Origin of the sequence: Alishewanella sp. HH-ZS, assembly GCF_001704375.1 — a bacterium.
GTDB classification, from domain to species: Bacteria; Pseudomonadota; Gammaproteobacteria; order Enterobacterales; family Alteromonadaceae; genus Alishewanella; species Alishewanella aestuarii.
Genome location: NZ_LZEJ01000016.1, coordinates 1 through 57671 on the forward strand (window position 1 = coordinate 1; position 57671 = coordinate 57671).

General features: G+C 50.8%; 45 protein-coding genes and 1 other RNA gene (1 of these 46 running past the window's edge). 15 read left to right on the forward strand and 31 right to left on the reverse strand.

All coding sequences use genetic code 11. The annotated features are described in order from the left end of the window. Positions 1 to 60 precede the first annotated feature (60 nt). From A9165_RS08000 to fabB, 3 genes are all read right to left on the reverse strand, one after another. Positions 61 to 1080, reverse strand: coding sequence for an aspartate-semialdehyde dehydrogenase (locus A9165_RS08000; RefSeq protein ID WP_008984214.1), 1020 nt, complete (start codon positions 1078 to 1080; stop codon positions 61 to 63). A gap of 16 nt (positions 1081 to 1096) precedes the next feature. Next, on the reverse strand, positions 1097 to 2209 hold the full coding sequence (locus A9165_RS08005; RefSeq protein WP_065955517.1) for a 4-phosphoerythronate dehydrogenase: 1113 nt from the start codon (positions 2207 to 2209) through the stop codon (positions 1097 to 1099). Positions 2210 to 2365: 156 nt separating this feature from the next. After that, entirely contained in the window at positions 2366 to 3580 is a 1215-nt protein-coding gene (fabB, locus tag A9165_RS08010) for a beta-ketoacyl-ACP synthase I (protein ID WP_008607458.1), read from the reverse strand. 209 nt (positions 3581 to 3789) lie between these two features. Between fabB and mnmC the strand changes: the two genes are divergently transcribed. Next, the gene (mnmC, locus tag A9165_RS08015; RefSeq protein ID WP_065955518.1) at positions 3790 to 5697 is read left to right on the forward strand and encodes a bifunctional tRNA (5-methylaminomethyl-2-thiouridine)(34)-methyltransferase MnmD/FAD-dependent 5-carboxymethylaminomethyl-2-thiouridine(34) oxidoreductase MnmC; all 1908 of its coding nucleotides are present in this window, start codon (positions 3790 to 3792) and stop codon (positions 5695 to 5697) included. Between the two features lie 52 nt (positions 5698 to 5749). Continuing rightward, positions 5750 to 6094, forward strand: coding sequence for a hypothetical protein (locus tag A9165_RS08020; protein WP_065955519.1), 345 nt, complete (start codon positions 5750 to 5752; stop codon positions 6092 to 6094). 69 nt (positions 6095 to 6163) lie between these two features. Here the strand turns inward: A9165_RS08020 and A9165_RS08025 are convergent, their stop codons facing one another. Further along, on the reverse strand, positions 6164 to 7045 hold the full coding sequence (locus tag A9165_RS08025; protein WP_065955520.1) for an OmpA family protein: 882 nt from the start codon (positions 7043 to 7045) through the stop codon (positions 6164 to 6166). Between the two features lie 126 nt (positions 7046 to 7171). Between A9165_RS08025 and rnt the strand changes: the two genes are divergently transcribed. After that, on the forward strand, positions 7172 to 7894 hold the full coding sequence (rnt, locus tag A9165_RS08030) for a ribonuclease T (RefSeq protein WP_065955521.1): 723 nt from the start codon (positions 7172 to 7174) through the stop codon (positions 7892 to 7894). Between the two features lie 26 nt (positions 7895 to 7920). Here rnt and A9165_RS08035 read toward each other — a convergent pair whose 3' ends face one another. Continuing rightward, a complete protein-coding gene (locus A9165_RS08035) occupies positions 7921 to 8265 on the reverse strand; it encodes a Grx4 family monothiol glutaredoxin (RefSeq protein ID WP_008951431.1) in 345 nt (114 codons plus the stop codon). A gap of 227 nt (positions 8266 to 8492) precedes the next feature. Between A9165_RS08035 and A9165_RS08040 the strand changes: the two genes are divergently transcribed. The 4 genes from A9165_RS08040 to A9165_RS08055 all read left to right on the forward strand — a co-directional run bounded on the left by A9165_RS08040 (position 8493) and on the right by A9165_RS08055 (position 14111). Then, a complete protein-coding gene (locus tag A9165_RS08040) occupies positions 8493 to 9077 on the forward strand; it encodes a Fe-Mn family superoxide dismutase (RefSeq protein ID WP_008607450.1) in 585 nt (194 codons plus the stop codon). A 300-nt stretch (positions 9078 to 9377) separates the two neighbouring features. Beyond that, on the forward strand, positions 9378 to 11300 hold the full coding sequence (locus A9165_RS08045; protein WP_008951430.1) for a PrkA family serine protein kinase: 1923 nt from the start codon (positions 9378 to 9380) through the stop codon (positions 11298 to 11300). A gap of 13 nt (positions 11301 to 11313) precedes the next feature. Beyond that, entirely contained in the window at positions 11314 to 12579 is a 1266-nt protein-coding gene (locus A9165_RS08050; protein WP_065955522.1) for a YeaH/YhbH family protein, read from the forward strand. 14 nt (positions 12580 to 12593) lie between these two features. Then, complete coding sequence (locus A9165_RS08055; protein ID WP_065955523.1) at positions 12594 to 14111, forward strand: SpoVR family protein; 1518 nt, start codon at positions 12594 to 12596, stop codon at positions 14109 to 14111. A gap of 19 nt (positions 14112 to 14130) precedes the next feature. Here the strand turns inward: A9165_RS08055 and A9165_RS08060 are convergent, their stop codons facing one another. Both A9165_RS08060 and A9165_RS08065 read right to left on the reverse strand, forming a co-directional pair. Continuing rightward, positions 14131 to 15099 (reverse strand): diguanylate cyclase, encoded by a 969-nt coding sequence (locus A9165_RS08060; RefSeq protein ID WP_008951428.1) that lies wholly within the window; start codon positions 15097 to 15099, stop codon positions 14131 to 14133. Next, positions 15096 to 16112 (reverse strand): response regulator, encoded by a 1017-nt coding sequence (locus tag A9165_RS08065; RefSeq protein ID WP_065955524.1) that lies wholly within the window; start codon positions 16110 to 16112, stop codon positions 15096 to 15098. Before A9165_RS08065 ends, A9165_RS08060 begins: the two co-directional genes overlap by 4 nt. A gap of 63 nt (positions 16113 to 16175) precedes the next feature. Between A9165_RS08065 and tpx the strand changes: the two genes are divergently transcribed. Next, positions 16176 to 16793 (forward strand): thiol peroxidase, encoded by a 618-nt coding sequence (gene tpx / locus A9165_RS08070; protein WP_065955525.1) that lies wholly within the window; start codon positions 16176 to 16178, stop codon positions 16791 to 16793. A gap of 48 nt (positions 16794 to 16841) precedes the next feature. Here tpx and adk read toward each other — a convergent pair whose 3' ends face one another. The 11 genes from adk to A9165_RS08125 all read right to left on the reverse strand — a co-directional run bounded on the left by adk (position 16842) and on the right by A9165_RS08125 (position 34940). After that, positions 16842 to 17486 carry an adenylate kinase gene (gene adk, locus A9165_RS08075; protein WP_008607441.1) on the reverse strand — a complete coding sequence of 215 codons (645 nt, stop codon included), beginning with the start codon at positions 17484 to 17486 and terminating at the stop codon, positions 16842 to 16844. Between the two features lie 224 nt (positions 17487 to 17710). Further along, a complete protein-coding gene (locus A9165_RS08080; RefSeq protein WP_008951424.1) occupies positions 17711 to 19639 on the reverse strand; it encodes a methyl-accepting chemotaxis protein in 1929 nt (642 codons plus the stop codon). A gap of 142 nt (positions 19640 to 19781) precedes the next feature. Next, a complete protein-coding gene (gene htpG, locus A9165_RS08085) occupies positions 19782 to 21713 on the reverse strand; it encodes a molecular chaperone HtpG (protein WP_065955526.1) in 1932 nt (643 codons plus the stop codon). Positions 21714 to 21824: 111 nt separating this feature from the next. After that, entirely contained in the window at positions 21825 to 22427 is a 603-nt protein-coding gene (gene recR, locus A9165_RS08090) for a recombination mediator RecR (RefSeq protein WP_008951422.1), read from the reverse strand. A 5-nt stretch (positions 22428 to 22432) separates the two neighbouring features. Then, positions 22433 to 22759, reverse strand: coding sequence for a YbaB/EbfC family nucleoid-associated protein (locus A9165_RS08095; protein WP_008951421.1), 327 nt, complete (start codon positions 22757 to 22759; stop codon positions 22433 to 22435). A gap of 83 nt (positions 22760 to 22842) precedes the next feature. Next, on the reverse strand, positions 22843 to 25047 hold the full coding sequence (gene dnaX, locus A9165_RS08100) for a DNA polymerase III subunit gamma/tau (protein ID WP_065955527.1): 2205 nt from the start codon (positions 25045 to 25047) through the stop codon (positions 22843 to 22845). Between the two features lie 41 nt (positions 25048 to 25088). Beyond that, positions 25089 to 25637 (reverse strand): adenine phosphoribosyltransferase, encoded by a 549-nt coding sequence (gene apt, locus A9165_RS08105; protein WP_065955528.1) that lies wholly within the window; start codon positions 25635 to 25637, stop codon positions 25089 to 25091. 347 nt (positions 25638 to 25984) lie between these two features. Next, a complete protein-coding gene (locus tag A9165_RS08110) occupies positions 25985 to 28981 on the reverse strand; it encodes a TonB-dependent siderophore receptor (RefSeq protein WP_065955529.1) in 2997 nt (998 codons plus the stop codon). A 271-nt stretch (positions 28982 to 29252) separates the two neighbouring features. After that, entirely contained in the window at positions 29253 to 31208 is a 1956-nt protein-coding gene (locus tag A9165_RS08115; protein WP_255365673.1) for a S9 family peptidase, read from the reverse strand. Between the two features lie 80 nt (positions 31209 to 31288). Further along, positions 31289 to 32245: a class I SAM-dependent methyltransferase gene (locus A9165_RS08120; RefSeq protein WP_065955530.1), complete on the reverse strand. Its 957-nt coding sequence runs from the start codon at positions 32243 to 32245 to the stop codon at positions 31289 to 31291. Positions 32246 to 32315: 70 nt separating this feature from the next. Further along, positions 32316 to 34940, reverse strand: a complete 2625-nt coding sequence (locus tag A9165_RS08125) for a TonB-dependent siderophore receptor (protein ID WP_065955531.1) — start codon at positions 34938 to 34940, stop codon at positions 32316 to 32318. A gap of 484 nt (positions 34941 to 35424) precedes the next feature. On the opposite strand from A9165_RS08125, the gene dinG reads away from it, so the two are divergent. Genes dinG through A9165_RS08145 form a run of 4 tightly spaced genes read left to right on the forward strand, consistent with a single transcriptional unit; the run spans position 35425 to position 39808 of the window. Continuing rightward, positions 35425 to 37485 (forward strand): ATP-dependent DNA helicase DinG, encoded by a 2061-nt coding sequence (dinG, locus tag A9165_RS08130; protein WP_065955532.1) that lies wholly within the window; start codon positions 35425 to 35427, stop codon positions 37483 to 37485. 33 nt (positions 37486 to 37518) lie between these two features. Then, entirely contained in the window at positions 37519 to 38307 is a 789-nt protein-coding gene (locus A9165_RS08135) for a TSUP family transporter (protein ID WP_039925101.1), read from the forward strand. Further along, the gene (gene priC, locus A9165_RS08140; RefSeq protein WP_065955533.1) at positions 38304 to 38870 is read left to right on the forward strand and encodes a primosomal replication protein PriC; all 567 of its coding nucleotides are present in this window, start codon (positions 38304 to 38306) and stop codon (positions 38868 to 38870) included. The genes A9165_RS08135 and priC overlap by 4 nt, the downstream gene beginning before the upstream one ends. After that, positions 38870 to 39808, forward strand: a complete 939-nt coding sequence (locus A9165_RS08145; protein ID WP_065955534.1) for a histone deacetylase — start codon at positions 38870 to 38872, stop codon at positions 39806 to 39808. Before priC ends, A9165_RS08145 begins: the two co-directional genes overlap by 1 nt. On the opposite strand, the gene A9165_RS08150 is transcribed toward A9165_RS08145, so the two are convergent. Further along, complete coding sequence (locus A9165_RS08150) at positions 39779 to 40876, reverse strand: tryptophan 2,3-dioxygenase family protein (RefSeq protein WP_065955535.1); 1098 nt, start codon at positions 40874 to 40876, stop codon at positions 39779 to 39781. The genes A9165_RS08145 and A9165_RS08150 overlap by 30 nt on opposite strands. Before the next feature lie 123 nt (positions 40877 to 40999). On the opposite strand from A9165_RS08150, the gene A9165_RS08155 reads away from it, so the two are divergent. Next, positions 41000 to 41260, forward strand: coding sequence for a late competence development ComFB family protein (locus tag A9165_RS08155; RefSeq protein WP_065955536.1), 261 nt, complete (start codon positions 41000 to 41002; stop codon positions 41258 to 41260). A 40-nt stretch (positions 41261 to 41300) separates the two neighbouring features. Here A9165_RS08155 and ffs read toward each other — a convergent pair. Then, an RNA gene (gene ffs / locus A9165_RS08160) (signal recognition particle sRNA small type) lies at positions 41301 to 41397 on the reverse strand. A 140-nt stretch (positions 41398 to 41537) separates the two neighbouring features. Then, a complete protein-coding gene (locus A9165_RS08165; RefSeq protein ID WP_065955537.1) occupies positions 41538 to 42389 on the reverse strand; it encodes a DUF3014 domain-containing protein in 852 nt (283 codons plus the stop codon). A gap of 147 nt (positions 42390 to 42536) precedes the next feature. Between A9165_RS08165 and A9165_RS08170 the strand changes: the two genes are divergently transcribed. Both A9165_RS08170 and A9165_RS08175 read left to right on the forward strand, forming a co-directional pair. Continuing rightward, a complete protein-coding gene (locus A9165_RS08170; protein ID WP_065955538.1) occupies positions 42537 to 43697 on the forward strand; it encodes a patatin-like phospholipase family protein in 1161 nt (386 codons plus the stop codon). A gap of 111 nt (positions 43698 to 43808) precedes the next feature. Continuing rightward, the gene (locus A9165_RS08175; protein WP_065955561.1) at positions 43809 to 44765 is read left to right on the forward strand and encodes a GGDEF domain-containing protein; all 957 of its coding nucleotides are present in this window, start codon (positions 43809 to 43811) and stop codon (positions 44763 to 44765) included. Here the strand turns inward: A9165_RS08175 and tilS are convergent. The 10 genes from tilS to bamA form a co-directional block, all read right to left on the reverse strand. Further along, entirely contained in the window at positions 44692 to 46095 is a 1404-nt protein-coding gene (gene tilS / locus A9165_RS08180) for a tRNA lysidine(34) synthetase TilS (RefSeq protein ID WP_255365674.1), read from the reverse strand. The two genes, A9165_RS08175 and tilS, sit on opposite strands and share 74 nt — an antisense overlap. A 10-nt stretch (positions 46096 to 46105) precedes the next feature. Continuing rightward, positions 46106 to 47062 carry an acetyl-CoA carboxylase carboxyl transferase subunit alpha gene (gene accA, locus A9165_RS08185; protein ID WP_065955539.1) on the reverse strand — a complete coding sequence of 319 codons (957 nt, stop codon included), beginning with the start codon at positions 47060 to 47062 and terminating at the stop codon, positions 46106 to 46108. A gap of 18 nt (positions 47063 to 47080) precedes the next feature. Further along, positions 47081 to 50581, reverse strand: coding sequence for a DNA polymerase III subunit alpha (gene dnaE, locus A9165_RS08190; protein ID WP_065955540.1), 3501 nt, complete (start codon positions 50579 to 50581; stop codon positions 47081 to 47083). Beyond that, a complete protein-coding gene (rnhB, locus tag A9165_RS08195; protein ID WP_065955541.1) occupies positions 50581 to 51183 on the reverse strand; it encodes a ribonuclease HII in 603 nt (200 codons plus the stop codon). Before rnhB ends, dnaE begins: the two co-directional genes overlap by 1 nt. Further along, positions 51180 to 52331 carry a lipid-A-disaccharide synthase gene (gene lpxB, locus A9165_RS08200; RefSeq protein WP_008607410.1) on the reverse strand — a complete coding sequence of 384 codons (1152 nt, stop codon included), beginning with the start codon at positions 52329 to 52331 and terminating at the stop codon, positions 51180 to 51182. The genes rnhB and lpxB overlap by 4 nt, the downstream gene beginning before the upstream one ends. A 144-nt stretch (positions 52332 to 52475) precedes the next feature. Next, the gene (lpxA, locus tag A9165_RS08205; RefSeq protein WP_065955542.1) at positions 52476 to 53246 is read right to left on the reverse strand and encodes an acyl-ACP--UDP-N-acetylglucosamine O-acyltransferase; all 771 of its coding nucleotides are present in this window, start codon (positions 53244 to 53246) and stop codon (positions 52476 to 52478) included. 1 nt (position 53247) lies between these two features. Continuing rightward, positions 53248 to 53700: a 3-hydroxyacyl-ACP dehydratase FabZ gene (gene fabZ / locus A9165_RS08210; RefSeq protein ID WP_008607408.1), complete on the reverse strand. Its 453-nt coding sequence runs from the start codon at positions 53698 to 53700 to the stop codon at positions 53248 to 53250. Positions 53701 to 53702: 2 nt separating this feature from the next. Next, positions 53703 to 54758: a UDP-3-O-(3-hydroxymyristoyl)glucosamine N-acyltransferase gene (gene lpxD / locus A9165_RS08215; RefSeq protein WP_065955543.1), complete on the reverse strand. Its 1056-nt coding sequence runs from the start codon at positions 54756 to 54758 to the stop codon at positions 53703 to 53705. A 3-nt stretch (positions 54759 to 54761) separates the two neighbouring features. Beyond that, positions 54762 to 55280, reverse strand: coding sequence for an OmpH family outer membrane protein (locus A9165_RS08220; protein WP_008607406.1), 519 nt, complete (start codon positions 55278 to 55280; stop codon positions 54762 to 54764). 18 nt (positions 55281 to 55298) lie between these two features. Then, positions 55299 to 57671 carry the 3' portion of an outer membrane protein assembly factor BamA gene (gene bamA, locus A9165_RS08225; RefSeq protein ID WP_065955544.1) on the reverse strand. It continues 120 nt past the right edge of the window, so 2373 of the gene's 2493 nt are visible here — the last part of the coding sequence; the start codon falls outside the window, past its right edge — the gene reads right to left on this strand; it ends in the stop codon at positions 55299 to 55301.

Sequence of the window (57671 nt, forward strand, 5' to 3'; positions counted from 1 at the left end):
CCCATGCTGGGCGCACACAAAAACAGGCCGCAAAAGCGGCCTGTTACAGTGAAACGCGACTCAGAGATAATCGCGGATCAGCACTTCTGCGATCTGAATACTGTTAGTCGCAGCGCCTTTACGAATGTTATCGGCCACAACCCACATATTTATACCATTTTCATGTGATAAATCCTGACGGATGCGGCCAACAAAGACCTCATCCTTGCCGGTAGCACTGCAAACCTGGGTTGGGAAGTCGGCATTATTTTCCAGTAATACCACACCCGGCGCATTGGCCAGCAGAGCTTTTACCTGCTCTGGCGAAATCGGCATCCGCGTTTCGATATGCACTGCTTCGGCGTGACCATAGAACACCGGTACCCGCACTGCAGTGGCATTTACCGCTATGCTACTGTCGCCCAGAATTTTCTGGGTTTCCCAGTGCATTTTCATTTCTTCTTTGGTGTAACCATTTTCCAGAAACACATCAATCTGCGGAATCACGTTAAAAGCGATTTGCCGGGCAAACTGTCCCTGCTCATCCAGTGGCCGGCCGTTCATCAGCTGTGCAGTTTCGCTGGCCAGGGCTTCTACTGCCGATTGTCCGGCACCACTGACCGACTGATAAGTCGCGACATTGACCCGGCTAATGCCAACGGCATCATGAATTGGCTTTAACGCCACCAACATCTGAATCGTTGAACAGTTGGGGTTGGCAATAATATTGCGGTTACGGTAATCGGCAATGGCCTCTGGGTTAACTTCCGGCACCACTAATGGAATATCCGCTTCGTAACGGAAATGCGAGGTGTTATCAATCACCACACAGCCTGCTTCAGCGGCTTTAGGGGCATAAATCGCCGAGACACTGCCGCCGGCTGAGAAGAGACCAATCTGTGCCTGGCTCCAGTCAAAGGTTTCAGCATCCAGCACCGTCAGCTTTTTGCCCTTAAAGGTCACAGTACCACCGGCCGAGCGGCTGCTGGCCAGCGGGAACAGTTGCGCAACCGGAAAATCACGCTGCTCCAGAATTTCGATTAAATGTTGGCCGACCAGACCGGTCGCGCCCAAAACTGCGACATTGTATTGCGACGCCATGCGGTGCATCCTCTTATTACTGACGACTAAAGCCTAAGGAGTCAAGCCAGGCCGGTAAGGCCGGGCCACTCAGTTGTAGCGCACTGTACTCGCGCCGGGCAGGATAAGACTTTCTGAGCCAGTCAAACCCGTGACCTGTTATATGATACCGGAACAAGGCATCATCCCGCCGCACATCATATAACATCCTGGCGAGATTTTGGACATCTGGAAGCCCAAAATTAGCGGAAAGTTGTAGTTTTTCCATCGCTGGTACCGGTAAGAGCGCGGCCAGACTCATCCGGGGCTGCTGTTGCAGCAGTTCACAGCAGCGCTGATACAGCATTTCGGTGCCCCGCGCCTTGCCTTCGACACTATGACCGGCAATATGCGCCGTGGCCAAATCGCAATAAGGCAGCAGCGGTAACAAAATATCCGGCTCCTGTTCCCACACATCCAGCACCAGCGGCCGACGCTTGCGCTGTTGCGCCGTTAGCAGCGCCTGGTTATCGATCACGGCGCCACGCGAGGCGTTGATAATAGCGCAGTCAGGTTTTAGCTGCGCCAGGTGTACTGCATCCAATAGGTGATAACTGGGATAAGGCCCGGTTTTCTGAAGCGGGGTATGAAAACTGATAATATCGGCCTGCTGACACAAGGTCGTAAAATCAGTATGCGGAAAATCCGGCTCTTGCGCAGCACGCAGCGGATCGCAGAGCAGCAGCGGGATCCCCAGCGCCCTTGCCGCGGTAGCTAAACGTTGGCCGATACTGCCGACCCCGACAATACCCAGCACTTTATGCTGTAATGACCACTGATAGCGCTCAGCCAGAAACCATAAACTACTAAGTACATATTCCAGCACCGACTGGGCATTGCAGCCAGGTGCCGAGCTAAAGCTAATCTGCCGTGAAGCTAAATAGTCCCTATCAACATGTTCAGTACCGATAGTGGCCGTGCCGACAAAACGTAAGCGGTTATTCTGTGACAGCAAGCTGGCATTGACTGGCGTCACCGAACGCACCAGCAGGACATCGGCCTCGCGTAATGCCTCAGCCTGGACGTTCCGGCCATCAAAAGTGGTCACCTCGCCAAGGTCGGCGAAAAATTCGCGCACCAGCGGCATATTTTCATCAGCGTAAATGTTCATTATCGGCCCCGTTGTTCGGATGGGTGCATTCTAGCAAGAAAAGTCGTGTCGCAAGAACTGAACTTGAGCAAGAAAAAAGGCGCTGATGTCAGCGCCTTAAGTTATACCAGCTGCAGTTAGCCGTTATGGCCTTGCATTATGCTTTGTCGCGTTGCATTACCCTTTGTAGCGTTGCATTACTAAGGTGGCATTGGTGCCACCAAAGCCAAAGCTGTTCGACATCACGGTATTTAAGACTGCGTCGCGGGTTTGGGTCACGATATCCAGACCTTTAGCCGCCTCATCCAGTTCACCGATATTGATCGACGGCGCAATAAAGTTATGCTTTAGCATCAGCAGCGAGTAAATGGCCTCATGCACACCGGCCGCGCCCAGCGCATGACCGGTCATCGCCTTAGTCGCACTGATGGCCGGGGTTTTTCCGGCAAAGACTTCCTGGATCGCGCCCAGCTCCTTGACATCACCCACCGGGGTACTGGTGCCGTGAGTATTCAGATAATCAATAGGTGCGTCAACGCCTTGCATCGCCATTTGCATACAACGTACGGCGCCTTCGCCGCTTGGTGCCACCATGTCATAACCATCTGAGGTCGCGCCATAGCCGACAATTTCAGCATAGATGGTCGCACCGCGCGCCAGCGCGTGCTCTAACTCTTCGACCACGACGATACCGCCACCGCCGCTGATCACAAAACCATCGCGATTGGCGTCATAGGTACGCGAGGCCAGCTCAGGGGTGTCGTTGTAACGGCTGGATAAGGCACCCATTGCGTCAAACTCCATCGCCAGTGTCCAGTGCACTTCTTCACCACCACCGGCAAACACGATATCCTGCTTACCCAGTTGGATCAGTTCCATCGCATGGCCGATACAGTGTGCGCTGGTGGCACAGGCTGAACTGATGGAATAGTTTACGCCTTTAATTTTAAATGGCGTGGCCAGACAGGCCGAGCAGGTGCTGGACATGGTCTTTGGCACTGCATAGGGGCCAACCCGTTTTACGCCTTTTTCACGCAGAATATCGGCCGCCTCAACCTGAGTTTTGGACGAAGCGCCGCCCGAGCCAACCACCAAGCCAACCCGCGGATGCGAAATCTGCTCATCGCTTAAACCGGCATCCTGCATCGCTTCCTGCATCGCCAGATAAGCATAGGCAGCAGCATCGCCCATAAAACGCATCGCTTTACGATCAATCAGTTCGCTGGGGTCCAGTTTAATATTGCCCCATACCTGCGATCTTAAACCCAGCTCGGCAAATTCCTCGGCACGGCTGATGCCGGACTTACCCGCTTTTAACGAGGCCAAGACCTCAGCCTGATTATTACCGATACTAGATACAATGCCTAAACCGGTGATCACGGCTCTTTTCATGCTTACTCCCCATGCCTGTCGTTACAGGTACTGAATGTTAAATGTAATCTTTGTGATGCTGCCGCACAGTAACGCCGCAGAATTAATACCGCAATTCTACGGACTTTCACCGCGAAACTGGTCTGCTTTCAGCGCACAGCTGTACTCTGTTTTCAATTTTGCTTCAGGCTGCGGTAAACTACAAGATGAAATTTTGCCAAAGGTTTGTTATGTCTGCCCTATCGCACGCCCGGATCCACTTTAATGCCCAAGGCACCCCGGTTGCCACTGACTTTGACGATATCTATTTTTCCAACGATGGCGGCCTGGCCGAAACGGATTACGTGTTTTTGCAGCAAAACGGTTTACCAGAGCGCTGGCAAAGTCATGCTAGTCCCTGGTTTCATGTGCTGGAAACCGGCTTTGGTACCGGTGCCAATTTTTTACTTTGCTGGCAACGCTTTCGGGAATATCGCCGCCAGTATCCGGATGCCCGCTGTCAGCGGCTGTATTTTAGTAGCTTTGAAAAATACCCGTTAAGCCGCGCCGATCTGACACAGGCACTGAGTGTGCATACGGAGTTAGCCCCACTTTGCCAACAGCTATTGGCCGCCTATCCGCCGGCCACCGCGGGCTGTCAGCGACTATTGTTGGATGGGGGCCTGGTGATGCTGGATCTGTGGCTGGGTGATGTTAATGAGCTCTTACCCACGGTACCGGAGCAGAATCGGGTCGATGCAATCTTCCTTGATGGTTTTGCGCCAGCGAAAAACCCCGATATGTGGCAGCCGGGATTATTTCAGCAGCTATTTCGCTTAAGTTATCCCGGCACCCGCCTTGCCACCTTTACCTGTGCCGGGGTGGTAAAACGCGGCCTAAGCGCAGCGGGCTTTCAGCTTGCCAAGGTAAAAGGCTTTGGTAAAAAGCGCGAAATGCTGATTGCCTGGCATCCTCAGCCGGCTGAGTCGTTATCCACCGACAGGCAGCACAGCGATCCTGTTAGTGCTCCTGTCACCATTGTCGGTGGTGGTCTGGCAGCCTTAACCACTGCCTACGCCCTGCTGCGTCGGGGTATTGCTGTAACGCTACTCTGCGCCGATGCCGAAGTAGCCCAGGGTGCTTCGCATAATCGCCAGGGTGCGCTTTATCCGAATCTGCCAGTTAAGCTCACGCCACAGGGGTTATTTCACTGTCAGGCCTTTTGGCAGGCGCGGCAGTTTTATCAGCACTGTCAGCAACTGGGCTTAGACTTTCCACTGGATTACTGTGGCGTGCTGCATCTGGCCAGCACAGAACAACTGGCTGAGCGGCAACAGAAAATGGCACAGGCAGCGGTCTGGCCAGCTGAGCTACTAAAGTTTGTCGATGCGGCAGCAGCCACTGAGCTCGCTGGTGTGAGTTTGCAGCAGGGCGGCATCTTTTTGCCGCTGGCCGGTTGGCTGGCACCACAAGCCTTTTGCCAGGCATTGTGGCGCTACCTTAGCACCCAGCCAGGCTTTCGTAGCCAGTTTAACTGTCGGGTAGAACAGCTTGCAGCGCATTCTGATGGCTGGCGACTGCATACCGCGACAACGACACTCACCGCACAGCAGCTGCTGGTCGCTAATGGTGCCGATCTAACCCGCTTAGCCCCCTTTGCCGCTCTGCCGGTAAATCGGGTACGCGGTCAGGTTAGCCATGTCGAGGCGCCGGATCTGGCGCCATTGCGCACTGTAATTTGTCATAAAGGTTATTTGACACCTGCCTGGCAAGGACTGCACTGTATTGGCGCCACCTTTGACCGCACAGCAGAAACGGCACAGTTACTGGATGCAGACGATACCCAGAATATTGCCGAGCTGCGGCAACAGTTACAGGCACCTGACTGGAGTCAGCGTTTAATGGTTAACTCGGCGAAAGCCGCTTTTCGGGCGACAGTACCGGATCATCTGCCACTCTGTGGGCGCTACCACCCGGAAAACACTGGCGAGCCGGCACCACTTTGGCTAAATGTCGGTCTGGGTGCCCGCGGCTTGTTATTTGCACCGCTATTGGCTGAGTACTTAGCCGCTGTAATCAGTGGTGAACCGCGGCCACTTAGCCAGAGCACAGCGAACTTACTGAGCCCGGCACGCTTTAATAAAAAAGCGGCGACTTGACCCTAATTATTTGCTAGAGTTTTTATTACAGGAAACTAATCAAGGAATTGCTATGTCTGGTCGTAAGTTAGGTTTCGCCGTGCTGGTATTGGCAAGCTGCCTGCTCAGTATCGGGATGGCGCAAGCTACCGAGTTTCAGCGCATCCCACTGCCGGCCGATGCCCGTGAACAGCTGAGACTGGAACAAAAGCTGCCGGCCGTGCTGCACTTTTACAGCCGCGCCAGTCAGCAAGAATTACTCAGCTTTTACCAGCAGCATCTCGGGCAACCAAGCCAGCAAAAAGTCGTGGCGGGTCAGCTACAGCTAAATTTTCCGCGTAATGGTGAGCAAATCCGCGTGATTATCGCCGAGCGCAACGGCTGGCGCGATGTATCCTTGATGGTAGAGCGACGTTAAACAGACGGCAAGGTCGAAGTCTGCATCAGGGCCTATTAACGCTTGCATTGCTGTCAAGGTTAACACGCCCTAGGGCTTTGCCATTTGCAATACTAAACGGCGGTTAACTGCCCGCCCCAGAGCACTGTCGTTTGGCGCCACATGCCGGCGCTCACCAAAACCCTCAATTTGCACCTTGTCTGGCGCCACGCCGGCGGCAACTAAGAAGTCTTTAATTTTCTGTGCCCGCTGCACTGATAACTGTTCATTCATCCATCGACCGCCCAGGCTGTCGGTATAGCCTTGCAGATCAATCGATTCAATTTCCTGATCGTATTTCAGATACTCCGCGATCTGGCTTAAACGGCGACGTGATTCGCGGGTCAGTTGATCACCACCGCTCTCATAACTTAATACCGTAAAAGCGATATCCTCAAAGCTATAGGGTAACAACCCGGCGATACAGTGGCTAAAGGCCTGATATTGGGTTGGAAATTGCACCGGATTCAGTGCCGCCACCACCTTATCGTACGGGCTGTACCAATCACTGTAATAGAAGGTCGGGCTAAAACCCTGCTCCAGTTCGGTCAGCAAGGTCCAGGCGGTTTTCTTCGGTAAATCACCATTAAACTGCTTTAACAGTCGCATACTGGCCAGGGTTTTGGTTTTTTCGCCGGCACGCCACTGTGGCGGGACTGACAGCACCTCCGCCAGACCATAACTATCAGGCCGGCGCAGCATCTGTAATTCAAAGTCCATATTCAGACTTTTACCGGCAGCACTGCGAAACACCGCCTTGCCAAAATTCGGGATCTCATGCTCCAGCTGGCATTGCAGAGGCGTATTACTGCTTAGCTGCCAACGCGATTGCTCAATAGTGGCGGAATATTGACGCCACTGGCTGGGAGTTGCTGCCAGCTGGCCTGCCGTCAAAACCGCACTGATACTAAAGATTAGCGTTATCGCCCGCATGTACTGCCCCATTGTTTGCAAAAGAACCTCCCGCTTCGTAACGACCATAGCAAGCATTATGCCCAAAACAAGACCTATCGCATTTTTTTTGGCATAATGCCGGCCTCTGACTGCTACGGTGACTCTATGACCTCAACACCTTCTGCTGCGACAAAGGCCACGGCTTCAGGCGCAACTAAAAGCGCTTCTCTATTAGCCCAGCGTTTTCGCGGCTACTACCCTGTTGTTATCGACGTCGAAACGGCAGGCTTTAATCCAAAAACCGATGCCTTGCTCGAAATTGCGGTAAATCTGCTGGAAATGGATGCAGAGGGCCAGTTAAAGCCCGGCAAAACCCTGCATTTTCATGTTGATCCTTTTGCCGGCGCCAATTTGGACGCCAGCTCACTGGCATTTAACGGCATCGATCCCTTCAACCCGCTGCGCGGTGCCGTGCCTGAGCGCGAGGCCATTACTGAAATTTGTAAAGCCGTGCGCAAAGCGCAAAAAGACGCCGGCTGTCAGCGCTCTGTGCTGGTCGCACATAATTCGGCTTTTGACCAAGGCTTTTTTAATGCCGCGATCAGCCGCTTAAATTATAAACGCTCGCCGTTTCATGCTTTTGTTTCGTTTGATACCACCAGCCTGGCGGCGCTGGCGCTCGGACAAACGGTCCTGGCCAAGGCCTGCCAACAGGCGGGAATTGCCTTTAATGCCAAAGAAGCCCATAGCGCTCTGTATGACACCGAGCGTACCGCGGAGCTGTTCTGTTACATCGTTAATAAATGGCAGCAACTGGGAGGCTGGCCACTAAGCAATGCGCTACCGGCCGATGAGGAACAGGACGAAGAGACTGAAAACACGGCATAACGGATATGCCGTGTCTTACTGAAGGTTTATTCCGCCGCTGGCTGTTCGGCTTTAAACTTTTCTGCAGTGGCTTTAATCAGCGGTTGTAACTCGCCACGCTGAAACATTTCCAGCACGATATCACAACCACCAATCAGCTCGCCCTCGACCCACAGCTGCGGGAAAGTCGGCCAGTTAGCGTATTTTGGCAGCTCGGCCCGGATATCCGGATGCTGCAGAATGTCGACAAAGGCAAACTGCTCACCACAGGCAATCAGCGCTTGTGACGCCTGAGCCGAAAAGCCACAACTGGGGAATTTTGGCGAACCCTTCATATACAGCAGGATCGGGTTGTCGGCGATTTGTTGTTTGATTTTGTCTAACGTTTCCATTACTACCTCTCGGATTAAGATCAAAGTTGGCCTATTTTACTCCTTCTGCCCCTCGCCCGCACTTGAGATTTGCAGAAAGTGCCCAATATTGTCTGAACCAACAACAGCGCCTGCGGCTATAATGATTGCAGGCAAACGCAGGCCGGCAAGGATAAAACTTGAGTATTTTAGTCAGGTTTTGTAGTCTACGCCATGCAGACACTTTAAACAACGAACGGAGAGCTACAATGGCCTTTGAATTACCCGCCTTACCATACGCAAAAGATGCTTTAGTGCCGCATATTTCTGCTGAAACCCTGGAGTATCACCACGGTAAGCACCACAACACCTACGTCGTTAAGCTGAATGGTCTGATTGAAGGCACGCCTTTTGCCAGCCAGTCATTAGAAGAAATTATCCGTAACAGCGAAGGTGGCGTATTTAACAACGCAGCTCAGGTGTGGAACCATACGTTCTATTGGCACTGCTTATCACCAAATGGTGGCGGTCAACCAACTGGTGCCCTGGCCGATGCCATCAACGCCAAGTGGGGCTCTTTCGATGCCTTTAAAGCCGCCTTTAATGACAAAGCCGTCAATAACTTCGGTTCCAGCTGGACCTGGTTAGTGAAAAAAGCGGATGGCAGCCTGGATATTGTCAATACCAGCAACGCCGGCACACCAATTCAAGACGCCGCAGTAACGCCAATTATCACAGTTGACCTGTGGGAGCACGCTTACTACATCGACTACCGCAATGCCCGCCCAACTTACCTGGATGCATTCTGGGCCCTGGCGAACTGGGAATTTGCTGCAGCGAACTTCGCTAAGTAACGCTGCAATTCCTGCCTCTGATACCCGGCCACTGCCGGGTATTTTTTTATCTGCGCTCCTGCCCCGTTCGGGCTGAACCTTTTACCAACACTTTAGCTCAAAAAAGCAACTGAACCCTTTATCGAGACAAAGCGTACCATTACCCAGTAACGATTTTTTACTGAAACATTGGGCAAAACAGCGCTTTAGTGTCTACCCTTAAAGTGAGTAGTTTGGGCGTTAGCTGCCAATACGGGTAACTAATACGGCTGCCCAACTAGCGTAAAAGTTGTCATGCCGGACGATGGGCTGGAGGTATTTATGGGGATCTTTGAGCATTTCAGAACCAGGTACGAAACCACCAAAGAAGAGGAAATGAGCCTGCAGGAGTTTCTGCAGCTGTGTAAAAAAGACAAAAGCTGCTACAGCAGTGCCGCTGAACGTCTGCTGCAGGCGATTGGCGAACCCGAGCTGATTGATACTTCGCAGGACTCTAAGCTCAGCCGCCTGTTTTCAAACCGCCTGATCGCCCGCTACCCTGCCTTCCATGAATTTTACGGTATGGAAGAGGCCATCGAACAAATCGTTTCCTATCTCAAGCATGCGGCGCAAGGACTGGAAGAGCGCAAACAAATCCTCTATTTACTGGGGCCTGTGGGTGGCGGTAAATCGTCGCTGGCCGAAAAGCTGAAAGCCCTGATGCAGCAAGTCCCGATTTATTACCTGAAGGGCTCGCCGGTACAGGACCACCCGCTGTGTCTGTTCGATGCAGCGGAGGATGGCGCCCTGCTGGAGCAGGAATATGGCATCCCCAAACGCTATCTGCGAGCCATTATGTCACCCTGGGCCAGTAAAAGATTGCATGAATTCAATGGCGATATCAGTCAATTCCGGGTGGTGAAACGCAATCCCTCTATTCTGGATCAACTCGCCATCGCCAAAACCGAACCGGGAGATGAAAACAATCAGGATATTGCCGCCCTGGTCGGTAAAGTCGATATCCGTAAGCTGGAGCACTTTGCCCAAAACGATCCCGATGCCTACAGCTATTCCGGTGCGCTTTGCCGTGCCAATCAGGGCCTGATGGAATTTGTGGAGATGTTCAAAGCGCCAATTAAGGTGCTGCATCCACTGCTGACCGCGACCCAGGAAGGTAACTACAATGGCACCGAAGGGCTGGCGGCCCTGCCGTTTGATGGCATTATTCTGGCACACAGTAACGAGTCCGAATGGCAAACCTTCCGCAACAATAAGAACAACGAAGCCTTCCTGGACCGGGTTTATATTGTCAAAGTGCCTTATTGTTTGCGCGCCAGTGAAGAAATGAAAATTTACCAGAAACTACTGGAGCACAGCGAACTCAGTCAGGCGCCTTGTGCCCCCGGTACCCTCAGCTCGCTGGCGCAGTTTGCGGTATTATCCAGACTGAAAACGCCGGAAAACTCCAGTATCTACTCCAAAATGCGGGTGTATGACGGCGAAAGCTTGAAAGATACCGATCCCAAAGCCAAGTCCTATCAGGAGTATCGCGACTTTGCTGGTGTCGATGAGGGTATGACCGGTTTATCGACCCGCTTTGCTTTTAAGATCCTGTCACGGGTATTTAATTTTGACTCGACCGAAGTTGCCGCCAACCCGGTACACCTGTTTTATGTGTTGGAACAGCAAATTGAACGGGAGCAATTTCCGGCAGACACCGCAGAACGCTATCTGGAGCACCTGAAAGGCTACCTGATCCCGAAATATGTCGAGTTTATTGGTAAAGAAATTCAAACCGCTTATCTGGAATCCTATTCGGAGTATGGGCAAAACATCTTTGATCGCTATGTTATCTATGCCGATTTCTGGATCCAGGATCAGGAATACCGGGACCCGGAAACCGGTCAACTGTTTGATCGGGCGGCGCTGAATGCCGAGCTGGAGAAAATTGAAAAGCCAGCCGGCATCAGTAATCCAAAAGATTTCCGCAACGAAATAGTCAATTTTGTGCTGCGGGCCAAGGCCAAAAACAATGGCAAGAATCCGCTGTGGACCAGTTACGAAAAACTACGCACGGTGATTGAGAAAAAAATGTTTTCCAGCACCGAAGAACTGTTACCTGTCATTTCCTTTAATGCCAAAACCAGTACCGAGGATCAGAAAAAGCACGACGACTTTGTTAACCGGATGATGGAGAAAGGCTATACCCGTAAACAGGTCCGGCTGCTGTCGGAATGGTATTTACGGGTACGTAAATCACAGTAGCTCCGGAGGGTGTATGGCGCATTTTATCGATCGCCGTTTAAATGGTAAGAATAAAAGCGCGGTAAATCGCCAGCGCTTTATCCGGCGCTATAAACAGCAGATTAAACAGGCCGTATCGGACGCCATCAGTAAACGCAGCGTAACTGACCTGAGCAGTGGCGAGAGTATCAGTATTCCGGCACGTGACATTACTGAGCCGTTTTTTCATCAGGGACAGGGCGGCGTAAAGCAACGGGTGCATCCGGGTAACGACCAGTTTAGCCCCGGCGATCGTATTCCCAGACCACAAGGCGGTGCGGGCGGCAGTGGCAAAGGTGATGCCAGCGCCGATGGTGAAGGTAGCGATGACTTTGTGTTTGCCATTTCCAAGGACGAATATCTGGATCTGTTGTTTGAAGATCTGGCACTACCGGATTTAAAATATAATCAACTGGATAAACTGGTGCAGTATAAAACGGTCCGCGCTGGTTACCGGGCCGAGGGGGTACCCGCCAATATTGATATCGTGCGCTCGTTACGTGGTTCGCTGGCGCGCCGCATCGCCATGTCAGCGGATAAAAAGCAACAGTTAAGGCAAGCCGAGGCTGAATTGGCCGAGCTGGAACTGGCCGCAGTGCCAGATGAACTGGCACGACGCGCGCTATTGGAGCGGATCAGTGAACTAAAACAGCGACTTGCGGCAGTACCTTTTATTGATAGCTTTGACCTGCGCTTTCGTAACTATCAGAAAAAACCAGAGCCAACCAGTAAGGCGGTGATGTTTTGTCTGATGGATGTCTCTGGCTCAATGGACCAGGCTACCAAAGAGATGGCTAAACGCTTTTATATTCTGCTGTACCTGTTCTTAAGCCGCAGCTATAAAAATGTTGAAGTGGTCTATATCCGTCACCACACGCAAGCTAAGGAAGTGGATGAGCAGGAGTTTTTTTACTCCCAGGAAACCGGCGGTACCATTGTTTCCTCGGCCTTAAAATTGATGCAGGAAATCATTGCCAAGCGCTTTAATCCGCAAGAGTGGAATATTTACGCCGCCCAGGCTTCAGATGGCGATAACTGGGCAGAAGACAGTCCGCTTTGTGCCGAATTGCTAAGTAAACAGATCCTGCCAGCGGTACGTTATTACGCCTATATCGAAATTACACCACGGGCACATCAGTCACTGTGGGAGCAATATGAACGCCTGCGGGCAAGTCAGCCGAAGCTGGCGCTGCAGCATATCCGTGAGGTGAGCGATATCTACCCGGTATTCCGGGAGCTATTTAAAAAACAGGCAGCCTGATCGAGGGAGGCAAAATGCGTAGTGTCGCCTTAAGCAAAGGGCCTTGTCTGCCAGACGGGCCAGACTGGAGTTTCGAACTGTTAACCCAGTATCAGCAGGAGATCGCCCGGGTCGCGGCCTATTATCAGCTGGACACTTACCCCAATCAAATCGAGGTAATCAGCGCCGAGCAGATGCTGGATGCTTATTCCAGTATCGGCATGCCGATTGGTTATCATCACTGGTCTTTTGGTAAGAAATTTATCCAAAGTGAGCAACAGTACAAAAGAGGCTATATGGGGCTGGCCTATGAAATCGTTATTAACTCCGATCCCTGCATTGCCTATCTGATGGAAGAAAACACCTTGCCAATGCAGGCACTGGTGATGGCCCATGCCTGTTATGGTCATAATTCGTTTTTCAAAAACAACTATTTATTCCGCACCTGGACCGATGCCAGCTCCATTATCGATTATCTGGTATTTGCGAAAAACTATGTCAGCCAGTGTGAGGAAAAATATGGTATTGGCGAAGTAGAGGATTTTCTCGACTCCTGCCATGCGCTGATGAACTATGGTGTGGATCGCTATAAAAGACCACAGAAGATCTCGATGGCCGAAGAGCAGCGCCGGCAGCAGGAGCGGGAAGCCTTTTTGCAATCCCAGGTCAATGAACTCTGGCGCACACTACCGGCAAAGGCCAACAGCAATCCGGCCGAGGCGCGTTTTCCAGCCGAACCACAGGAAAATATCCTGTACTTTATCGAGAAAAATGCACCACTGTTAAAACCCTGGCAGCGTGAACTGGTGCGTATCGTACGCAAGATCTCGCAATACTTTTACCCGCAAAAACAAACCCAGGTAATGAACGAGGGCTGGGCGACGTTTTGGCACTATACCTTGCTGCAGCATTTGTATGATGAAGGCCGGGTCAGTGATCGCTTTATGCTGGAAGTGTTACACAGCCACACCAGCGTAGTATTGCAACCGCCTTACAACAGTAAATACTATTCCGGCATTAACCCCTATGCGCTGGGTTTTGCCATCTTTACCGATCTGCGGCGCATCTGTGAACAGCCCACTGCGGAGGATCGTGAATGGTTTCCGCAACTGGCCGGCAGCGACTGGCTGGAAAGCCTGCATTTTGCAATGCAAAACTTTAAAGATGAGAGCTTTATCAGCCAGTATCTGTCACCTAAGGTGATCCGGGATTTTCATCTGTTTGCCATTACTGACGATAGCCAGGACAGCAGCCTGGAAGTCAGTGCGATCCATAATGCCGAAGGTTATCAACAGATCCGGCAAATGCTGTCGGCGCAATATAATCTGAGCCAGCTGGAGCCAAATATTCAGGTGCGGCAAGTGAATATCAGCAGTGATCGGGCTTTAACGCTGCGCTATACCCCGCATAACGAAATCCCATTGGGCGGCGCTATTGAACAGTTGATGCGGCATTTACACCGGCTGTGGGGCTTTGAAGTCGTACTTGAGCAACTCGATCATAATAACCAACTCAGTGTGCTGGCACGCTGTCCGACACCACATCACCCCTGACGGAACAGTGCGTTTTCGGCTATAAGGTGTCATGGAAGCGAGTAACCTGATTCCGACCTGCTGCTTTTGAGTGGTACAGCGCTTTATCCGCAGCATCTAGCCACTGCAAATAATCCTGCATCGTTATCGCGCGCTCCGCTAAACCAAAACTCATTGTTAATTTGATCGTGTGAGATTGAAAACTGAGTTCTAATTGCTCCACTTTGCGTCTAATTCGTTCAGCCAAGTAGCTTGCTTGATCCGCTGTGGTATCCAGCAATAGAAGCGCAAACTCTTCACCACCATAACGACCAGGTAAATCAGTGCTGCGTAGACTCTTGCGAATCACTTCGGCTACAGCTTTGATTACTATATCGCCTGCAGCATGGCCGTAGGTATCATTAATCCGCTTAAAGTGATCAATATCACACATGATCAGGCTACTGGTGTGCTGCGAATAGCGCTGCAAACGGTTAAATTCTAATTTCAAACTTTCTTCCCAATTTCCACGATTTCGCATCTGGGTCAGATAGTCCGTCGTCGACAACTGGCGCAATTGGCCATTCATTGACTGTAATTCCAGTTTACTCACGGCGGCATCGGTCACATCATAGATAATGAAACATAGGTGACTGACCTGACCACGACTATCTGTTAATGGAAAGATGGTGCTGTTTTGATACATATAGTCCGCGTGCCCGGTGATTGAGCGATAGTTCTTAAAGCGGAAAATATAGGGTCGTTGCTCCCAAATGGTAAAAGCACGGTTCTTCAGCAGAAAAACTGGCTCACATTTGCGGCGCAGCCAGTCTTCATCAATTTCAGAGAATAAATCAAACAACTGTCTGTTGCGGACTTGCCGTGGAAGCAAACCACTGTGGTTTTCCATAAAACCATTCCAGAGTTGGATCCGATATGAGGTATCTACCACGACCAGACCAACGTCGACGGTTTGCAACATATCCATTAGCCAATGAAGTTCGGAAGCGCCAAGCTCTTCTATGGTCATTCTGCATCATCCATTAAAAATGCCAGTTTATAACGAAAAGTTTTTAAACTGTCTTCGGTAAACAACAAGAGCAAATCACAATGAATATGAAAACCTTCAATCCCATAACTTAACTCTATCGTTAGAGTCCGCCGCCAGCGTTTAGCATTAGCTTTAATCAGTTCGGTAACGGGTGCATGTTGCCCCAATACCACAGGGTGTCCCTGGCTGAAGCTTATATCCAATTGTTCCGCAATACCTTTTAACACCGCACCAATCAGAATATTGGCGACATCCATCAGCAATTCTAATTCAGCTGCAGTATTCAGCTCACCCTGATAATTTAACAAACGTGCTATATCAGCAAAACTGGAGTCTGTTAAGATCAATAATGCTTCGCCAGCAATACCGCTACCGATAAAGCCCTGACAAATCCCCGATGTTTGACTATCGGGTGCAACTGAAGCCAATGCCATCGTCAATTCACTAACTTCGATTAAATTGACATTCGGGATCGGTAATTTGACAAACACATTCAACAAACGCGCTAATAAATCTCCGGCTTGACCCATGGCAACGTTAGCAACTTCCTGAAAGACATCGCGTAATTCTGCATCCAGTTGCGTTAACTCTTCGATAACAGGCGGAGTCGGTACTGCAACTTTTGGGTTGACAGCGACCGTTGTCTGCAATAATGCTGCAAGCTGTGCACTATCTACTGGCTTTTTTAGAAAAGCCTTAGCACCCAGAGCCATCACCCTGTCATAAGCCTCAGGCTGGATATCGCCTGAAACCACAACAATTTGTAGCGGTAACTTGTGTTTTTGTAGCTCAGCCAGCACCTGATAACCGTCCATTACGGGCATATTCAAATCAAGAAATAACCAGTCAAATGCGTACTTCTTCAGTGTTGCCAAGGCCTCCGCACCATGTCCGGCGAAGCGAATGGTACTCTGCCAATCATGTGGTAAAATCCGGGCCAGTTGTTTTCTGGCCAGGTTGGAGTCATCGCAAATTAATACAGCAGGGATCATAACTTTCTTGCCTTAATGCGGTCTGACCCTATCATAACGTTGATTGACTTTTGGAGCAGCAAAATGTTTATAAAAAGAAAAAATAATACCAAGATACTATTTACGCTGATGCTGGCAGCTGCGGCTTTTTTCTCACAAGCTATTGATATTACAGCAAACCTGCCGGCGAGGATCAGTGATGTTAAAGCGGGTGGCCAACAAATTGTCTTGCTTGGCGATGAATTGAAAGTGGGTCAACAGGCCCCAGATTTCAGAGTTGTGGACAATAGTTTTAAGCCAGTCCGCTTATCTGACTTTCAGGGTAAAACCTTAATGCTTAGCATAGTACCCAGTATTGACACAGGCATTTGCTCATTACAGACAAAACGTTTTAATGAAGAAGTCGCTAAGTTACCCGACTCCGTCCAGTTGTTGACCATCAGCACGGATTTACCCTTTGCACAGAAGCGTTTCTGCGAGCAAGAGCAGGTAAATAACATGGCAGTCCTGTCGGACGCAGTGTGGCGAGACTTTGGCAGCAATTATGGTTTGTTAATTAAAGATATGGGCCTATTAACCCGGGCAATCATTATCATTAATCAGCAAGGTAAGGTCGCTTACCTGCAGCTGGTACCAGAACTGGCGCAAGAACCGGATTACGACGCCGCATTACAGGTCTTACGCCAGACTATTGGCAGTTAAACGAAAAAACCCGGTCAGCACCGGGTTCTTGCATCGCATACCGTCACTTTAGCCCAGTAATGAGATAAGCTGCTGACTGACACGCTCAACCGGCTGGGTACCATCCAGGTGATGGTAACGGGTTTCACCCCGCTCAGCCGCTTTACGGTAGTAACCAACCAATAATTCGGTTTGCTCATGGTAAATGGCCAGCCGTTTGCGTACCGTTTCTTCTACATCGTCCGCCCGGATCACTAAGTCTTCACCGGTTTCGTCGTCTTTACCGGCTACCTTTGGCGGGTTATATACCAGGTGATACACCCGGCCTGATGCCGGATGCACCCGACGACCACTCATCCGCTCTACAATCACATCATCCGGTACATCAAACTCAATCACATGATCAACCTTGATCCCAGCTTCCTGCATCGCATCAGCCTGCGGAATAGTGCGTGGGAATCCGTCTAATAAGAAACCTTTGGCACAATCGGCTTTGGCTACACGTTCTTTTACCAGACCAATAATAAGCTCATCCGATACCAACTGGCCGGCATCCATAATCTTTTTCGCGGCAACCCCCAGCTCCGAGCCTTCTTTAATCGCGGCCCGTAACATATCACCAGTGGAAATTTGTGGGATACCGTACTTATTCATCAGAAACTGTGCCTGAGTTCCTTTACCGGCACCCGGGGCGCCCAACAAAATTATGCGCATAGCCTTTACCCTCTTATCCTGGGATTAATCTGTAATTTTTACCGGGTCTAATCTTTGCATAATGCGCCGGGTGAAACAAGAAATTTGTCAACTGGTGCTACCTGACACTGCGCCAATCCTCGCCTTTAGTCGATAGCTTGAGCAGAGCAGCCAATTCAGCAGTGAATCGCTGGCAAAGGGTAAAAAATGGCTATTTTGTTGCCCTTGCCAACGTAGTTCTGCGACTAAAGTCTGAAGCGTTTTACCAGCTCCTGCAGTTGCTCTGCCAGCCTCGACAGCGCAGTGCTGGCTTGCGCCGATTGACTGACATTATCATTGGTTTGGTAGGCTACATCACTGATTTTATGAAAATTTTGATTAATATCCCGTGATACTACGGTTTGTTGTTCAGTTGCCGTAGCAATCTGATGGGTAGTACTGCTAATCAGCTCAACCGCTTCATAAATTGCCGCTAATGCCTGATCAGCCGCCGTGGCACGTTCGGCGGTATTTTGCGCCGCTTTCTCGCTGTGCTCCGTAGCCTTCACCGCGTTCTCAGTGCCCTGCTGCAGCTTATCAATCATTTGTTTAATTTCAGTCGTAGAATCCTTAGTTCGGCTGGCCAGGGTACGAACCTCATCTGCCACTACAGCAAAACCGCGACCACTTTCACCGGCGCGCGCGGCTTCAATGGCTGCATTAAGCGCCAACAGATTCGTCTGCTCGGCGATACTTTCAATCACCTGTAGAATATTACCGATCTGATCACTGTCGTGCTTTAACAAACGAATAATAGCTGCCGCACCGCTAACATTATCCGATAATTCAGCCAGATCCCGAAGCGTGGTACTTACCACCTGACGCCCGGTGTTACTTTGCTGCTCAGCCATCGCAGCCGCATCCGCCGCTTGCTGGGTATTACGCGACACCTCTTCCAGAGTACTGGTCATTTCGTTCATCGCTACCGCAGCGCTGCTGATTTCCGTATTTTGTTGCTGCATCCCCTCACTGGTTTGCTGATTAATCTGCGACAGCTCAGTCGCCGCTGCCGCGACCTGATCCGAGTAATGACTGACATCGGCGAGCATTTGTTTTAAGCGTTGTTGCATCTGAGCAATTGCAGCCAACAAACTCTGTTGATCTCCAACGCGCAGCTTGATACTGCCACTTAAATCCCCCTCAGCAACCCGCTGTACCACAGCAGCAGCATACTCCGGCTCGCCGCCAAGAGTGCGGGTTACTTTTTTTACTAACCAGAGACAGACGATAGTTGCTACCCCTAATACCAACATGGCGGCAATCACCAGTGTCCAAAACATTGCCCGCACCTCTGCCAGCGCTTCCTGCTGCCGACTTTCCAGCACCAGGCTCCAACCCAGCATCGGCATAAACTGATAACTGCCAATCACCGCGGTGCCGGCAGCATTTTGATATAAGCCAACACCACTTTGCTGTTGTTTAGTCGCCGCCGCAGCCTGAGTCGTTAATTCGGTATCTTTCGGTACTGAGGGCGCAGTGGTAATCGCCTTACCCGCTGTATCCAGCAGGTAAATCTCGGTATAATTGTTGCGGCTAAGTTCATTGACTTTAGCAAAGATCGTATCCAGCTTTACCGCACCACGCATGACGGCGACAATCTGATTTTTCTGGCGAATAGGGATAGCTACGGTACTGACTGTCTGACCGGTCGCGCGTGACACAACTGGCTGTGAAAAGGTATTCTGACCGGCAATCGCCTGCTTAAACCAGGCTCGGTCGGCTACATTAAAGTTATTGGCTTCAGTTTCTGTCAGGGCTTTTGCCTGACCGTTGGCAAAACTGACGCCGGCCATGCCGATGCCATCTGGGCCAACCACAAAGATGGTGTCATAAAAGCCGCTGTTTTGTGCCAATTGCAGCATCAGTTCAGTTGCCAGAGGTAAATCCAACTGCTGGACGGATGGCAAAGTCGCCAGAAAACGCATTTCTTCCTGTCGTACCAGCAGCCAATCGGTAAAAGCCTGGGCATTTAGCTCTGCCGCACTTTGCAGGGAGCTCACGACGCCTTGAGTTTGTGATTCCTGATAGCGAAAAAAGAGTAAGCTGGTCAGCAACAAAATGGCTGCCAAAAACAACGAAATCATACTAAGGGTCAAACGGCCGCCAAAGCCAAGACGTTGCCATAACTGCTGCATAGATCACCTGTCTGTCGTTATTATGTTACTTAATAAAGTATAGACAGCGCAGACAGTAATAAAATGATGCAGAATAAGTTATCCGAACAATAAGCGTAAATAAGGGCTGGTCAGGCCAGCCCTTTTGGGGATATAGAATGGTTTATTTAGCCAAAGATAGTAGCAGGCTATTTAAGCGGGTGACAAAGCTGGCCGGATTTTTCAGGCTGCCACGCTCGGCCAGTAATGCCTGTTCAAACAGCACTTCCGCCCATTGCTGGAAGCGACTTTCGTCCTGCTCATCGGCGATATGTTTCACCAGTTGATGCTCCGGATTCAGCTCAAAAATCGGTTTCACCTCTGGCACCTTCTGCCCTACCGATTCCATCAGCTTGATCATCTGGGTGCTCATATCAAACTCATCGGTCACCACACAGGCCGGGCTGTCGGTTAGACGATGGCTAACCTTAACATCTTTAACCTGCTCACCCAGCGCCTTTTTAAAGCGCTCCAGCACTGAGGCAAAGGCTTCTTCGGTTTTCTTCTGTTCTTCTTTGGTTTGCTCGTCATCCAGTTTCGACAAGTCCAAACCACCTTTGGCAACAGAGCGGAACTTCTTACCGTCGAATTCCGGCAGATGCTGCATCAGCCACTCATCGATGCGATCGGATAACAGTAATACTTCCAGCCCCTTCTTGCGGAACACTTCCAGATGTGGGCTGTGTTTCGCCGCTTCATGGCTATCCGCGACCAGGAAATAAATCTCGTCCTGGCCTTCTTTCATCCGGCTGACATAGTCGGCCAGTGCTACGTTTTGCGCACTGCTGTCGTTATGGGTAGAGGCGAAACGCAGCAAGGCGGCAATTTGCTCTTTATTGGCGAAATCTTCTGCCGGGCCCTCTTTTAGCACCTGACCAAACTCATTCCAGAACAGCTGATACTGCTCGCTGTCTTTAGCCAGCTTCTCCAGCATTTTCAGCGCGCGGCTGCTACAGCCTTTGCGCAGGCTCTGGCTGACTTTGGTATCCTGCAGAATTTCACGCGATACGTTCAGCGGCAGATCGCTGGAATCCAACACCCCCTTGATAAAGCGCAGGTAGCTTGGCATAAACTGCTCGGCATCATCCATAATAAAGACGCGCTGTACATAGAGCTTCAAGCCATGCTTGGCTTCACGGTTCCACATATCAAAGGGCGCTTTCTTCGGCACATACAACAGGCTGGTGTAGTTGTTGTTCCCCTCAACCTTGTTATGGCTCCAGCTTAACGGCTCGCTCCAGTCGTGGGAAATATGCTTATAGAACTCTTTGTATTCGTCATCAGTGATTTCTGACTTATCACGGGTCCACAGTGCTGTGGCCTTATTCACTGCCTGCCAGTGACCTTCGGTCGCCGGGATTGTTTCGCCGTCTTCTTCACGCTCCGGCGTGCCTTCCTGCCACATTTCCACCGGAATCGAGATATGATCTGAATACTTAGTGACGATACTTTCAACTTTCCAGCGACTTAGGAACTCATCCTCGCCATCACGCAGGTGCAGCACGATCTCGGTACCGCGACTGGCTTTATTGATCTTGCTAATGGTGTAGTCACCCTCACCGGCCGACTCCCACTCTACGGCGCTATCTGCCGGCAGACCAGCTTTACGGGTACGCACTGTAACCTTATCGGCTACGATAAAAGCAGAATAGAAACCCACACCAAACTGACCGATTAACTTGGAATCTTTACTCTGATCACCTGACAGCTGGGAGAAAAACTCTTTGGTGCCGGATTTGGCGATTGTACCCAAATGGGCAATGACGTCGGCCTCATCCATACCGATACCGTTATCGCTGATAGTCAGGGTACGCGCCTGCTCATCCAGGCTGATCCTTACCCGCAACTCGCCATCATCACCGTATAAGCTACTGTCTGATAAAGCTAAAAAGCGCAGTTTGTCGGCAGCATCCGAGGCATTGGATACCAATTCACGCAGGAAGATTTCTTTGTTGGAATACAGCGAATGGATCATCAGCTGCAAAAGTTGTTTTACTTCTGCCTGAAAGCCATGAGTTTGCTTCTGGCCAGCAGCGTTGGCAGTGGTCTCACTCATCTTGGGGTCCTCTATAGGTATAACGAGACAAAAAGACGGCGCGGCGCGCCGATAACAGCACCAGATATGGGGGTATTCAGGATGATTTCAAGAGTGGATTAAAAGCGCTGATTAAAAACGTTTACGCCCGGATAAGGCATGCGCCAGGGTAGAACCGTCGATATATTCCAGCTCACCGCCGACCGGCAACCCTTGCGCCAGGCGGGTGACGGTACACTGATATTGCTGACACAGCTCAGCAATATAAAACGCCGTGGCTTCCCCTTCGACCGTCGGATTGGTAGCTAGAATCACCTCAGTGATGCCGCCACTGGCCAGTTGCTTGGCCAGTAAGTCAAGGCCGAGTTGCTCCGGGCCTATGCCATCGAGCGGCGATAAATAGCCCATTAGCACAAAGTAGCGCCCCTGAAACTGGCCGGTTTGCTCGATGGCCAATTGATCAGCGGCCGAGCCAACAATACACAGCGTTTCTGCATTAGCCCGTCGCGGATCACTACAAATACTGCACAGTGCCTGTTCGCTAAAGGTTCGGCATTGTTGACACTGCCCAATCCCGGTCATGGCTGCGCTCAGGGCGGCGCCAAGCCGGGCACCACCACTGCGGTTACGCTCCAGCAGCTGCAACGCCATGCGTTGGGCTGATTTGGGCCCAACACCCGGTAACACTCGCAGTGCGTCAATCAGCTGCTGTAACAGCGGCGGGAGCTTAGCCATAATGCTTAGAACGGCAGCTTCATGCCCGGTGGCAATTGTAAGCCGCCGGTGATCTTGGCCATTTGTTCTTTATTATTTTCTTCAACCCGACGCACAGCATCGTTTAACGCAGCCGCGATCAGATCTTCCAACATTTCTTTATCATCGCTCATCAGGCTATCATCAATACTGACGCGACGTACGTTATGGTTACCGGTCATAGTGACCTTCACCAGACCGGCACCCGATTCACCGGTCACTTCCATATTGGCCACTTCAGCCTGCATCTTTTGCATCTTTTCCTGCATGGCCTGTGCTTGTTTGAGCATATTGCCCATACCGCCTTTAAACATAATCAGCTCTCTCTTGTTAATTTGCTAAAGTTAATCTGCCAAAGTTGGCGACAAGATAATGACTCAGCGTCCAAATTACAAGGTTAATTCACCTCTAGGGTGTCCAGTTGCAGCTCAGCGGCAAAACGCAGCTGGATCGCCTGAATATGCGGATCCTGCTGTAATAAACGGCTGACATAGTCCTTGCGCTCCTGCTCAATCCGCTGCTGGATCGCCAGCGGTGACGTCGGCACCTCTTCCTGATACTGAATATCAAGTTGAAAACCCGGCGCAAATACCGGCGCTATCGCCTGATACACTTTACTACGAAACGTCGGGTTATCCAGATGTTGCTGATGCCGGGCCACCGTCAGCAACACCTGTTGCTCCTGCTGACTAAGTGCACTATTCAGCAAATAAAGCCGCAGCAGTCCTCCCAGCTCCAGCTGTTCAATCAGCCGCGCCCAGGCGTCGACCTGGGCCGCAAAACGGATAGAAAAACGTTGCTCATCCAGCACATCACTATCGGCTGCTGGCAAGCTGTCAAAATGCTGTGCCTGCCACCAGCCCTCGCTAAGTGCGGCTTGTGTATCGGCATCGTCGGCAAATTGTGCATCCGCTTGCTCATCTTGCCGTGCGTAATAAGCTGCCTGCTGCGACTCACTGCCCTCAGCAAAACGCAAGTCAGCGCGTGCATTAACCTCAACCGGTGCCGCATACTCAACATTAGATGGTAGCCAATTATCTGGCTCAGGCTGTGCGTGCTGCTGTGGCTGTCGTGGCTTTAGCACAGCTGCCAGCTGGCTACTGGCCTGAGTTGCGGCACTGCCGGCAGCGGTATCCGTGATTGGGTTGGACTCCGGCGCCGCCTGGCGCTCAGACTTTTTTGCCGCAGTCTCCTGTGCTGCCAGAGTACCAGGTACCACTACACCACGTCTGGCCATTATGCGGGCGGTAACCGGATCAATTGCGGAGGTCGCTGCTGTAGGGGCGTCATCTGCACTGACAGCTGTCGCTGTCTCAGCAATCACTGCAGCAGGCTGCGGCTGAAGTGGTGTTGCTGGGTTGGTATCAGCCGGCATCACACTGGTTAGGGGCTCAGCGGCTGTGGGCGGTGCCGGCTGAACCGGCGTTGGCGCGACCGTTGTCACCACAGACGACTCAGTAGCGCGGCGCTGTGGGCTCAATGCCTTATTTTCGCTTAGCACTGGCGGCTGACCACCTTGCGCCGCCGGCACAAAAGCCAGGGTGCGTAACAGCGCCATTTCCAGGCCTATCGCTGGGTCAGGCGCGTAAGGCAGATCTTTTTTGCCACTTAACAGCAATTGATAATACAGTTGGATGGCTTCCGGGCTTTGGCTGGCGGCAAACTGGCGCACCGCATCCGGATAATCACTGTGCTCAGCCAAGGCCGGCTGTAACTGACTCAGAGCGGTCAGATGCAACAGGCTTAACACATCGTCCAGCACTTGCAGATAATCCGCCTGCTGGCTTAACAGCTGCTGTAAACTGTGTTGCAGTGCTGCTAAATCGGCCGTGAGCAGGCTTTGCAGTAACTGCACTGCCCAGCTAGTATCTAACAGCCCCAACATCTCCCGCACCGGCTGCAACCTGACCTCACCGTTACCGAGCGCAATAGCCTGATCGGTCAGACTTAACGAATCGCGCAGGCTGCCTTTGGCCGCCTTGGCTAACAATTGCAGCGCAGACTCATCAAAGGGTAATTGCTCGGCACTCAGAACCGCCGCCAGATGCTGCTGAATTTGCGCGACGGTGAGCGCCTTTAAACTAAACTGCAAACAACGTGACAGTACCGTCACCGGCAGCTTTTGTGGATCCGTCGTGGCAAGTAAAAACTTAACGTGTGGTGGCGGCTCTTCCAGCGTTTTTAATAAGGCATTAAAGCTGTGACGTGACAGCATATGCACTTCGTCAATCAGATAGACTTTATAACGGCCGCGGCTGGGTGCGTATTGCACATTATCCAGCAAGTCGCGGGTATCTTCGACCTTAGTGCGGGATGCGGCATCAATTTCCATCAAATCAACATAGTTGCCGGCATCAATCTCTAGACAGGTACTACACTGGCCACAAGGGGTAGCGGTAATGCCGGTTTCACAGTTCAGACTTTTGGCAAAGATTCGGGCAATGGTGGTTTTACCGACACCCCGGGTGCCGGTAAATAAATAGGCATGGTGCAAACGTGCACTGCTAAGGGCATTCGCCAGCGCGGTTTTTACATGCTGCTGGCCAACCAGCTCACTAAACTGGCGCGGCCGCCATTTTCTGGCCAGAACCTGATAACTCATGCCGGCATCCTGTATCGCTATAATGTAGCGCTAGCCTACCGCTATTCGCCGTGATACTCAACCAAACTACACAGGCTTAAGCCCAGCTTTTCCAAGCGTGCTACGCCACCAAGCTCAGGCAAGGCAATAACAAAGGCGGCATCAGTCACAGTACCACCCAGGCGCCGTACCAGCTGCACAGTAGCATCGATGGTGCCACCGGTAGCCAGCAAGTCATCGACCAGCAATACTTTGTCGCCAGCGACGATAGCATCAGCATGCAGTTCCAGCGCATCTTCGCCGTACTCCAGCGAATACGCCTGAGAAATACGCTCCCGCGGTAACTTACCAGGCTTGCGTACCGGCACAAAGGCCACACCCAGCGCATACGCCAGCGGGGCACCAAAAATAAAACCGCGCGACTCAGTACCGATAATTTTCGTAATACCGGCAGCCTGATACCGGGTGACGAAAGCATCAATTACCTTTTTAAAACTGGGGCCATCCTGCATCAGGCTGGTGACATCGCGAAAGGTAATGCCCGGTTTGGGATAATTTTCTACCGTTTTAATCACGGCCTTTAGTTCGGTTGCAAGCTGTTGGTAGTCCATGCATAAACCCTTAAATCAATACAGACAAAAAAGCCGCCTCGGTGGCGGCTAATACCCGGCGTAGCGTTACTTTTAAGATAGTAACTGAAACCAGCGGACAATTGGGGCCAAACATAACAGGCCAGCGAAACAAATAACAAATAATATTAACTGCTTCAGGTTGAAGCTGTCTTTAAAGTTTTCATCAGCCATACTGCTTTACCGCCTACAAGTTGATCTACATCAAAACCGGCGCCTATGGTAATGAATTTCGACTGTTTTGAAAAGCAACAACGCTAATTCAGCACAAAGAAAAGCCCCGGCATAACGCCGGGGCTTATTAGCTGCTGAACATCAGCTTATAACAATTAGAAGTTATAAGACAGGTTCAGGAAGGCTCTGCGGCCGTAGAAATCGTACTGAGAGTACAATACGGCATTACCTGCAGTACGAACTGCTGACGGTGATGCATTTGGTGGCTCTTTATCAAACAGGTTGGCAATACCGAAGGTTACATCGAAGCCTTGGAAATCTGTCTGAACAGATGCCGAGTGCAGGATATAAGTCGGAGTATCAGCAACGAAAGTTGATGCCTGACCACGGTAAGTGGTGCGGTTGCCGTTAGCGAAATACTTGTAATCGTCCGTTGCAGCAACATAACGGGTATTCCAGGTATAACGCCAGCCATCACGACTTAAGGTCGCTGATAAGGTACCAACATGCTTAGGTTCACCAATATCACCCACATAAGTAGATGGGATACTATCCGGGAACTGCTTAAATGAACGCTCTAACTGTACGGTATGGTCTAAACGCAGACGCAGACGACCGAAAGCGAAGTCATCTTCGTAGGTGGCCATAAAGTCCGCACCACGAACATTTTGCTGTGATACGTTAACATAACCACCACGTACTTCGGCAATACCCCAGTCACCGTTTACACCAGTGCGACGGGTAAACTGATTACAGAATGGATCGTTCGGGAAGTTCTCTGAACGGTAACACAGACCAATAACAGTACCACCACCGATGTTGTTAACCTGACCGTTGATCACGACATCATAGTAATCTGCAGAGAAACCGTAAGTGCTTTCCGGGCTCTTCCACACCAGACCAATACCTTTAGAAACTGAAGTTTCTGCCTCTAACAGGCCTGCACCACCACCGGTAACAGAGGTCATTGAACTACCTGCTGTTACATAGGTATCTGGTACACCGCCAGCCTGACAGTTGGCCGCTACGCGTGGATCAAGCGTACCTTCAGCCAGACGACCAGACCAGTTCAAACATGGATCGTTACCGCTCTGGTTCAGGAAACCTGTTTGGTTTTGCAGATACAGTTCAAACAGTGCCGGGGCACGGAAAGATGAACCACGTGAAGCACGCAGCTGGAAGCCGTGACCGATAACCCAGTTAGCCGATACTTTATAAGTATTATCGCTACCATAGGTAGAGACATCAGTCCAACGGGTAGAAGCGGTCAAATCGAAGCTTTCTACAAACGGCATATCTCGCAGTAATGGAATAAAGACTTCGCCATAAACGGCTTTGGTATTAGCACTACCAGCAGTCACACCGGCACCGGTAGAACCCCACAGGTTACCGGCTAAGGTCGCTTTACCAGGTACGTCATTAATTTCGTCTTTTTGTAATGAAGCACCGAAAGCGGTACTTACAAAACCGGCTGGTAATTCAAAAAGCTCACCAGTGAAGTAACCATCAAAGGTTTGTTGACGGTATGAAGTTGAACCATTATCAACATCAAACAGGAAGTTTTTAACCGCCTGTGACTGATTACCGTTGATATGATCCGGGCTTAACCAGTCAACCAAAGTACAGGGCTTGCCTGATACTGGAGAGTTTTGACCGACACAAGGGCCACCGTACACGGCGTTCTGCGCCATGATCATGGCATCACGTAAGATGATTTTGGTATCATAATCACCGCGGTTATAACTGTTCTGGTACGACACATCCCAGTTCCAGTCACCGACCGAACCTTCAAAACCAACCACATAACGGCTGTAATCAACGGTAGTTTTCACACCTGAATGGTCAGTCATCGCGACTGGCATATAACCGATACGCTGGCTACCGCCCCAGCCGTCAATCACACCCGGGCGGATAAAGCCTTGACCTGATAATTCAGCAGTCCAGAATTGACGGAAGCTGTTAGTGGTAGTAGTACGGCGGCTGATAATCAGCTCAGAATAACCAGACACATGGTCATTAAAGTCGTAGTTACCTAACAGGAAGACTGAACCTACTTCTGTTTCCGGAACCATTGACTGACGATCCTGGAATGGGTGATCCGCATCTGCCCAGCCGTCGGTTTCTTTGTCATAAGAGACCGGGTACCAGCCAGCTGGTACGGTAATATTACCCGGACCTGGTGCAGTAATCAGACTGTTGAAGGTTGGGCGGTTATTGGCGGCAAAGAAACCATCATAATCGTATTGTACACGCACGCCGGTACGGAAGTTACTTGGCAGAGGAACTGAACCGCCACGGTTTTGTACCCAAACACCGTATTGCAGTGCATTACAGTGATAATCACCGGTCCGTGGGTCGATAGGATCCGTTCTTACGCCTGTGGCTTGATCGAAGAATAAACGCTGTGGACAAGCAAAGAAATCTCGGTCACCACGCGCCAGTTCGGTACGCAGGTTGTAGTCTACTACCGCGCGGAAGGCACCGCGGTCAAAAGTTTTACCATAGGTCGCATTAGCACGGTAGTTTTCACCGCCGCTCTCAAATGGCTGATCCAGGTTAACGGTAATATTGGTTTCATCACCTTTTTTAGTGATGATGTTAACAACACCGGCAACAGCGTCAGAACCATACAGTGAAGAAGCACCGTCTTTTAATACTTCCACCCGCTCTACCGCTGACAGTGGAATAGAGTTCAGGTCAAAGGCAGCAACCTGACCACGGGTACCGGCAGGACCTGCACGACGGCCATTTAATAATACCAGAGTACGGTTCGCACCTAAGCCACGCATCGAAATCGATTCGTTACCAGCACCACCGGCAGTTACAAAACCGACCGACAGCGCAGACACCAGCTGGCTGGAACCGGCAGCGATAGTAGAAGTACGCAGTAATTCGCCTAGGGTACTTAAGCCCTGGTCTTTCGCCAGCTCAGCACTGATTACTGTGACCGGTGTAGCGCTATCCAAACCATCAGTACGGATACGGGAACCGACGACCTGAATACGTTCGGCTTTTTCATCTTTTTTGGCGGACTCGTCTTCTTTATCAGACGTTTCCTGGGCGGCAACAGCGCCAGCAAAGGCCAGCGTTGAAGCAGCACCAAACATCATAGCCAGACGCACGGCCTTATTTAGCTTGTTATTGGTGAACATATGTTAACTCCCTGGATAGCTCTTCGGACTATCTCATTCTTTTTTGTTGGCAGACACATCCGTGAGAGAGACGTGTTTTGAATTACCCAAATTTTCATCCGGGCAAAGACAGTTAATAATATGCAGCAAAAAAAAATCGGGTCAAGCCTAAACCGAAGTTATTAGTCGCAAAGCTGAAACTTTTTTTCTAATTAAGGGTCAGTCTTAAATTTAGACAGGTAAGCGGCGTTAAAAACGCCGCCACACCAAAATAGCAGAAATGTCAAGCTAATTATTCAGCAGCTTGCTCAGCGGCCGCAGGCACACTCAAATGTTGATTAAAAAACGCCAACATGGTGTCGTATAGCTCTACCCGGTTTGCCAGCTGATAGAAGCCATGACCATCCTCTTTCACCAACCACTGATAAGGCTTACCAGCCTGATCCAGCGCGCGGCGCAAATTATTGGCATGTACTATTGGCACCCGCACATCCTTGGAACCATGCACTATTAGCAGAGGCACTTGAATTTTATCCACATGATGCACTGGAGAAATACTCTGTAAGTACTCCTGCCCCTCACCAACATGAGAGCGCAGATACTGGCCGATATTGCGGCTACGACTGGCGTCTGAACCGTCACCTTTGAAAAACAGCGGCATATCATACACACCAACATAGCCCACCGCGCAGCGATACAACTCTGGATCTTTAATCACACCCCATACTGCGGCATAACCACCATAGCTACCGCCATAGATACAAATCCGTCGGGGATCAGCAATACCCTGTGCCACCGCCCAGCGTACGGCATCGGCTAAATCATCTTGCATTGCCCGGCCCCATTGCAAACGTCCGGCGCGTTGGAAGTCGTCACCATAGCCGCCCGAGCCGCGAAAGTTTACCTGCAAGGTGGCATAGCCATGATGCGCAAAAAACTGCGCCTCCGCATTAAAACCCCAGCTATCGTAGGGACCATAGGGACCGCCATGCACATTTAAAATGAGTGGCAGGTTCTTATCTTGGCCTTGCGGTAAGGTCAGGTAACCGTGCAAAGTTAGGCCATCTCTGGCAGTCAGCGATATCGGCTGCATTGCCACCAGTTGCTCCGCTTTTAGATTGGGTCTGACTGATGCCAGGTAACGCGCCTGCTTTTTTTGCAGATCGTAGAGATAGAATTCGCCCGGGTTACGGTCTGCACTAACATGAAACAGCGCCAACTGGCCCTTGCGGTCAAAAGAGGTAATAGTCACTTTTTGCCCGACAAAAGCATTCTTTAATCCTGCCAGTAATAAAGCGCCGGGGTGCGAGGCGGTAATAAATTCATGTTCGGCAATGCCGGCGACATAATCAACCGCTAGTAACTCGCCATCATGTGCCAGTGAGCGGCCATTGATATCGGCGTAATCATGACGCGCCACTAACTCTAGTTGTCGCTCATTAAAGTGATAGGCAAATAAGCCGTGACGATCGCCCTCTGCCATATCGAAATTAGAAATAAAGTACGCAATGGTATTATCAGCGTTAAAGCCTAGTGGTTGCACTATCGGATTCAGCCGCTTTGCCGGCAGCTCCAGACGTTGCCATTGCCCCTGCTGTTTGATATGCAATACCGTTTTATTGTCATCAAACTCTTTGCCTTCGATAAACTCCACGCCCATCCGCAACACACCACTGTTATCAGCCATCAAGCTGGCGACGACGCCGGGGGGTTGGTCATCTAAAAAGCGCTCAGTACCGCGATTAATATCCAGTGTAAAAGCGCGCATACCGCTTTTTTCCGCCCAATGGTATTTGCCAATCAGGACCCGGTCTGCTTGTTCAGGTAATAAATGCAGAATGTTATAAGTAGATAATTCGGTTTTAAAAATCAGATTACGCCGGCTGCCATCAGCGTTGGCCGCATACAGATCTACTGCCGTGCCTTGCATCGTCACCAGATTGCCGGTGATTTCCGCCACCTCCATCAGAATACGTTCATTATTGGCCCAGTGAAAATTCAACACATGCTTATTGTCGCCAAAAGTAAAGCTACTTCTGACTTGCATATTAGCAAGTTGCATCACTGCCAGCCGGACTTCAGAGCCTTCTTCATAACTAAAGGCTACCTGTTTACCATCAGGCGACAACTTCATATTGCGCACTTTGGCATGTTCAAAAAAATGACTGGTTGGAATAGTGGCGCTATGGCTGGTGGGAACAAAAAATACCAACAGCAGCGCCAGACACATTAATCTGACTAAATACACCTTAGTTACTCCGTTAACGCCAAAAAAAACAGCATCACTATAGCATGAAATTTTCAGTTTAGTTACATTTAAGCCGACCATTAGCCAGCAAAACTGGTTAGGGTTAGACCAAAGAGCTCTCCCTCAACTCTAAGTTCCTGCCAGGATGTTTGCCAACCCTGCTGTTGCAATAACTTGTCTATTAACTGCCGACGTAGCGGTGTAATACAAGCAGCTTGTTGATCGGCCAGTCGTTGCCGGTAGTAACCTAGTTGTTGTCTTAGCAGCAAAAACTGTTGGCTGTTTTCTGCTTTAGGCTGGAATAATAGTGCCGCAAAGGGTGCAAACAGATACTGAAACCAGTCAGCTTCCGCCGCAGAGATTTGCTGCTGATAGTGCTTAACCTGAGCCATTAGCTGGCGGTTAGCCTGTAAAAAACCGGCGTTTTGCTCTGGTAGTTGCTGCTGAGCATATAGGTGAGTGACCAATTGCAATAGCTGTTGGATCCGGTCAAGGATACCGTTGCCAGCATTAAGTGCTGCCATCACCGATAACGCCAACGCACTATCATTTGCCAGAGCGGTCTCGTGGCTATGCATGATCGCTACCAGGCGACCACCAGGCTTTAATACCCGTACCGCTTCGGCCAGGCTAAGCTCTAACTTGCTGTATTCCAGTGCAAACTGACTGATTAATAGATCCATACTTTGTCTGGCAAAAGGCAACTGTTCCATCGCCACCTGTGGATAAAAGCGGATTACCGCTGCCAACTTTGCATAACGGGGTTGCTGGGCTAAACTTTGCTGCGGCCGAATCGCAGCTGCATCCAGCGCCAGAATACGCCAGTTTTTTTGTTGCGACTGCCGTTGCCCGGCAACTAACAGTGCTAAAGCGCCATTGCCGGTACCCAGATCAGCAATTAATGCATCAGTTGGCAAATCTGCCAACTGCGTCTGCCAAAAATGCGCCAGATCCCCCTGATAACCCGTTGCCGCTTCGCCCTCAGCAAAACTGTTCAGGCTAGTGGTCGCTTGCCAGTATGCTGTCCAGTGTTCCATTGTTACTCCCGTTTTACTCAGATAAAAAAAAGGCGGGCTAAGCCCGCCTTTTTAACTTAGGGTTACAACCTTAGAAAGACTGGCTGTAACGTACGTAGGTTTGACGACCCCAACCATCATACAGGTCGAAGTTGTAATCACGACCGCCATATGGACGCAGTGAAGGTAACTTCTCGAAAATGTTCAGTGCACCAACAGTGATCTTACCATCCCAAGGCAGGTTGTAGCTGACTTGCAGATCGTGCGTCACATAGGTACCCCAGTTACCATCACGTGGCGCGTTAGCTGAGTTCACACAACCGTTACGGTTAGCAGCACCACCCGGAGTCTGACCCAGACCACAGCGGAAGCTATTGCCGATCAGGTTTAGGTTGTAGGCTACATCGATATCACCGTACACATACACGTTTTGTAAGGTTGCACGCATCTGCGGGAAGCCAGGATCTTTCACGAAATTACGACCACCCTCGTCATAGTTACGAGTGTAGGCAATTTGCAGGTTCTGGTTCAGACGACCGAAAGCACCGAAGTCAAAGTTGGTGCGGGCGTTGAAGTCGATACCATCAGTATTAACTTCACCCTCGTTACCATAACCGGCCAGAACTTCGCTGATAGAACCGTTAGAACGGCGAGTAATACCGATACCAGCTGGCAACGAGTCACCAGATGCTAATCGATCCAGGATTGTAGCAGGACCGAAATAGGTGATCTTGTTGGTAATCTTGGTATTCCAGTAGTCTACAGAGAAGTTAAGCCAGTCAGTTGGCTGATAAGCCAGACCCACAGTGTACTGGTCAGATTGCTCTGAGCTCAGGTTAGGGTTAGCACGGATAAAGGTGTCAACCTGAACCGGACAAGAACCTAATACAGCACAAGTCTGCGCATCGTTAACCGATACCGCAGAGAAGGTCGTTTTCTGCGTCAGGATTGGCAGCGTTGGAGCACGGAAACCCTGGCCCCAAGATGCACGCATTACCAGACCGTCCATTGGCTCGAAACGGAAAGATACTTTTGGTGCGAAGTCATTACCGTAATCTGAGTACTTGTCGTAACGGCCAGCTAACGACATTTCCAGGTTATCCAGAATTGGTACCAGCGTTTCGAAGAAGGCTGATTTCACGCTACGATCACCACCAGCTGAGTTACCGGCTGAGCCACCAATCTGGCCAGCTTCTGACAGCGAGTCATACTGATCCTGATAGTCTTCTTTACGGTATTCGGCACCCAGAACACCCTGAACCATACCGGCAGCAACTTCGAACATATCGAAAGATCCGCTGATATAGGCTTCATCTTGGTTAAAGAATGAAATACGAGAAATAGTAGCTTTCATCGCATTCAGCACGTCTTCGTCGTTCGCACTTGGACGCTGTAAGTCATAGATACCGCGTTCGATATAATCCCAGGCGGTAGAACGAACGATATAGTTATAACCGATATCATATGTCTTGCTGCGGTTACGACGTACACCGAAATCCAGATCTACGTTGCCTAACATACCCTGAGCACCTACCAGGAAGTCAGAACCTTCGTTATTTACATAACCATCACGGTTACCTAAGGCAGCGTAACGGTGGTAGATTTCGATTTCACGAGGTGCGCCGATTGCCGGGTTAAATGGCACGGCATTCGGGTTAGCTGGGTTGTAGAACCAGGCGTTCGGGTTGGTTGGGTTGTTTACGCTGGTCGCAGATACTGGTGCCCAGTCCGGAGCCGGAGCATAACGACCGAAAGAAGCAGACTTGGTTGCAGATGCATTCATATACACTTGCCAGTCATCAGTCACCTGATGACGGGCTTTAATGAACATAGATTCGTTGCGGGTAGAAGCTTCGTTAGCGTTAGTCGCGTTGAAGTTATACTGACAACGTGGCTCGCCAGAGATTGTCGTAGCGATAAAGTTTTCTTCAGAACAGCCACCTGGAATAGCAGAGAAGTTACCGGTAAAGTCTGCGTTGATCCAGTTGTTACCGTAAACAGAGCTGCCTGGTACTACCCACGGGTAATCGCGTTCAAATACGATGTCGCGTTTGTTCCAAGACACACCACCAATCAGGCTGGTTTTGGCGTTAGATGAACCAAATACTACTGAACCGCTTTCAGTGTCGCCACCTTCTTTCGGAACAGAAGCTTCACCCATGCTGACGTTAAACTCAACACCGTTAAAGTCTTTACGAGTAATGATGTTAACTACACCACCCATTGCATCAGAACCGTACATCGCAGATGCACCGTCTGACAGAATTTCAATCCGCTCTACCGCACCGATAGGAATAGAGTTCAAATCCTGGCTATCACCAGTTGAAGGTGATTTTGGCAGACGACGGCCGTCGACCAGCACCAGAGTACGGTCAGAGCCTAAACCACGCAGGTTGATTGAAGCGGTGCCTTGGGCAGAGCTACCTGATTGTGGACGGAAAGAACCGGTTGAGTTGAAAGTCGTACCGCGCAGTAAGTCTGATACCGACAGCTGACCAGACATATCGATCATTTCACGATCGATAACCGTTACTGGTAACGCACCTTCCAGGTCCGTACGTTTGATACGTGAACCTGTTACTTCAATCCGCTCAACTTTAGCGGCTTCTTCTTCCTGCTGTGCGTCTTGTGCAACAGCAGTACCGGCGAACGCTGAAGCGGCACCGAAAGCGATGGCTAAGCGCACAGCCTTGCTTAATTTATTATTCGAGTACATGTATTTCTCCCTGGACCACATTGAGTGATTCTGTTTTTCAGTTACTGGATTTAAGACGGGGTTATTTCTTATTAACTGAAACTGACCCCGAGTAACGCGTCCTGATAATAAACGCAATTTTTCCGCAGGGTCAACCGCTTTTACGGAACAATTTGCATAAATACTGGTCATCACAGCGCGAAAGCTATCAGCAGCGGCAGCCAGAAAAGATCGGAAGTTTTACAAGAAGCTAGCATTTCGCGCAAAACCAGAGACAATTTACCTAAAACCAGACCTTAAACAGCCTGAAACTGCATAAAAAAACAGCAATGCGACTCTGTACCTGATTTTAAATGTAAACTATTATTTACTAGGACAAACTGCTCTTACCACCGAGCAATTGCTCACTTTCTCATCGGGAGTACGACAAACCGACAATAACGGACGACTAGTCACTACGGCCAAAGCAGGGTAAACTTAGCAAAACTGTAAAGATATACAGCCTATGCTTAGTGAGCAACTGAAACAGCAAATCCGGCTTTGCCATCAAAATTTACGCCAACACTTACCGGGTTACCGGGCACGCCCCACGCAGAATAAGTTAATTGCCGAAATCAGCAAAATTATTGCCGGCGACTATCACCGCCAGCAACGCCTGGGTTTAATTGAAGCCGGTACTGGTACCGGTAAATCCCTAGCCTATATTTTGGGTAGCCTGCCCTATGCACTGGCTAATAATAAGAAGCTGGTCATCGCCACCGCGACAGTGGCATTGCAGGAACAACTGGTGAATAAGGATTTGCCGTTTTTTCTGACACACAGCGGCCTGCAGTTTAACTTTACCCTGGTTAAAGGCCGCCAGCGCTATGCCTGTATTGAACGCTTACGGCAATTAATTGAGCAACCCGCCTTATTTGCCGGTGCCGATTTTAGCCCGGATGCGGCCCAGCAGGCCTTGTTACAACGGCTGCTCAGTGACTGGCAACACCGTCGCTGGTTGGGCGATCGCGATACGCTAACCGAAGCAGTGCCGGATTCACTGTGGCAACAGCTGCAGGCCGATGCCCATATCTGTCATAAGCAACAACGACAACATCTGCATTGCCCCTTTCATCTGGCACGCGCAGAAATTGCTGATTCAGACGTGCTGGTGGTAAATCATAGCCTGCTGTTGTCCGATCTGCTGGCAGGTAATGCGGTGTTACCGGCAGCGGAAGACTGCATCTATGTGATAGACGAAGCCCATCATCTGGCTGATTGCGGCCGGGACTTACTCAGCGCCAGCGCCCAGTTAAGCCAGCAACAAGCCTGGCTGGAGAAGGCCCGCAAGCAACTGCAGGTGCTGCAAGGGCTGTTGACCGAGCGTAGCTTAAAAGACCTGTTAAAGTTAGATGACTTACTCAGTGACTTTGCCGCTGCGCTTAAACCTGTTGAACGCAGTTTAAAAGACTTTTTAGCGCAGTGGTTTAATCAAGCTGAGCAAACAGAGTACCGCTTTCCGCATGCGGCCCTGCCGCGACTTTGGCAGCAACAGGCCGAACCTTTAGCAGATACCAGCAATAAAGCCTTAACGACCACAGAGCGGCTACTTAACGAATTACAACAACAGTTGACCGAACAACCGAAATTGCTACGCAGCCAACCGCAGCTGATCCATGAACTGGCCAGCCTGCGCTTAAGGCTGGAGCAACAACAACAATTGTGGCAACTGCTGGCGCAACCACAAAAAGACATTGCCAGCCAGGCACGCTGGCTAAGCCGCGACAATGCGCAGAGCCCGCTGTATTTACATGCCTGCCCGCTGAGTGTCAGTTACAAGCTGCAACAGTTATTGTTTCAGCCGGCCTTTGCCGTGGTGCTCTGCTCCGCCACACTCAGGCTACTGAACAGCTTTGAACATGCCAAACGCGAGCTGGGCTTACAGGATTTCGAAGCACTGCAGTGTTTACAGGTCGACTCGCCCTTTGCCTATGCCGAGCAAGCGGAAATTATCTTGCCTCCGACCCGCTGTGAGCCGACCGATCCAGCCTTTAGCCGGGAGCTAATCCGTTTATTACCAGGTTATCTGGATCACCCCGCTGGCACACTGGTGCTGTTTGCCTCTTACTGGCAAATGCAGGAAGTCACCAGCGCGCTGCGTAGCAGCGGTTTTTCGTTATTAGTACAGGGTGAAGCCTCACGGCAAGCCTTGTTGCAACTGCATCAGGAAAAGGTGCAGGCCGGTGGCAGTAGTATTTTATTCGGCACCCAAAGCTTTGCCGAAGGTCTGGATCTGCCGGGCAAGTTGCTGACTAACCTGATTATCACCAAACTGCCGTTTGCGGTGCCGACCTCGCCGCTGGAGGCAGCCCAAAGCGAAGCGATTAGCGCCCGCGGCGGCAATGCGTTTTTACAACAGAGTTTGCCAGCGACTGCGAAGAAACTGGTACAAGCTTGTGGTAGACTGCTGCGACAAGAGCAGGATCACGGTCGCATCGTGATCCTGGACCGGCGGTTGGTGACTAAAAGCTACGGCAAAGCGATGCTGGATACCCTGCCGCCGTTTCGCCGAACCATTCAATACTGACTGTTGCAGCAGTAAACCTAACAGGACCTGGCCTTGCTTGTGGATCTGAATCTGACCTTTGAACTCTTATTACTGCTCTGCGGTGTCGCCTTTATCGCCGGCTATATCGATGCGATTGCCGGTGGCGGTGGTTTATTGACGGTACCAGCCCTGCTGACGGCCGGTTTACCGCCGCATGTGGTACTGGGCACTAACAAACTGGCGGCAACCTTTGGCTCCTTTACCGCCTCTTTAACCTATTATCGTAAGCAGCTATTTAACCCACATTACTGGCGCAACAGTTTAGTCTTTACCGCCATCGGTGCCCTACTCGGCACACTGGTGGTCGATCAGCTCAGTACCGCTCTGTTAGAAAAGATCCTGCCGTTACTGATCCTGTTTGCCGCCATCTATACCCTGTTTAACCGGATGCAGCCGGATGACCGCCTGACACTGCCAAACGCCGGGCCAAAACTGTACTGGCAACAACGGGCACAGGGCCTGACGCTGGGTTTTTATGATGGCGTCGCCGGCCCCGGCGCCGGTGCGTTCTGGATGGTGTCGACTATGGCGCTATATAAAATTAATCTGCTGCTAACCAGTGGCGTCGCCCGTACCATGAACTTTGTCAGTAACGGTTTTTCGCTGGCGGCCTTTATCGTGCTGGGACATGTGCATTTTACCCTCGGTATTGCCATGGGGCTGTGTCTGATGCTGGGGGCTTATCTGGGCGCGCACTCGGCGATCCGCTTTGGCAGCAAGTTTATCCGGCCGGTATTTATCTGCGTGGTGATCGCCATAGCGGTGCGTCTGGCCTGGCAAGCCTGGAGTAACGGCGGATGAGCACCTTATCAAAGGCGCAACTGGCCCGGCTGGCGCAGCAGCTGCAGCAGCTGTGGCAACAGGCCAGTGAGTTAGATCGGCAACCGGCAGCAGGTAAACCTCAACACTGGTTTGATTCCGCCTTATTTAGCGTGCACTCGCCTTACCTGGCTGATTATGTGGCACAAAGCCAGCGTCATCTGGCGCATTTAACTGAACAAGGGCAGCAGCTATCGGCCGCAGCCAGACAGCGACTAACCGAACGCTTGCAACAACAAATTGAGGCGCTGCTACGCGCCTTTGTGAATAGTCCGGTGCGGCAAAAGCATGCTAAAACCCTAAAGCAGCGCAGTAAAGCCGTGGTACAGCAACTGAGCGCCAGCAGCCAACAACTGTATCAGCAATTATCCGACTATCAGCAATTTGAAAGCCGGTTACAGGATATGCTGCGCCTGGCGGCACAAGATCAGAGTCAGGAAGGCACTACCAAGCAATTACAGCTACAGGCCCGCCTCGGCCGCTGCCGACGCGCCATCGATGAAGTGGAGCAGCAGATCCAGCGACTGGAAAGCGGGAAAAGCTAATGTCTGCCCTGCTACCGCCATTGATCTACCACCCTTGCTATAGTGAACTGACACTACCAGCAAACCATCGTTATCCGATTGGCAAATACCGTACCCTATATCAGCGACTGCTCGCGCTGGGCGTGCCGGATAGTGCGTTTTATCTGCCACAAGCCATTAAAGCGCAAGCGCTAGGGCTTTTACACGAGCCGGCTTATGTCAACGCTCTGTGTCAAGGCACCCTTGATGCCAGGGCAATGCGCCGGATTGGCTTTCCGTGGTCGCCAGAGCTGATTACACGTTCACTGACCTCGCTGGGTGGCACCTTACTTTGCGCTGAGCTGGCATTGGAGCAGGGTTTGGCACTACATTTAAGCGGCGGCTATCACCATGCCTTTTATGCTGAGGGCAGTGGCTTTTGCTTATTTAATGATTTGGCCTTTGCTGCCCTTAGCATACAACAGCGCGGCATCGGGCCGATTCTGATATTTGATTGTGATGTACATCAGGGCGATGGCAGCGCAGCACTGTTTGCCGATAACAGCGGCATTATTACCGCGTCACTGCACTGTGAAAAGAATTTCCCGGCGCGCAAACAACGCTCAGACTGGGATATCGGCCTGGAGCGGGACTGCACCGATAAGACTTATCTAGAAGCCGTAAGCCAGAGCCTGGATACCTTACTGCGTTGGTATCAACCGGAGCTAGTGCTCTATGATGCCGGCGTCGATATTCACCGCCAGGATGACCTGGGCCTGCTAAATATCAGCACCGCCGGAGTATTGGCACGCGATACGCTGGTATTGCAACGTTGTCATGACGCCGGTATTCCGGTCGCCGCAGTGATAGGTGGCGGCTATCAACGCGATCTGCAGGCGCTGACTCAGGTGCACCTGCAGTTGTTTAAAGCCGCCTTTGCCGTTCAGGGCTCAGCGCTGTGGCGCGAAATAGAAACCTAGCTGGCGTTTAATACTCAGCGGTAATTCCGGCAACGCCGACTTGGGCAATAAAAAGGTAGCCATGGTAAAGAGATCGGTAAAGATCCGGTTTTTCTCCGTGGTACGCTTTAGGTAGTCATGGCCGGAAGAACCACCGGTGCCAATTTTACTGCCCAGCATGCGCTGCACCATCATCGCATGCTTATAACGCCAGATGGTCAGCTGTTCATCAATTTCCGTTAAGCAAGTCAATAACTGAAACGGCAGGTTAAACAACGGCTCTTCCTGATAGAGTTTAATAAATAGTGCCGACAGCATGGCCTTTTGGCTGAGCCGAAAACTGCCCTCTTGCTGTAACTGCTGATATTTACCGGCATCCAGTAAGGCGGCAAACTTTTCCCGGGTGCGGCCGATCTCGGCCAGTTGCAGTTGCCGTTCAGATTCTGCAATCTGCTCAATCTGCTCAACGATAGCCTGGTCCTGCTGCAGCATCTGCTCAGTAGCCTGTTGATACATCTGCCAGAAGCTAAAATCATCAAACTGCAAAAACGGCATCCGCTCCAGCCATTTTTCAATCCGCTCAAACAGACTTGGCGCTTGTTCCAGCTGCTGTAAAAACTCCCGGTCTGCCTGTTTTAGGCGGCTATAGAAGGAGTTCTTATCAAAATCGATGCGATACTCGCTTTTTAAACCCAGGCCAATTTCCAGCATCTTAAACTGAATGCTCTGGAAGCCCGAGGCCGGCACCAAATAATCGCGAAACGCCATAAAATCCTGCGGTGTCATGGTTTCCAGTACCGCAATTTGTTGATTCAGTAATTGTTGAATACTGATAATACGCTTTAGTTTATGCACTATGCCGGTCAGTTGCTGATCTTTGACTTCTGCCTCAGCAAATACTGCCATCACAGCCTTTAACTCATGCAGAATCTGCTTAAACCAGAGTTCATACACCTGATGCACAATAATAAACAGCGTTTCGTCATGTGCTTCCTGGCCATAACGGGCACTTTCCGGCGCCTGAGCAGTCAGGATTTTATCCAGCTGCAGATAATCGCCGTAATAACAGGGGGTGGTATTTTTTTGCATTTTTATGTTACCTGATGACCTTGACCGCGGCATTGTAACAAGGCCCTGACCTAACACAATCTTTCTGTGGCGTTTTGCCGGCAAGCTGATTATGCTTAAACAACATTATGACCGGAGTTAGCTATGAAACTCGATGATGATATTCACAACTATTATGAAAAACTGGTGCTGGACCATATTGTGGAATTAGGCCTGGAGCAAGACAAGGACGCCGAATATCTGGCCGATCTTTGCTGTATCAGTTTAAATCTGCTGCCACCGCGTTATATTCGCTTTGAAGTGGATATGGCGTTTTATCTGCCGCATAGTGAACGCTTTGAAATGATGATGCGGGTAAAAGAGGCGGTAAAGCGGGCCAGAGAATTTTTAGATCATCAACCCTAGAAGTCACAACCTGGAATAACGTGGGCTGTTTGGGTGGCAGCCCCACCAGCCACATCCCGGCACATACATCATAAACTATGGCTGCTTCCTTCCGGACCTGACCAGGTTCGCCTACTAGTATTGCGAGAGGACCAATGGAGCTACCATTGAACTGTCGTGATGGCAGGCGCGCATTATCCGCAAATGGTGGCGGCAATGCAAGGGCTGTTACGCTCAAGCTGAAGGCCTTGCTCAGAAAAACAGCAAGACCTACTCTGAACACAGTTTACTGCCGCAACTAATTGCCCAGTGCCTGCTGATAAGTGCGTAATAACGCTTTAAAGCGCTGCTGTTGCTGCGGCGATAAGCGCAGCACCTGCTTTTGCGCTTCCGGTAGCTTTTCCAGTGCCGGATCAGCGTAGGTAAACATCACCGAAGGCCGGCTTAACTCGGCGCCGGGTTTGACCTCAGGCGTGCTTAATAAAACGCTAATTGCCTGCCGTAAGCGCTGATCAAAGGTCAGATCAGGATAACCTAACTCGGCGAACGCCTCGTCCAATAACGGCTGATAGCGACGTTTTAACGCCAGCACTTGCCGCGGCGGCACACTCTCCAATAGCTGTAAGTACGGCTCATAGCGACTGCTGTTATCTGCTGCTGTTAGGTAACGGTCCTCAGCCACGGGCTGCACGCGGTAACCATCAGCCGGTTTCACCAGCACCGGATGGCCGGCAACTAATTGTCCCTGCGCAATATTATCGACAGTGACCACCAGATTACGAATCATCTCTTCGCGGTTAAACAAAGCGGCCAAACCCGCCTTCCAGTTTAATGCCAGTAGCGCCTCTGCTAATTCAGTGTCTGATTCATCCAAAGCCGGTAACGGCACCACCACTTCCGGTTCAGCCGGCGTAGCAGCGGCCTCCACAGGTTCAGCAACCGGCGCCGGCTCAGTCACTGCTGGCTCAGGCAAGGGCTCCGCTTCTACCGGCTGCTGCGGTGTAGCAGGTTCAACTACCGGTGGTAAGGGCGCAGGCTCAGTAACCTGTTCGGTATCCCGGAATAACAACCAACCGGCGGCAATAATCACCAGTACCACCGCGGCTAAGCCGGCATAATAATAAGATTGTGCACTCGCTTGTTGAGACATAAGGCCTACCTGAGATGATCAATTATGGTTTGAACACGGCTAAGACAATTGCAATCTGTTGCCAAATCAGCGATATATTACCTCTATATTAATCGAAGAGCATCTGACAGGGAAAAAGTTCAGTGGATTGTTGCATTTCGGGGTCTTATGCCAAATTTACCCGCTAAACCGGGCAGCAAAATCGCCCTGCTATTAACCGGGGGCGGGGCCCGTGCGGCTTATCAGGTGGGGGTGTTAAAAGCGATAGCCAGTGCCTATCCGCGCAGCAGCCCGTTACCGTTTCAGATTATTTGTGGCACCTCAGCCGGCGCCCTGAACGGCGCGGGTCTGGCTTGCTATGCGTCCTGTTTTCATCTCGGCGTAAAAAAAATTGAGTCGGTCTGGCGTAATTTTCGTACCCAACAGGTCTATCACGCCGATTATCTGCACCTGATACAGCACCAGTTTCGCAATTTTTACAGCGCCTTTCAGGCTGACTATGCCAACAAAAGGCCGGTCAGTCTGCTGGACAACCGGCCGCTAAAACAGTTACTGACCCGCATTCTGGATTTACAACGCATCGACCGCAATATTATGCGTGGCTACCTATCAAGCTTTGCCGTTACCGCCTCTTGTTATAACAACGGTGACTCGGTGACGTTTTTTCAATCCGACAATGCCAGTGAGTGGCGCCGGGCTAAACGCTGTGGTCAGCGTACTTTGCTGGGCATTCATCATCTGATGGCGTCAGCGGCCATCCCGTTGATTTTTCCATCAGTACGGATTCATCAGCAATATTTTGGTGATGGCTCGGTAAATCAGCTGGCCCCGCTGAGCGCCCCTATCCACCTTGGCGCAGATAAAATTCTGATTATTGGCGTTGACGATCCGCGGCCAAATGAGCCAAGCCAACGGCTGTTACATCACCCTGATCTGGCAACCATCGCTGGCCACCTGATGGATACGGTGTTCACTGATACCTTAAATTCCGATATTGAACGGATGCAGCGGATTAATAAAACCGTCGAACTACTACAGCAGCATAAAATAAAAACTGAACTCAAGCCGGTGCAAAGTTTACTGCTTAATCCCAGCCAGAATTTTAACCAGTTAGCCAGCGAATATTTTTTATGTTTGCCGCTGGCAGTGCGGACACTGTTACGCAGCTTTGGCATCCGTCAGCACTCAGACTCGAGTATGGTGAGTTACTTGTTATTTGAACAACTCTATACCCGCCGCTTAATTGAGCTGGGCTATCAGGATGGCATGCGCCAACAGCAACAGATCAGGCAATTTCTTGCCGCCGAAACGACTGAGCCGGTGTCATAATCTTGGCTCCGGTATCATTCATTAAAAATACTTCATACATAACAATACGATAAAATTCAGGCACAGTATTTGCTTTATAACAACCAGCAGATTTTTTGGAGTGTTATTGGCATGTGGCAAGAAACCGCAAAAAGCAACTTTAGCGCCGAGTTAAGCACAGATTCCAACTGGCAAGAGCTGACCGATGGTCAGGAGATCAGTCTGATCAGCCAGTTACAAACTACGCTGGATATACAACAGCAGCTGGATATCTTCGCCATGCACGTCAGCCGGGTGCTGCCAATGACAGCAGTGCAATTACAAACCGCTCAAGGTCAGTTTCAAGCCGCTGGCTCAAAAGCGGGCCACCATGACTATCAAAGCGAATTAGTGTTGGAGCACCAGCTACTGGGACAACTGAAATATCAAAGTAACTTTAGTTTTAGTGCTCTAATCCAACGTCAATTATTGCTACTGGAGTCGGAATGGCTGTACGCACTGCGTAATGCCTTATTAGTGAACCGTTTACAACAGATGGCGTTAAAAGATCCTTTAACGACTCTTGGAAATCGTCGATTTTTTGACGACAGCTTTGCCAAAGCGATTCAACTAGCCAAGCGTCATCAGCAACCCTTTGCCCTACTGCTGCTGGATTTAGATAACTTTAAACAAGTTAATGATCTGGCAGGTCATAGCACCGGTGATCAGGTATTACTGGCGGTGGCCGATTGTATGCGTGAGACACTCAGAGCAACTGACAGCCTGTTCCGGTTTGGCGGTGATGAGTTTGCGGTCTTGCTGCAAGACCAGGACGCTGAGCATGCCGAGTTAATCGCCGCCCGCTTACAGCAGCACATTAGTAAACATCCGCTGTTAAAGTTACATCAGGTGGGTTGCAGTATTGGTTTAGCCTGGTTAGGGCCGGAGCAACAAGCCCGGGATCTGTTCCATCTGGCTGATGAGGCACTATATCAGGCGAAAACCAGCGGCAAAGGTAAGGTTGGCGGCGGCACCATTAGTTTTGCTGGCATTCCTCGTCCGGCACGTCCACTGAAGGCTCCGCTTGCCAGTCTGGCTGCTGCCAACTAAGCCAGCCGCTCGCTGCGGTTGCCGCCACGGCACTGGCATAACCAGCCACCAGCTGTACCTTACCTTCAGCCAGCAATATTGGGATCCGGCCGCGTTGCCATGGCGGTACCCGCCATAATTTAAACCATTGCTTCAATGGTTTAGTGCGTTGCCCCAGCGGCTTAAACGGTAAACTCAACTGTCCAAAAACCAGCTGCCAGGCTTTGCCTGTTACCGGTAAGGCGCCGTTACCAGATTGTTGCTGCCAGACTAACTGACCACAACCAACAGGCAATGCCAGCGGCTGCGCTAACAGCAGCTGCGTCTGCCAGTGTAGTAACTCCGGCGCCGATGTCACTCCGGTTAGGTATAAACGCTGTAAAAAGCGCCGAACCTGCCACTGCCCCAGAATTAACAGCGGCTGCGCATCATCTTTAGCGGCAATGACCTGCTGTTTCAGCGTAACCAGCCACTGGCTCGATGGATTAAGGCCAACGCCAGCCAGCCATTTGCGTAACACCAAATCTTGCTGTAATTCAGGCAGCAAAGCCAACTGCTGTAAATCCAGGTAATCCGCCTGCTGACAGCTGGCCAGAGCGATACCGGTGTAATAATCGGTCAGCTGCAAGGCCTGTTGTAAATGTTCGCAGCTGCGGGCTGCGGTGCGGGGCAGCGCAGGCCAGCGCTCAGTCAACGTCGGCACCACCTGCAACCGCAAAAAATTACGGTCAAAATCCGGGTTACTATTGCTCTCGTCTTCGACCCAGCGTAATTGCAGCGCTGTGGCAACTTCCAATAATTGCTGTCGAGGGAAATTCAGCCAGGGCCGCAGCAGCAGCCCTTTCGCAAAAGGGCGACTGGGCGCCATAGCGGCCAAGCCGGCTAAGCCAGCGCCGCGTTTAAGCGCCAGCAGTAGGGTCTCTAACTGATCATTGGCATGATGAGCGGTTAACAGTACAGTTCCCGGCTGCTGCATATAGGTGGCGAGCACCTGGTAGCGGGCGTCACGGGCTTGTTGCTCCAGATCAGCGCGGCCAGCCAGCTTAACCCGATGTAACCGAAAAGCTACCCCTAATTGCTGGCATTGCTGCTGACAAAAAGCCGCCCAGTGATCGGCATTCGCACTTAAACCATGGTGGACATGCACAGCGGTCAACGGCATAGCGGCAGCCTGGCAAAGCGGTGCCAGCAAATGTAATAACAGTTGGGAGTCAAGGCCGCCGCTGTAAGCCAGTGTTAGCTGTTGAGGTGCCAGGCGCTGCAGCAGTTGTTGCAACGCCTGTTGCAGTTCAGATTGCGCCGCAATCACTGCGACAGGCAGTGTTCCGGCTGTGTCTGAAGCTTCAGACAAGGGGCAGACCTTAGCAATAACCGTACGACATCAACCGCTGGTAACGTTTGTCCAGCAACTCTTGTGTACTCAGCTTTTGCAGTTTTTCCAGATCCCGTACCAGTGCGGTTTTTAACGTTGCCGCCATTTGCTCCGGTGAACGATGCGCACCGCCGAGTGGCTCGGCAATCACTTCATCAATCAGCTTCAATTCTTTTAAGCGGCCGGCGGTAATCCCCATCGCCTCGGCAGCCAGAGGGGCTTTCTCCGCACTCTTCCACAGGATAGAAGCACAGCCTTCCGGTGAAATCACCGAATAAGTGCTGTACTGCAGCATATTGACTTTATCACCAACGCCAATCGCTAGCGCACCACCTGACCCCCCCTCGCCGACCACAGTACAGATCACCGGCACTTTCAGGCCAGCCATCACTTTCAGGTTACGGGCGATGGCTTCGGATTGACCGCGCTCTTCAGCACCAATGCCCGGATAAGCACCCGGGGTATCGATAAAGGTGATAATCGGCAACTTAAAGCGCTCAGCCATTTCCATTAAGCGTAAGGCTTTGCGGTAACCTTCAGGGCGGGGCATGCCGAAATTACGGCGGATCTTCTCTTTGGTATCGCGGCCTTTCTGATGGCCAATGACCATCACTGCCTGCTCGCCTAAGCGGGCAGTACCACCGACAATGGCATTGTCGTTAGCAAAGGCGCGGTCACCGCACAGTTCATCAAAATCATTGAACATATGCTCGATATAATCAAAGGTATAAGGGCGGCGCGGATGGCGTGCCAACTGGGCAATTTGCCAGGCTCCTAACTCAGCGAAGATTTTTTTGGTTAGTGTCAGGCTTTTTTCTTTTAGTTTGTTAATCTCTTCTTCTAACCCAAGATCATAATCGCCATTGCGACTGACATTGCGTAATTCGTCTATTTTTGCTTCCAGTTCGGCAATCGGTTGCTCAAACTCTAAATAATTCAGCATCATCGACTATCACTACCTAAATTAGTTAAATTCCAATTCTATTGTCGCCAGCTGCTTAAGCTGATGCAACAAGGCGTCGGCGGGCGTCACCCACCAGGCTGTCCCTAACTGCAGTCTGACCTGCCCTTCCTCGCGCTGATACCAAAGATAAACCGGTACTGTACCGGCACGATACTCCGCCAGCGCGTCTTGTAGCTTTTGCAGATAATTCTGGTCTATCTGCTGCGATTGTACAGTGATATTCAGAGATTTCAGCGATTTTTCGCGCATAGCGGTAATTTCGCTGACATCGCGGCCGGACATTGTAAGGCCACCATTAAAATCATCAAAGCTGACCTGTCCGGTTATAACTAAGATCTGGTCTTTTTGCAGCAAATGTTCAAAGCTTTCCAGCTGTTCCGGGAAAAAGCGTACATCCAGCCGGGCTGACTTATCATCCAGTGTCACAATAGCCCAGCGCCGGCCTTTTTTGTTAATCATCACCCGCACCGACACGACCAGGCCAGCAACCTGAATGCTTTGATCTTTCTTGGTAGGCTGAAGTTCAACCAGCCGGCAGTTCACATAATGCTTGAGCTCATCGCGATAGCGATTGATCGGATGGCCGGTTAAATATAAGCCCAGTGTCTCGCGCTCACCATCCAGCCAAATTTCATCCGGCCACAGCGGTACCAGCTTATAACTACTGCTGCTGGTGTCATTATCTGCTGCTAATAAGCCAAACAGATCGTCCTGTCCCACCGCCTGCGCCTTGGCATGTTGCTCCGCCGCCCGCATCGCCTCTTCCAGATTGGCCATCAAAATAGCCCGCTGCGGACCGGCATGCTGACCTTTAGCCAGTGGCGGACCCAGCCGGTCCATGGCACCGGACAGGATCAGTTTTTCCATCACTCTTTTGTTTAGCCGCTTTAAATCGACCTTGGCGCAGAAATCAAACAGGTCGCTAAAGCTGCCATGCTGATTACGCGCTTCAATAATGGCTTCAATCGGGCCTTCACCGACGCCTTTAATGGCGCCGATACCGTAAACAATATGTCCCTGCTCGTTAACGGTAAACTTGTACTGGCCGGTATTGACATCCGGCGGGATCAGTGTCAGCTGCATCCGCTCACACTCATCCACCAGCGTCACGATCTTGTCGGTATTGTCCATATCAGCCGACATTACGGCGGCCATAAACTCAGCCGGGTAATGCGCTTTCATCCACAGCGTTTGGTAGGAGACCAGTGCATAGGCGGCCGAGTGTGACTTGTTAAAGCCATAACCGGCGAACTTCTCTACTAAATCGAAGATTTTCATCGCCAGCTCGGGATCAATACCGTTTTGTACCGCCCCGTCGCGGAAGGTATCGCGCTGCTTGGCCATTTCTTCCGGCTTTTTCTTACCCATGGCGCGGCGTAATAAGTCGGCACCGCCAAGCGAATAGCCGGACAAGACCTGGGCGATCTGCATTACCTGTTCCTGATACAGGATAATACCGTAGGTCGGTTCCAGAATCGGTTTTAACGACTCATGCTGCCAGGTGGCATCCGGATAGGAGATTTCTTCCCGGCCGCGTTTACGGTCGATAAAGTTATCTACCATGCCCGATTGCAGCGGCCCCGGCCGGAATAATGCCACCAATGCAATCATATCTTCGAAGCAGTCCGGCTGCAGGCGGCGGATCAGATCCTTCATGCCACGCGATTCCAGCTGAAATACGGCGGTGGTATCGGCCCGCATCAGCATCTGATAGCTTTTGCTATCCTGCAGTGGAATGCTGTTAATATCGACCAGCGGCTTGCCTTCCTTGCGCAGCCGGGCATTCGCCATATTCACCGCCCACTGCAAAATGGTCAGAGTGCGCAGGCCAAGGAAGTCGAATTTGACCAGGCCGGCATATTCGACATCGTTTTTATCAAACTGGGTAACCGGGTTCTGGCCATGCTCATCGCAATAAAGCGGCGAGAAATCAGTAATCTTGGTTGGGGCTATCACCACACCACCAGCATGCTTACCGGCATTGCGGGTTACGCCTTCCAGCCGGCGCGCCATATCAATCAGATCGCGGACTTCTTCATCCGAGTCATACAGCTCGGGCAGGCGTGGCTCTTCTTTAAAGGCTTGCTCCAGCGTCATGCCGGGCGTTGGTGGAATTAATTTTGAAATGCGATCGACAAAGCCATAAGGATGGCCCAGTACCCGGCCAACATCGCGGATCACCGCCTTGGCGGCCATGGTACCGAACGTAATAATCTGTGATACCGCTTCGCGGCCATACAGCTCGGCGACGTGATCGATCACCTCATCGCGGCGATCCATACAGAAGTCGACGTCGAAGTCCGGCATCGACACCCGCTCAGGGTTTAGAAAGCGTTCGAATAGCAGGTCAAACTCGAGCGGATCCAAATCTGTGATCTTTAGCGCATAAGCCACCAGCGAGCCGGCACCGGAACCCCGGCCCGGACCTACCGGAATGTCATTATCCTTACTCCACTGAATAAACTCCATTACCACCAGGAAGTAGCCGGGAAAGCCCATCTGGTTAATCACATCGAGTTCAATCTGCAGCCGCTCGTCATATTCGCCGCGCCGCGCCGCTCTGATCTGCTCATCCGGAAACAGCTGTAATAAGCGCTGCTCCAGACCCTCACGTGATTTCAGTACCAGATAATCAGCATCGGACAAACCGCCAGTTGGAAAGGCCGGCAGGAAGTATTCGCCAAGCCGGATGGTAACATTACAGCGTTTGGCAATTTCCACGCTGTTCTCCAGCGCCTCCGGCAGATCGGCAAACAGCTCGGCCATCTCCTCGCTGCTACGCAGATATTGTTCTGCGGAGTAATTTTTTGGCCGGCGCTTATCATCCAGCGTAAAACCATCATGAATAGCCACCCGGATCTCATGGGCGGCAAAGTCTTCCGGCTTTAAAAATACGACTTCATTGGTCGCCACCACCGGTAACTGCTCAGTCTCGGCCAGTAGCACCGCCTTTTGTAAATACCGCTCTTCATCCGGGCGATTAGTGCGTATCAGCTCCAGATAGAACCGCTCTGCAAAATACTGCTGATAAAAATCCACCAGCGCTCTGACACTGTGCGGATTTTCTTTTAGTAAGGCTTTGCCCAGCGGGCCATCTTTGCCACCGGATAATACAATAATGCCGCTGCTGTGCTCGGCCAGCCAGTCATGCTCCAGCTGTGGCTTGCCATCGACATGGCCACGCAAATAAGCTTTAGATATCAGCTGGGTTAAATTCTGATAACCAGCATTGTCCGCTGCTAATAGCAGCAACCGGCTGCTTTCACCCGGGAACAGCGGATGTAGCACCCAGCAATCGACGCCGATAATCGGTTTGATGCCTGCTTCATGCGCGGTACTGTAAAAACGCACCAAGCCACAGAAGTTCATCTGATCGGTCAGCGCCAAGGCAGGCATACCCTGCGCTGCCGCAGCTTTGATAATAGGTTTCGTTTTGGCCAGGCCATCGACCATTGAAAAGTCGCTATGCACCCGTAAATGGATAAAACGCGGTTCACTCATCAGCGACTGGCCTCCAGCTGCTCAGCGATCAGCCGCACCGGTTTAAAGCTGCGCCGGTGCGCCGGCAAAATGCCGTGTTCGCTAATGGCTTGCAGGTGTGCCGCAGTTGGATAACCTTTATGGGCGGCAAAACCAAACTGTGGGTACAGCTGATCCAAGTCGGCCATTTCCTGGTCGCGCGCTACCTTGGCCAGAATCGAGGCGGCACTGATTTCCGCTACCAGACTATCACCTTTGACGACGGCACTGGACGGCATCGCAAGCGCCGGACAACGGTTACCATCAATCAGCACCCACTGTGGCTGGATCGCCAAAGCGGCCACTGCGCGCTGCATCGCCAGCATGGTGGCATGCAGGATATTTAGCTGGTCAATTTCCACCGGCTCGGCCCGGCCCAGCGCCCAGCACAGCGCCTTGGCTTTAATTTCTTCAGCGAGCAGCTGACGCTTTTTCTCGGTCAGTTTTTTTGAGTCATTTAATCCCAGGATCGGCTGCGCCGGATCCAGAATCACTGCTGCCGTTACCACAGCACCAATTAGAGGGCCGCGCCCTACTTCATCGACACCAGCGATTAACTTAACGTCGGGCCTTTGATAACTCATGGCGCCATCACCTCAGCGATGGTTGCGGCGGCAACCTGACTGGCATTCTGACGCAATACCTGATGTAAGCTCTGATATTCGGCCAGCAATGCCTCTGGTGCACCCGCGACCAGCGGTTGCATCGCCTGCAGCAAGGCCGGTACTGTTAAGGCATCCTGTAGCAGTTCAGTCACCAGCTCACGTCCAGCCAGTAAATTTGGCAGGCTGACATGCTGCAGTTTCACCAGTCGCTTGGCGATCTGATAGGTTAGCCAGTTGGTGCGGTAGCCTACGACCATCGCGCATTTTGCTAACATGGCTTCTAAAGTCGCGGTGCCGGAAGCAATAAAGGTGCTGTCTGCGGCCAGTAATACCTGCCGCGCCTGGCCGGTAAATTCGCTGATCTCAAGCTCAGGCGCCACCTGCGCTTTAATACTTTGCCAAAGCGCCGCTTTTTCGGCGGTGACCATATTGGTCACCAGCTGTAACTGTGGATTTTGCTGTTGCAGCGACGCTGCAGCTTTTAGAAAATCCGGCGCCAGCAGTTTGATTTCATTAGTCCGGCTGCCTGGCATAATCGCCAGCACTGGCCTTAACGGATCTAGTCCCAATTCGGCTTTGGCCGTGGTTTTATCTACCGTTAGCGGCATGCTGTCAGCAAGGGTATGGCCGACAAAGGTACAAGGCACCTGATAGCGGTCGTAAAAGGCTTTTTCAAAGGGTAATAGCGATAACACCATATTGGTGGCTTTGGCAATTTTAAAAATCCGTTTATGGCGCCAGGCCCAGACCGAAGGGCTGACATAATGCACGGTTTTAATGCCTTGTTGCTTTAATGCCAACTCGACCGGCAGATTAAAGTCCGGTGCATCGATACCTATAAATACTGCGGGTTGCTCAGCCAGAATAGCGGCTGTGATGTCTTTCTTAATTTGCAGCAAGCGTCTGAGCCGGCCCAATACTTCGACCAACCCCATCACCGCCAGCTCTTCCATTTCGAACAAGGCCCGAAAGCCGAGTGCCTGCATCCGCGGGCCGCCAATACCAAAAAACTCTGCATCCGGGTAGCGCTGTTTTAGCGCTGTAATCAAATCGGCACCGAGAATATCTCCGGAATGCTCACCGGCAATCAGCGCAATTTTTAACGGGGGTGTCTGTTGAACCATCATCCGGCGGTCTTTTCCTGAGTTCTGTGCTAAGCGTCACGCTATTATTCTTAGAAAGGTTTGCTATCTTAACGGCTAGTGACGGCGAGTTAAACCTTCAAATAAAAAACGCGCCATTAAAGCGCGCTTTCTAAGCTACAGTAAGCGTTAACGCACAATACCACGGCTGGCATTGGCAATAAAATCGGTAAAGACTTTTAGCTCTGGGAACTCTGCCGCTTTATCCGCTAAGGCAGCTAAAGCTTCAGGTACCGTCTGGCCTTTACGATAGACTTCTTTATAGGCCCGGCGCAGTTCTAACAGCACTTCAGCGCTAAAACCGCGGCGCTTTAAGCCCTCAGTATTCATACCCGCCGGTACGCAAGGTGAACCATGCACCATCAGGTAAGGCGGCACATCTTTTAATACAATAGAGCCACCACCGCAGAAACTGTGGGCACCGATATGCACAAACTGATGCACGCCGGTCATGCCACCTAAGATCGCCCAATCACCAATATGCACATGACCGGCCGCCTGCGCGCCACTGGCAAAAATAACATGACTGCCAATCACACAGTCATGCGCGACATGGGTGGTATTCATAAACAGGTTATGGCTTCCGATGATGGTCTGGCCTTTATCCTGCACTGTACCGCGGTGCACCGAACAGCCCTCACGGAATACGTTATAGTCGCCAATCACTAACTCCGTTGGCTCACCCTTATATTTTTTATCCTGACAGGCTTCACCAATACTGGCAAATTGATAAAAGTGATTACCTTTACCAATCTTTGACGGTCCTTTGATGGCGACATGCGATTCTAATACACAGTCATCACCCAGTTCGACATCATGGCCGACATAACAAAAGGGCCCGATCTTTACGTTCTGACCAATTTTAGCGCTTGCTTCAATTACCGCGGTAGCATGGATCACGTTACATCTCTCTTCTGGCACACATCAGTTCAGCGCAGCACACTACCTGGCCGTCGACCTTGGCTTCGCCATAGAATTTCCACATGTTCCGCCGCTCCTTCAGGAACTTCACTTCCAGGATCATGGTATCACCTGGTACTACCGGCTTTTTAAAGCGCGCTTCATCAATGGCCGCAAACAAATACAGCTCGTTGTCGCTACGCTCTGTGACGGTTTTAAAACCCAGAATACCGGTAGCTTGCGCCAGGGCTTCCAGAATCAGTACGCCCGGGAAAATTGGCATCCCCGGGAAATGCCCGGTAAATACCGGCTCATTCATGGTGACATTTTTCACCGCGGTCAGACTTTCACCCGGCGTATAATCCAGCACTTTATCAATTAACAAAAACGGATAACGATGCGGCAACAATGCCATAATTTCCTGAATATCCAGGCTATTAAGTTGATTAGCCAAAATTAATCCTCTGTGGCAGCAGGGGTGTCTTCACCACTGGCTGCAAATTGTTTTTCTAGTTGTTTAACCCGCTGATACAGCTGATCAATCTGCCGTAATTTCGCCGTGTTACGACGCCATTCGGCATTGGTCGTGGCTGGTAAACCTGAAGTATAGACGCCTTTTTCTGTTACCGGTTTCATTAACATCGCCATACCGGAAACCTGGGCACCATCACAAATTTCAATATGACCGTTAATGACGGCAGCGCCGCCTATTATACAGTATCGGCCGATAGTAGTACTGCCGGCAACAGTGGTACAACCAGCGATAGCTGTATGGTCACCAATCTTCACGTTATGGGCAATTTGGCAGAGGTTATCGATAATCACATTATTGCCAATTAGCGTATCTTCAATAGCGCCACGGTCGATACAGGTGTTGGCGCCAATTTCACAATCATCACCGATCCGAACCGAACCGGTCTGTGGAATTTTTAGCCAGCGGCCACGTTCATTGGCAAAACCAAAGCCATCGGCACCGATCACGGCACCACTTTGGATCACGCAACGCTGGCCAATCTTAACACGATGATAGATAGCAACATTGGCCCACACTTTGGTCGCGGCACCAATCTCGGCCCCTTCACCGATAAAGCAACCGGCACCAATCTGCGCACCGGCACCAATGACCGCCTGTGCTGAGATCACGGCCTTGGCACCGATGGCGGCATCAGCAGCAATGTGGGCACTGGGGTCGATAACGGCCGTCGGGTGAATACCTGTTTGCGCGCTGGCCGGCGTGGTATCCAATAACTGCGCCGCCTTAGCAAAGGCAACGTACGGATCGGCAACCACTAACACATTAACGCCAGGCGCAACAAAGGGCACATCGTCGGCTTTTATCAAAACCGCAGTGGCATTGGTTTCGGACAGAAAAGGACGATACTTACTATTTGACAGAAAACTGAGTTCACCTGCTGCGGCATTTTCCAGGGACGCAACAGCAGAAACGCCGCAAGCGGCGTTTCCAATCAGCTCTGCGTTCAGCTTTTCAGCTAAGACAGATAATAAAATCACAGTTTAGTTCGCTCTGCCAACCTGCTGAATAACTTTTTCAGACAGGTCATATTCTGGTTTCGCATACACCGCAGCATTGGCGTTTAATACCACATCGAATTTCTCGCGCTCAGCGACAGCATCAATAGCGGTTTTGATCAGACCCAGAATACGATTGCGCTCTTCGTTCTGACGCTGACGAATTTGCTCATCCAATGGGCGGGCCAGTTCTTCGTATTGCTGACGCTGCTTGTTGATAGCTTCTGCCAGTTCTTGCTGTTGCTTTTCGCTCATGGTTGGGCCGTCACGACGCGCCTTTTCCATATTGAAATTGATATCACGTTCCAGCTTGTTAACTTGTTCAATCCGCGCGGCGAATTCAGTGCGGATAGTTTCCTGTACTTGCTGTGATTGCGGGATGCTGGCGGCAACCGCCTGTACATCAACGAAACCGATTTTTACTTCTTTTGCTTGCAGGCTGCCAGCAGCTAACATTGTCGCGACTACGAAGACTGCAGACTTAAATAAATTACTGTTAAACATCTTGATTCCCGTCATGTTTTAGAATGTTGTACCGATATTGAAACTAAAGTTTTCTTGTAAATCGCCTTCGTACTTTTTGATGATCTTCGCCAGGCTGAAGGTGAGAGGGCCCATTGGCGAAATCCATTGTACCGAAACCCCCGCCGTGGCGCGGATCAGACTAGGATCAGAATAATCCACAAGCAAAGGCTCACGGCTGTTTTCACTACGCAACTGTACCAAATTGGCATAGCGATTAATATCAAATTCTGTATCCCAGACATTACCAGCGTCGATGAAAATACTGGTACGTACTGAATTGCGATTTTCCTCTTTCAAAAATGGCGTCGGCGTAATTAACTCCAGTGTTAACATCGCCATCGCATTGCCACCAATTGACCGGGTCGACACATTATAAGTGTCGTTTTGCGGATCAGTTGGGAAGCTGCTGCCACCACCAATAGGATCCGGTACCCCAGGTACAAAGGTTGCGGAGCGGAAAATAGCTCGCGGACCGATAATCCGGCTTTCAAAGCCACGGATATTCTGACCACCACCGTAGAAATTCTCAGTAAATGGCAGCGTGAAGTCATAGCCATTCTTGCTACCATAGCCCTGACCATAACCCAGTTCTAACTTGGTACGGAAAGACCATTGGTGATCACGACTTAGCGGAATATATTGCTGCGCTTCGAACATGGTTTTGTAGTACTGCAGATCCGAGTTCGGCGTCGTCGCACGCAACGTCAGATTTACCATGCGTCCTGAGGTAGGGAACAAGCCCCGGTTCAGCGTACTATGTAACCAGCCAGCGCTTAGCTCATAGTTAGTGAAGTTATAACCGCCATCCGGATTGCGCGCATCCAGCAATACCGCACGGAAATGCCGTAACTGATCGTACTCGTTAATCGAGTTAATCTTGTTTACCGAGACATTACCGCCAAAATTTAAACGGTTATATTCATTGATCGGATAACCAATATTGGCACCAACGCCGTAACGACGCTGATTATAGGCTTCGAGGTTAGACGAGGCACGGGTGTAGTCCACATCAGAATAGAATAACTGGCCACCCAGGCTGACACCATCCAGCGTAAAATACGGGTCGGTAAAAGATAAACTGACACCCTTCTGGTATTTGTTAGTGCTTAAACTAATACCAGCAGCATTACCCGAACCAAAGAAGTTGTTTTGCTCCACACCGATCTGGAACGACAACCCCTGGAAACTACCGTAAGAGATACCGGCATTAAAACTACCTGATGGCTGTTCTTTAATGGTAAAGCCGATATCGACTAAGTCATCAACACCGGGGACCGGAGTGGTGGCAAAATCCACTTTTTCGATATACATCAGGCGTTGGATCCGCTCTTTTGATAACTCCAGCGCATCATTTGATAACCAGGCACCTTCCATCTGCCGCAGTTCACGGCGAATAACTTCATCTTTAGTGCTGGCGTTACCTTTAACATCGATCCGTCTGACATAGACCCGCTTGCCCGGATCGACACTGATGGTCAAGGCGACTTCTTTGGTATCGTCATTGATATTCGGGATCGTACGGACCCGCGAATTCGCATAACCAAAGCGCGCCAGTACCCGGGCAATATTCTCTTCAGTAAAGGTCACCAAGGCACCGTTATACAGTTGGCCTTTTTGTAACGGCACTATGGCGCGGATAATTTCTTCCTGACCAATCAAATCACCGACAAAGTTAATATCGCTGATATTGTACTGCTCGCCTTCGGTAACGTTGAGTGTGACATAGACTGAGGTTTTATCGGGGCTGACAGCGACCTGAGACGACTCGACGCCAAAACGCAGATAACCACGATCCAGGTAGTAGCTGTTAATTTTTTCGATATCGCCCTGCAGCGTTTGTTTTTGATAGCGGTCGGAAGTCCAGAACCGCCACCACGGCATATCCTGCTTCGATTCAACAACGCTTAACAACTCTTCATTACTGAAAATATTGTTACCGACGATATTAATCTGCCGTACTGAGGCCGCATCACCTTCTTCAAACTCGAAAGTCAGATTTACCCGGTTTCGCGGCAGGTAATTCACCTTAACTTCAACCTTGGCCTGATACTTACCGACGCCATGGTAAAACTCGGTTAAACCATTCTCGATATTACGCAGAATCGTCTTATCCAGTGGCTCACCCACTATGATACGGTTGCCGGTTAAGCTTTCTGTTAGCTGTTCATCCTTAATATCTTTGTTCCCTTTGAACTCGATATTATTGATAGTAGGCCGTTCACGCAGACGGTAAATGACGGTGTTACCATCACGAAATACCCGGATATCATCAAAGTGACCCGCACTGTAAAGCGTGCGGATACTACGGGACAGGGTATAGTCGCTAACGGTGTCACCGATGGTAAAAGGCAAATTATTTAGCGCCGCACC

Bases quoted from the DNA above. Each gene is read 5' to 3' on its own strand.
- A9165_RS08045 (WP_008951430.1), top strand. From the start codon at position 9,378: ATGGGGATCTTTGAGCATTTCAGAACCAGGTACGAAACCACCAAAGAA.
- A9165_RS08145 (WP_065955534.1), top strand. From the start codon at position 38,870: ATGTCTGCCCTGCTACCGCCATTGATCTACCACCCTTGCTATAGTGAA.
- dinG (WP_065955532.1), top strand. From the start codon at position 35,425: ATGCTTAGTGAGCAACTGAAACAGCAAATCCGGCTTTGCCATCAAAAT.
- A9165_RS08110 (WP_065955529.1), bottom strand. From the start codon at position 28,981: ATGTTCACCAATAACAAGCTAAATAAGGCCGTGCGTCTGGCTATGATG.
- A9165_RS08020 (WP_065955519.1), top strand. From the start codon at position 5,750: ATGTCTGGTCGTAAGTTAGGTTTCGCCGTGCTGGTATTGGCAAGCTGC.
- A9165_RS08050 (WP_065955522.1), top strand. From the start codon at position 11,314: ATGGCGCATTTTATCGATCGCCGTTTAAATGGTAAGAATAAAAGCGCG.
- A9165_RS08080 (WP_008951424.1), bottom strand. From the start codon at position 19,639: ATGCAGCAGTTATGGCAACGTCTTGGCTTTGGCGGCCGTTTGACCCTT.
- A9165_RS08120 (WP_065955530.1), bottom strand. From the start codon at position 32,245: ATGGAACACTGGACAGCATACTGGCAAGCGACCACTAGCCTGAACAGT.
- priC (WP_065955533.1), top strand. From the start codon at position 38,304: ATGAGCACCTTATCAAAGGCGCAACTGGCCCGGCTGGCGCAGCAGCTG.
- rnt (WP_065955521.1), top strand. From the start codon at position 7,172: ATGACCTCAACACCTTCTGCTGCGACAAAGGCCACGGCTTCAGGCGCA.
- lpxB (WP_008607410.1), bottom strand. From the start codon at position 52,331: ATGATGGTTCAACAGACACCCCCGTTAAAAATTGCGCTGATTGCCGGT.
- htpG (WP_065955526.1), bottom strand. From the start codon at position 21,713: ATGAGTGAGACCACTGCCAACGCTGCTGGCCAGAAGCAAACTCATGGC.
- A9165_RS08055 (WP_065955523.1), top strand. From the start codon at position 12,594: ATGCGTAGTGTCGCCTTAAGCAAAGGGCCTTGTCTGCCAGACGGGCCA.
- apt (WP_065955528.1), bottom strand. From the start codon at position 25,637: ATGGACTACCAACAGCTTGCAACCGAACTAAAGGCCGTGATTAAAACG.
- A9165_RS08170 (WP_065955538.1), top strand. From the start codon at position 42,537: ATGCCAAATTTACCCGCTAAACCGGGCAGCAAAATCGCCCTGCTATTA.
- A9165_RS08095 (WP_008951421.1), bottom strand. From the start codon at position 22,759: ATGTTTAAAGGCGGTATGGGCAATATGCTCAAACAAGCACAGGCCATG.
- A9165_RS08220 (WP_008607406.1), bottom strand. From the start codon at position 55,280: ATGTTTAACAGTAATTTATTTAAGTCTGCAGTCTTCGTAGTCGCGACA.
- A9165_RS08125 (WP_065955531.1), bottom strand. From the start codon at position 34,940: ATGTACTCGAATAATAAATTAAGCAAGGCTGTGCGCTTAGCCATCGCT.
- recR (WP_008951422.1), bottom strand. From the start codon at position 22,427: ATGGCTAAGCTCCCGCCGCTGTTACAGCAGCTGATTGACGCACTGCGA.
- A9165_RS08005 (WP_065955517.1), bottom strand. From the start codon at position 2,209: ATGAACATTTACGCTGATGAAAATATGCCGCTGGTGCGCGAATTTTTC.
- A9165_RS08065 (WP_065955524.1), bottom strand. From the start codon at position 16,112: ATGATCCCTGCTGTATTAATTTGCGATGACTCCAACCTGGCCAGAAAA.
- A9165_RS08060 (WP_008951428.1), bottom strand. From the start codon at position 15,099: ATGACCATAGAAGAGCTTGGCGCTTCCGAACTTCATTGGCTAATGGAT.
- dnaE (WP_065955540.1), bottom strand. From the start codon at position 50,581: ATGAGTGAACCGCGTTTTATCCATTTACGGGTGCATAGCGACTTTTCA.
- A9165_RS08025 (WP_065955520.1), bottom strand. From the start codon at position 7,045: ATGCGGGCGATAACGCTAATCTTTAGTATCAGTGCGGTTTTGACGGCA.
- A9165_RS08035 (WP_008951431.1), bottom strand. From the start codon at position 8,265: ATGGAAACGTTAGACAAAATCAAACAACAAATCGCCGACAACCCGATC.
- dnaX (WP_065955527.1), bottom strand. From the start codon at position 25,047: ATGAGTTATCAGGTTCTGGCCAGAAAATGGCGGCCGCGCCAGTTTAGT.
- A9165_RS08040 (WP_008607450.1), top strand. From the start codon at position 8,493: ATGGCCTTTGAATTACCCGCCTTACCATACGCAAAAGATGCTTTAGTG.
- A9165_RS08175 (WP_065955561.1), top strand. From the start codon at position 43,809: ATGTGGCAAGAAACCGCAAAAAGCAACTTTAGCGCCGAGTTAAGCACA.
- mnmC (WP_065955518.1), top strand. From the start codon at position 3,790: ATGTCTGCCCTATCGCACGCCCGGATCCACTTTAATGCCCAAGGCACC.
- A9165_RS08150 (WP_065955535.1), bottom strand. From the start codon at position 40,876: ATGCAAAAAAATACCACCCCCTGTTATTACGGCGATTATCTGCAGCTG.
- fabB (WP_008607458.1), bottom strand. From the start codon at position 3,580: ATGAAAAGAGCCGTGATCACCGGTTTAGGCATTGTATCTAGTATCGGT.
- A9165_RS08155 (WP_065955536.1), top strand. From the start codon at position 41,000: ATGAAACTCGATGATGATATTCACAACTATTATGAAAAACTGGTGCTG.
- accA (WP_065955539.1), bottom strand. From the start codon at position 47,062: ATGATGCTGAATTATTTAGAGTTTGAGCAACCGATTGCCGAACTGGAA.
- adk (WP_008607441.1), bottom strand. From the start codon at position 17,486: ATGCGCATAATTTTGTTGGGCGCCCCGGGTGCCGGTAAAGGAACTCAG.
- rnhB (WP_065955541.1), bottom strand. From the start codon at position 51,183: ATGAGTTATCAAAGGCCCGACGTTAAGTTAATCGCTGGTGTCGATGAA.
- tpx (WP_065955525.1), top strand. From the start codon at position 16,176: ATGTTTATAAAAAGAAAAAATAATACCAAGATACTATTTACGCTGATG.
- A9165_RS08165 (WP_065955537.1), bottom strand. From the start codon at position 42,389: ATGTCTCAACAAGCGAGTGCACAATCTTATTATTATGCCGGCTTAGCC.
- A9165_RS08000 (WP_008984214.1), bottom strand. From the start codon at position 1,080: ATGGCGTCGCAATACAATGTCGCAGTTTTGGGCGCGACCGGTCTGGTC.